48 protein-coding genes and 1 tRNA gene (1 of these 49 running past the window's edge) are annotated in these 57,671 nt (G+C 42.5%); 24 read left to right on the top strand and 25 right to left on the bottom strand.

Annotated features, from left to right (window positions below; translation table 11 throughout):
• On the bottom strand, positions 1-538 hold the 5' portion of the coding sequence (locus tag ACEYW6_RS02610) for a hypothetical protein (protein ID WP_412978503.1). 302 nt of this gene lie to the left of the window's left edge; the window shows 538 of its 840 coding nt (coding positions 1-538); the start codon lies at positions 536-538; the stop codon falls past the left edge of the window.
• 147 nt (positions 539-685) lie between these two features.
• Here ACEYW6_RS02610 and ACEYW6_RS02605 point away from each other — a divergent pair, with 147 nt between their 5' ends.
• A complete protein-coding gene (locus tag ACEYW6_RS02605) occupies positions 686-1,957 on the top strand; it encodes a lipid-A-disaccharide synthase (RefSeq protein WP_412978502.1) in 1,272 nt (423 codons plus the stop codon).
• Positions 1,958-1,963: 6 nt separating this feature from the next.
• On the opposite strand, the gene ACEYW6_RS02600 is transcribed toward ACEYW6_RS02605, so the two are convergent.
• Both ACEYW6_RS02600 and ACEYW6_RS02595 read right to left on the bottom strand, forming a co-directional pair.
• Positions 1,964-2,557: a hypothetical protein gene (locus ACEYW6_RS02600; protein WP_412978501.1), complete on the bottom strand. Its 594-nt coding sequence runs from the start codon at positions 2,555-2,557 to the stop codon at positions 1,964-1,966.
• 153 nt (positions 2,558-2,710) lie between these two features.
• The gene (locus ACEYW6_RS02595; protein ID WP_323199637.1) at positions 2,711-3,097 is read right to left on the bottom strand and encodes a hypothetical protein; all 387 of its coding nucleotides are present in this window, start codon (positions 3,095-3,097) and stop codon (positions 2,711-2,713) included.
• Between the two features lie 619 nt (positions 3,098-3,716).
• Here ACEYW6_RS02595 and ACEYW6_RS02590 point away from each other — a divergent pair.
• The gene (locus ACEYW6_RS02590; protein WP_412978500.1) at positions 3,717-4,622 is read left to right on the top strand and encodes a cation diffusion facilitator family transporter; all 906 of its coding nucleotides are present in this window, start codon (positions 3,717-3,719) and stop codon (positions 4,620-4,622) included.
• 79 nt (positions 4,623-4,701) lie between these two features.
• Here the strand turns inward: ACEYW6_RS02590 and ACEYW6_RS02585 are convergent, their stop codons facing one another.
• From ACEYW6_RS02585 to ACEYW6_RS02555, 7 genes are all read right to left on the bottom strand, one after another.
• Positions 4,702-5,106 carry a response regulator gene (locus tag ACEYW6_RS02585; RefSeq protein WP_196511646.1) on the bottom strand — a complete coding sequence of 135 codons (405 nt, stop codon included), beginning with the start codon at positions 5,104-5,106 and terminating at the stop codon, positions 4,702-4,704.
• A 1,005-nt stretch (positions 5,107-6,111) separates the two neighbouring features.
• Entirely contained in the window at positions 6,112-7,734 is a 1,623-nt protein-coding gene (gene guaA / locus ACEYW6_RS02580; protein WP_230966355.1) for a glutamine-hydrolyzing GMP synthase, read from the bottom strand.
• A gap of 228 nt (positions 7,735-7,962) precedes the next feature.
• Positions 7,963-9,075: a cobalt-precorrin-5B (C(1))-methyltransferase CbiD gene (gene cbiD / locus ACEYW6_RS02575; RefSeq protein WP_412978499.1), complete on the bottom strand. Its 1,113-nt coding sequence runs from the start codon at positions 9,073-9,075 to the stop codon at positions 7,963-7,965.
• A gap of 27 nt (positions 9,076-9,102) precedes the next feature.
• A complete protein-coding gene (locus ACEYW6_RS02570) occupies positions 9,103-9,348 on the bottom strand; it encodes a hypothetical protein (RefSeq protein ID WP_190891662.1) in 246 nt (81 codons plus the stop codon).
• Complete coding sequence (locus tag ACEYW6_RS02565; protein ID WP_412978498.1) at positions 9,329-9,607, bottom strand: BrnT family toxin; 279 nt, start codon at positions 9,605-9,607, stop codon at positions 9,329-9,331. The genes ACEYW6_RS02570 and ACEYW6_RS02565 overlap by 20 nt, the downstream gene beginning before the upstream one ends.
• A 48-nt stretch (positions 9,608-9,655) precedes the next feature.
• Positions 9,656-9,928 carry a hypothetical protein gene (locus tag ACEYW6_RS02560; RefSeq protein ID WP_334808409.1) on the bottom strand — a complete coding sequence of 91 codons (273 nt, stop codon included), beginning with the start codon at positions 9,926-9,928 and terminating at the stop codon, positions 9,656-9,658.
• Positions 9,929-10,444: 516 nt separating this feature from the next.
• Positions 10,445-12,505, bottom strand: a complete 2,061-nt coding sequence (locus ACEYW6_RS02555; RefSeq protein WP_412978497.1) for an SUMF1/EgtB/PvdO family nonheme iron enzyme — start codon at positions 12,503-12,505, stop codon at positions 10,445-10,447.
• 496 nt (positions 12,506-13,001) lie between these two features.
• Between ACEYW6_RS02555 and ACEYW6_RS02550 the strand changes: the two genes are divergently transcribed.
• The gene (locus tag ACEYW6_RS02550) at positions 13,002-14,228 is read left to right on the top strand and encodes an RNA-guided endonuclease InsQ/TnpB family protein (RefSeq protein ID WP_412978496.1); all 1,227 of its coding nucleotides are present in this window, start codon (positions 13,002-13,004) and stop codon (positions 14,226-14,228) included.
• Positions 14,229-14,239: 11 nt separating this feature from the next.
• Here the strand turns inward: ACEYW6_RS02550 and ACEYW6_RS02545 are convergent, their stop codons facing one another.
• Positions 14,240-15,097: an FAD-binding domain-containing protein gene (locus ACEYW6_RS02545; protein ID WP_412978652.1), complete on the bottom strand. Its 858-nt coding sequence runs from the start codon at positions 15,095-15,097 to the stop codon at positions 14,240-14,242.
• A gap of 99 nt (positions 15,098-15,196) precedes the next feature.
• On the opposite strand from ACEYW6_RS02545, the gene bcp reads away from it, so the two are divergent.
• The 3 genes from bcp to ACEYW6_RS02530 all read left to right on the top strand — a co-directional run bounded on the left by bcp (position 15,197) and on the right by ACEYW6_RS02530 (position 17,656).
• Positions 15,197-15,676 (top strand): thioredoxin-dependent thiol peroxidase, encoded by a 480-nt coding sequence (bcp, locus tag ACEYW6_RS02540; RefSeq protein WP_412978495.1) that lies wholly within the window; start codon positions 15,197-15,199, stop codon positions 15,674-15,676.
• A gap of 109 nt (positions 15,677-15,785) precedes the next feature.
• On the top strand, positions 15,786-16,442 hold the full coding sequence (locus tag ACEYW6_RS02535; protein WP_412978494.1) for a type I restriction endonuclease: 657 nt from the start codon (positions 15,786-15,788) through the stop codon (positions 16,440-16,442).
• A 5-nt stretch (positions 16,443-16,447) separates the two neighbouring features.
• Complete coding sequence (locus ACEYW6_RS02530) at positions 16,448-17,656, top strand: cysteine desulfurase family protein (protein ID WP_412978493.1); 1,209 nt, start codon at positions 16,448-16,450, stop codon at positions 17,654-17,656.
• Here ACEYW6_RS02530 and ACEYW6_RS02525 read toward each other — a convergent pair.
• On the bottom strand, positions 17,604-18,560 hold the full coding sequence (locus ACEYW6_RS02525; RefSeq protein WP_412978492.1) for an aldo/keto reductase: 957 nt from the start codon (positions 18,558-18,560) through the stop codon (positions 17,604-17,606). The genes ACEYW6_RS02530 and ACEYW6_RS02525 overlap by 53 nt on opposite strands.
• A 299-nt stretch (positions 18,561-18,859) precedes the next feature.
• Here ACEYW6_RS02525 and ACEYW6_RS02520 point away from each other — a divergent pair, with 299 nt between their 5' ends.
• Positions 18,860-19,618: an SDR family oxidoreductase gene (locus ACEYW6_RS02520; protein WP_412978491.1), complete on the top strand. Its 759-nt coding sequence runs from the start codon at positions 18,860-18,862 to the stop codon at positions 19,616-19,618.
• An 85-nt stretch (positions 19,619-19,703) separates the two neighbouring features.
• Here the strand turns inward: ACEYW6_RS02520 and ACEYW6_RS02515 are convergent, their stop codons facing one another.
• The gene (locus ACEYW6_RS02515; protein ID WP_190891677.1) at positions 19,704-20,747 is read right to left on the bottom strand and encodes a cyanophycinase; all 1,044 of its coding nucleotides are present in this window, start codon (positions 20,745-20,747) and stop codon (positions 19,704-19,706) included.
• A 658-nt stretch (positions 20,748-21,405) separates the two neighbouring features.
• On the opposite strand from ACEYW6_RS02515, the gene ACEYW6_RS02510 reads away from it, so the two are divergent.
• Positions 21,406-22,245 carry a uroporphyrinogen-III synthase gene (locus ACEYW6_RS02510; protein WP_412978490.1) on the top strand — a complete coding sequence of 280 codons (840 nt, stop codon included), beginning with the start codon at positions 21,406-21,408 and terminating at the stop codon, positions 22,243-22,245.
• 145 nt (positions 22,246-22,390) lie between these two features.
• On the top strand, positions 22,391-22,690 hold the full coding sequence (locus ACEYW6_RS02505) for a ferredoxin (RefSeq protein WP_412978489.1): 300 nt from the start codon (positions 22,391-22,393) through the stop codon (positions 22,688-22,690).
• A 241-nt stretch (positions 22,691-22,931) separates the two neighbouring features.
• Here ACEYW6_RS02505 and ACEYW6_RS02500 read toward each other — a convergent pair whose 3' ends face one another.
• The gene (locus ACEYW6_RS02500) at positions 22,932-23,381 is read right to left on the bottom strand and encodes an Hsp20/alpha crystallin family protein (protein ID WP_412978488.1); all 450 of its coding nucleotides are present in this window, start codon (positions 23,379-23,381) and stop codon (positions 22,932-22,934) included.
• Between the two features lie 406 nt (positions 23,382-23,787).
• On the opposite strand from ACEYW6_RS02500, the gene ACEYW6_RS02495 reads away from it, so the two are divergent.
• Positions 23,788-24,108, top strand: coding sequence for a DMT family transporter (locus ACEYW6_RS02495; RefSeq protein ID WP_190891685.1), 321 nt, complete (start codon positions 23,788-23,790; stop codon positions 24,106-24,108).
• A 1,005-nt stretch (positions 24,109-25,113) separates the two neighbouring features.
• Here the strand turns inward: ACEYW6_RS02495 and ACEYW6_RS02490 are convergent.
• Positions 25,114-25,983 carry a CPBP family intramembrane glutamic endopeptidase gene (locus tag ACEYW6_RS02490; protein WP_412978487.1) on the bottom strand — a complete coding sequence of 290 codons (870 nt, stop codon included), beginning with the start codon at positions 25,981-25,983 and terminating at the stop codon, positions 25,114-25,116.
• A 185-nt stretch (positions 25,984-26,168) separates the two neighbouring features.
• Positions 26,169-26,606, bottom strand: coding sequence for an AbrB family transcriptional regulator (locus tag ACEYW6_RS02485; protein WP_190891689.1), 438 nt, complete (start codon positions 26,604-26,606; stop codon positions 26,169-26,171).
• Positions 26,607-28,076: 1,470 nt separating this feature from the next.
• On the opposite strand from ACEYW6_RS02485, the gene ACEYW6_RS02480 reads away from it, so the two are divergent.
• The gene (locus ACEYW6_RS02480; RefSeq protein WP_412978651.1) at positions 28,077-29,084 is read left to right on the top strand and encodes a succinate dehydrogenase/fumarate reductase iron-sulfur subunit; all 1,008 of its coding nucleotides are present in this window, start codon (positions 28,077-28,079) and stop codon (positions 29,082-29,084) included.
• 65 nt (positions 29,085-29,149) lie between these two features.
• Here ACEYW6_RS02480 and ACEYW6_RS02475 read toward each other — a convergent pair whose 3' ends face one another.
• From ACEYW6_RS02475 to psbX, 4 genes are all read right to left on the bottom strand, one after another.
• The gene (locus ACEYW6_RS02475; protein ID WP_412978486.1) at positions 29,150-29,686 is read right to left on the bottom strand and encodes a TolB family protein; all 537 of its coding nucleotides are present in this window, start codon (positions 29,684-29,686) and stop codon (positions 29,150-29,152) included.
• A 103-nt stretch (positions 29,687-29,789) separates the two neighbouring features.
• Positions 29,790-30,350: a TolB family protein gene (locus tag ACEYW6_RS02470; RefSeq protein ID WP_412978485.1), complete on the bottom strand. Its 561-nt coding sequence runs from the start codon at positions 30,348-30,350 to the stop codon at positions 29,790-29,792.
• A 47-nt stretch (positions 30,351-30,397) separates the two neighbouring features.
• Positions 30,398-31,315: a Ycf66 family protein gene (locus ACEYW6_RS02465; protein ID WP_412978484.1), complete on the bottom strand. Its 918-nt coding sequence runs from the start codon at positions 31,313-31,315 to the stop codon at positions 30,398-30,400.
• A gap of 250 nt (positions 31,316-31,565) precedes the next feature.
• Positions 31,566-31,685 (bottom strand): photosystem II reaction center X protein, encoded by a 120-nt coding sequence (gene psbX / locus ACEYW6_RS02460; protein WP_012412183.1) that lies wholly within the window; start codon positions 31,683-31,685, stop codon positions 31,566-31,568.
• 256 nt (positions 31,686-31,941) lie between these two features.
• On the opposite strand from psbX, the gene ACEYW6_RS02455 reads away from it, so the two are divergent.
• Positions 31,942-32,235 (top strand): YggT family protein, encoded by a 294-nt coding sequence (locus ACEYW6_RS02455; RefSeq protein ID WP_412978483.1) that lies wholly within the window; start codon positions 31,942-31,944, stop codon positions 32,233-32,235.
• Positions 32,236-32,407: 172 nt separating this feature from the next.
• Here ACEYW6_RS02455 and accC read toward each other — a convergent pair whose 3' ends face one another.
• Positions 32,408-33,751, bottom strand: coding sequence for an acetyl-CoA carboxylase biotin carboxylase subunit (accC, locus tag ACEYW6_RS02450; protein WP_196511633.1), 1,344 nt, complete (start codon positions 33,749-33,751; stop codon positions 32,408-32,410).
• Between the two features lie 582 nt (positions 33,752-34,333).
• On the opposite strand from accC, the gene ACEYW6_RS02445 reads away from it, so the two are divergent.
• The 5 genes from ACEYW6_RS02445 to ACEYW6_RS02425 all read left to right on the top strand — a co-directional run bounded on the left by ACEYW6_RS02445 (position 34,334) and on the right by ACEYW6_RS02425 (position 39,616).
• Positions 34,334-34,414, top strand: a tRNA-Leu gene (locus tag ACEYW6_RS02445).
• A 125-nt stretch (positions 34,415-34,539) separates the two neighbouring features.
• Positions 34,540-35,169, top strand: coding sequence for a chorismate lyase (locus tag ACEYW6_RS02440; RefSeq protein WP_412978482.1), 630 nt, complete (start codon positions 34,540-34,542; stop codon positions 35,167-35,169).
• Positions 35,170-35,808: 639 nt separating this feature from the next.
• The gene (locus ACEYW6_RS02435) at positions 35,809-37,575 is read left to right on the top strand and encodes a DUF3352 domain-containing protein (RefSeq protein ID WP_412978481.1); all 1,767 of its coding nucleotides are present in this window, start codon (positions 35,809-35,811) and stop codon (positions 37,573-37,575) included.
• Positions 37,576-37,855: 280 nt separating this feature from the next.
• The gene (gene ccsB, locus ACEYW6_RS02430; protein WP_196511637.1) at positions 37,856-38,917 is read left to right on the top strand and encodes a c-type cytochrome biogenesis protein CcsB; all 1,062 of its coding nucleotides are present in this window, start codon (positions 37,856-37,858) and stop codon (positions 38,915-38,917) included.
• Between the two features lie 390 nt (positions 38,918-39,307).
• Positions 39,308-39,616, top strand: coding sequence for a KGK domain-containing protein (locus tag ACEYW6_RS02425; protein ID WP_412978480.1), 309 nt, complete (start codon positions 39,308-39,310; stop codon positions 39,614-39,616).
• 630 nt (positions 39,617-40,246) lie between these two features.
• Here ACEYW6_RS02425 and ACEYW6_RS02420 read toward each other — a convergent pair.
• The gene (locus ACEYW6_RS02420) at positions 40,247-43,957 is read right to left on the bottom strand and encodes a tetratricopeptide repeat protein (protein ID WP_412978479.1); all 3,711 of its coding nucleotides are present in this window, start codon (positions 43,955-43,957) and stop codon (positions 40,247-40,249) included.
• The gene (locus ACEYW6_RS02415; protein WP_412978478.1) at positions 43,958-44,284 is read right to left on the bottom strand and encodes a hypothetical protein; all 327 of its coding nucleotides are present in this window, start codon (positions 44,282-44,284) and stop codon (positions 43,958-43,960) included.
• Positions 44,285-44,667: 383 nt separating this feature from the next.
• Here ACEYW6_RS02415 and ACEYW6_RS02410 point away from each other — a divergent pair, with 383 nt between their 5' ends.
• Entirely contained in the window at positions 44,668-45,285 is a 618-nt protein-coding gene (locus ACEYW6_RS02410; protein ID WP_412978477.1) for a Uma2 family endonuclease, read from the top strand.
• Positions 45,286-45,297: 12 nt separating this feature from the next.
• Positions 45,298-46,296, top strand: a complete 999-nt coding sequence (gene tilS, locus ACEYW6_RS02405; RefSeq protein ID WP_412978476.1) for a tRNA lysidine(34) synthetase TilS — start codon at positions 45,298-45,300, stop codon at positions 46,294-46,296.
• 49 nt (positions 46,297-46,345) lie between these two features.
• Here the strand turns inward: tilS and ACEYW6_RS02400 are convergent, their stop codons facing one another.
• Together ACEYW6_RS02400 and hmpF are read right to left on the bottom strand one after the other, a co-directional pair.
• Positions 46,346-47,212: a hypothetical protein gene (locus ACEYW6_RS02400; RefSeq protein ID WP_412978475.1), complete on the bottom strand. Its 867-nt coding sequence runs from the start codon at positions 47,210-47,212 to the stop codon at positions 46,346-46,348.
• A gap of 174 nt (positions 47,213-47,386) precedes the next feature.
• The gene (gene hmpF, locus ACEYW6_RS02395; RefSeq protein ID WP_412978474.1) at positions 47,387-49,147 is read right to left on the bottom strand and encodes a pilus motility taxis protein HmpF; all 1,761 of its coding nucleotides are present in this window, start codon (positions 49,145-49,147) and stop codon (positions 47,387-47,389) included.
• A 392-nt stretch (positions 49,148-49,539) separates the two neighbouring features.
• Here hmpF and ACEYW6_RS02390 point away from each other — a divergent pair, with 392 nt between their 5' ends.
• The 5 genes from ACEYW6_RS02390 to ACEYW6_RS02370 all read left to right on the top strand — a co-directional run.
• Positions 49,540-50,724: a response regulator gene (locus tag ACEYW6_RS02390; protein WP_412978473.1), complete on the top strand. Its 1,185-nt coding sequence runs from the start codon at positions 49,540-49,542 to the stop codon at positions 50,722-50,724.
• Between the two features lie 208 nt (positions 50,725-50,932).
• Entirely contained in the window at positions 50,933-51,298 is a 366-nt protein-coding gene (locus tag ACEYW6_RS02385; RefSeq protein ID WP_191759837.1) for a response regulator transcription factor, read from the top strand.
• A 13-nt stretch (positions 51,299-51,311) separates the two neighbouring features.
• Positions 51,312-51,842: a chemotaxis protein CheW gene (locus ACEYW6_RS02380; protein ID WP_190891733.1), complete on the top strand. Its 531-nt coding sequence runs from the start codon at positions 51,312-51,314 to the stop codon at positions 51,840-51,842.
• A gap of 14 nt (positions 51,843-51,856) precedes the next feature.
• A complete protein-coding gene (locus tag ACEYW6_RS02375) occupies positions 51,857-54,790 on the top strand; it encodes a methyl-accepting chemotaxis protein (protein WP_412978472.1) in 2,934 nt (977 codons plus the stop codon).
• A gap of 203 nt (positions 54,791-54,993) precedes the next feature.
• A partial coding sequence (locus ACEYW6_RS02370) for an Hpt domain-containing protein (RefSeq protein ID WP_412978471.1) occupies positions 54,994-57,671 on the top strand: 2,678 nt, incomplete at its 3' end.

Below are 57,671 nucleotides of genomic sequence, written 5' to 3'. Positions count from 1 at the left end.
GGGTTTTTGGTGGTAAAGACGGAAGTGAATCTATTGTTGGTGGAGTCAGATGAAATCCAAACCACAGAGTTTGCTGAAAACTCGATTCACAAGCTGCGGCAAGTTTTGCTGCTACAACCGTTTTACCGATACCCCCCATCCCTGTAATTGCAATCAGGCGCGTTCCTTGCTCAATTGCCTGAGTGAGTGTCGCCAGTTCGTAACGTCGTCCAAAGAACAAAGGAATATTTGGGATTTGGGTTTTACCAGATAGAGATGAATTGAGGTGACGTTCAAGCAAGTCTTGCCAATTCAAACTCAAAACTTGACAAAAGGCTTTGAATACAGAAGCATCAATGGCATTACCTTTGAGGAAGCGTTTCCATGTCGGTAAAGATATACCCGCAGCAAATACATCTGCATTTTCCCAGTCAGGTCCAGGTTCGAGAATTTGACTTGCTTCCTCTAACCAGCGTGGATTATCAATTGTCCAACCTTTTTCCTGACGAGCTTGTTTGACAATTTGCAGTCCATTCAACGAGAGTTTGAGGCTAGGCATTTAGACCACAGATAAGCAATTCAAAATTCAAAATCCAGGATTGAACTGTATCCTGACTGCCGACTCTAGGTTATCAAATCTCATCAACAAGCTACAGTATATACCTATAACATAGGAACGAATTAGGTAATATTTGCCTGTTAACTAATGACTCAAGTAGATATTCTCATCCTTTCAAATGGCCCAGGTGAAGTAACAACTTGGGTGCGTCCAGTAGTGAAGGCATTGCGGCAAAAACTAGGAAATGACCGTTCTGTAGTCAGGATTTCTGTGGTATTATCACCTTGCTCAAATGCTAGTGGTAAAGAGGCTGCGATCGCTCTTTCTTACCCAGAAGTAGATAGAGTACAGGGAGCAGAGCATTTTTGGCCATTTTTACTTTGGGGTAAAACATTTGATAATTGGGATTGGAGAAGTCGCGGTGTAGTTGTTTTCCTCGGTGGCGATCAAATTTTCCCTGTAGTCATAGGCAAAAAGCTGGGATATCGCACAGTAGTTTACGCTGAATGGTCAGCCCGTTGGCATAACTGGATTGACCGCTTTGGCGTGATGAAACCTGAAGTTGCTGCCGATCTCCCCCAAAAATATGCTCACAAATTCACCGTTGTCGGTGATTTGATGGTAGAAGCAGGGGAAAGCCTAGATTCAAATTCCCCTCTGCCTATTAATCCATCACTCAAAACTGAATTAATTGGTTTACTCCCTGGGTCAAAAGCGGCAAAATTAGCCCAAGGAGTACCATTAAGTCTAGGCATTGCCGAATACGTTCATACAAAAAGACCCCAAACCAAGTTTGTGATTCCTGTAGCCCCAACATTGGATTTACAAACTTTAGCTAGTTTTGCCGATCCCCAAAAGAACCCTATTGCTGAAACCTTTGGCTTTGGTGGTGCTTCCTTAATTGTGCCAAAGGATGATAACAGCAAGGCATTGCTCAAAACAACAACGGGCTTAACTGTGGAACTGTGGCAAGAAAACCCTGCATATGATTTATTGTCCCGGTGCTGCATGTGCTTAACTACAGTGGGGGCAAACACTGCCGAACTTGGTGCTTTGGGAGTGCCAATGATTGTTTTGCTGCCAACACAGCAACTTGATGCCATGCGTGCTTGGGATGGTTTACCTGGGTTGTTGGCAAATCTGCCAGGGGTAGGTACATCCTTTGCCAACGTGATTAATTGGTTATTCCTGAGATTTGTGAGACACAAAGGTTTATTAGCATGGCCAAATATCTGGGCACGGGAAGAGATAGTGCCAGAACTTATGGGTAAACTTCAACCGCAAGAAGTTGGGGAAATGGTTTTAGACTTATTAGCCCATCCAGAAAAATTGGCTGATATCCGCGCTAAACTCCGTAAGATTCGCGGTGAAAGTGGTGCAGCCCAGAAGATAGCACAGATTGTTGGTGAGGAAATTTAGTAACAATTAAAGATCAACAGATTCTAAATCATCTGGCAAAGTTGAGTCATTAAGGGCATTGCGGAAGTATTTTCCTGCCAATCCAGTCGCTGAAAAAATTGGTGTACCAGCCTGGAGGTCAAAAATATAAGCCGTGTACTTTGTTGAACGACGAGGATTTGAACTTTGAAAGCTGCCAGAGGTGGAACCGCTAATGTCAAAGTTTCCTTTGACTACTACTAACATCAATGGTGGTTCTTTACCCATAAACTCAAACTCACCAAAACCAGTAGAAGGAATTTCAGCAGCTTTGATTGAACGGGCAAAGATTGCTTCCGGTGTGCCGCTGAGTATCTTAAATCGGCAAGAGTTCGCAAGAGTATAGTTTACAGCAGCTTGCCTAATCTCCTTTTCCGAAGCTGATGTCAGCGGACGTTTTTGAAATATAGTTAACCGATTAGTTTCTTCAGGAAAGATTTTTTGGAATATTTCGGGCGGAAGGGTGCTAAGTTGATTCTGAATTGAGCAACGATCTGACAAAGCATTTGACAAAGCAGATACAGATAGTACTGTACAAATACTTGCTGACACTAATGCCAAGCTCACTAAAAGTTTTTTCATAATTGTTATTTTTAATAAATTTCTATGCTCCATAATTCTAATCAAAAAATCTAATCTTTCGGATTAGGGACGTATTATTGCGCCTACATAGTGTTGCTTAATGGAGAGTGGATAAAGAAGTCATAAATTTCTCCCCCATCCCCCTGATCTTCATTAATCCGAAGATTCTCCATCCCTGCGTCCAAGTTCATAAATGCCAGCACCCATACAAGCTAATATACCTGTACTAATTCCCCAGCTCTCACCTAAACTAATTTCCAGACCCCAGTTACATAAAGCACCAACTACTAAAAAAGGCGCGATGCTAAACAATGAGGCATAAAAAGCATTTTGGGATTCTCTGGCTTTACGAGTCTTTTCAAATTCTGTCTGGCTGGTGTAAAGCGATCGCTCGGCAAAGTTAAACCAGCGATTGAGTTGCTCGATTACCCATTCATTGACTGGGGAAAAACCTAGATACAGCGCCAATGACCACAAACTCGCTCCTGCGATCGCGATCGTGTTTAACTCAAAGCGGAAAGGCAAAATTTCAGTCAGCATTGCTTATCGGAGTCCTGCAAAGGGTTGACTTTAGCTTTTAGTAGATGCTAAATAAACCTCTTGTGCAATTTTAAGCATAAAGGTCAACAAGATTTCAACTACTTGGCAACTCTCCTGCTCCTTAAAAGTCCAATACGAATTCAGTAATCAAAAACCTAATCCCCCAGCCCCCTTCCCTAGCAGGGAAGGGAGAGCCAAACTCCCCTCTTTGCATCGGAGAGGGGTTGCGGGAGAGGTTCTTCCAGGATTACTGAATTGGTGTTCTAGTAAATAGAACTCATTAAGCTCGTTAGTTATCCGTAGTAAGTAGAGACCATTGATAGTCGTCATAATATGTTTGAATACAAATCAGTATGGACTGACTGAATGTATGAATAACAAATTAAAATATTCCTATAATTAATGCTAAATATCCGCTTTGATCTGGAAAGTCATTACTAATGCTTATCTAGCTTATAGCGGTTATTAGTTAAAAATAATCTCAACAAGTTGCTATAAAAATAGAGGTTATAGAGAGACTTAATTATTACTGTGTAAGACTTTGATACAGTTTATTTGTGTTTATTTGTATTTTGAGTTCTACATTAGAAGTCATAGAACTTGATGTGATAAATTATCCATGACTTACGATAACCGCGCCGAAGTGCGAAAGGTTTTAATTATTACCCTACTGCTCAATCTGTTTGTAATGGGATTGAAAGCACTTGTGGGCTACTGGACAGGTTCTTTAAGTTTGCTAGCTGATGCACTCCATAGTGTGACAGATAGTGCTAACAACGTTTTAGGATTAATTGCAAGTAAATTTTCTTCTCCACAACCCGATCGCGAGCATCCCTATGGACACAGCAAGTTTGAAGCTGTGGGAGCGTTAGGAATAGCCTCGTTTTTAGGAATAGCTTGTTTTGAAATTCTGCAAGGAGCAATCGAGCGAATTCTCAAAGGTGGTGGTGAACCTGTGAGAATATCGCCACCTGAGTTGTGGTTATTACTAATCGTGCTGGGTGTGAATATTTTTGTGGCGTTTTACGAACGCAGTGTGGGTAGGCGTGTAGGTAGCTCAATTCTCATAGCTGATGCTACACATACCATGAGCGATATTTGGGTGACAATCTCTGTAATTGGCGGATTGATAGGAGTTTGGCTAGGTTATCAATGGATGGATTTGGTGTTAGCTTTTCCTGTCGCCTTGTTGGTATTTTGGAGTGGCTGGTCAGTTTTAAAAGAGAATTTGCCTTGGCTTGTGGATCAAATGGCGATCGCACCAGAAGCAATTCATGCGATCGCTACTTCTGTTCCAGGTGTAATTAACTGTCATGATATTGCTTCTCGCGGTGTTCTTGGTCGGCAAGTGTTCATTGAAATGCATTTAATAGTAGATGCACCAGACGTAGAAAACGCCCATCACATCACCGAAGAAGTAGAAAGTCGATTAGAAGAACGGTTCCGTCCAGTGAGGATTTTAATTCACGTCGAGCCACCATCATATAAGTCTGAGCAAATTAGCTTTGAAACTGAAGCAAAGTAGTCTCAGTAATTTAAAATCACACCCAGTTTAAATGTAAATAAGCGCATTTTAATGACCGACAAATAACTGCATCTTTGTGTTAACTCTTATAAGAAGCAATCAAATTTGCCACAATTGCAACTAGTTCTCCTGGATCAACTGGTTTAGCCACATGAGTCTGAAAACCTGCTTCCAAAGCACGGCTACGATACTCGCTATCACCATAGGCAGTTAAGGCGATCGCAGGAAGTTTTTCCCAAATATCAGGCTTCAGCGCCCTGATCTTGCGGATGAGGGTGTAGCCATCTTCACCAGGCATAGCAATATCACAAATCAAGACATCTGGTTGCAACTCAGGTAGTACTTTCAATGCTACCGCTGCCGATGCAACTGCCATGACGGTGGCTCCATCAGCTTCCAAGACGGTAGTAATGTAAAAGCGGCTATCGTCATCATCATCAACTACGAGGATATTTAAGCCAGCAAGGGGGAGAGGAGGTTCCATAATATCTCCATTAATGTTTATCAAATCAAAGTTATTTCTAATGAGCTGCTGGTTTTTTATCAATGACCACACCATTGGTAATTTTACTGCGATCGCGTCTACTTTTCTAGACAATAATTCAATTTTTCCACCCACCATCCAATTAATTGTTAACTGTTAGCTGGCATTTATAATTATTGACTGGATAAAATTATGTTATATTTAAATTACTTTACATTTAGAAAATTCACTTTAACAAACAATTAGAATTGCAAAATTATTTTGCTAGTTGCTGCCTGCTTTATTATTAAATAAATTGCAGTTTGATGGATTTTTACTTTCCATTTTGTTCAAAATTGAAAGTATTAAATTTACTGAAAATTTTGCAAATATGAGATTTTGCTTCTCAGCTAAAAAACATCTAAATTACATAATCAAATTAAATCAAACTCTTGTAAAGGTGAGCAGTGTTCGACTGAGCATCTTTGCATTGAGCTTGCCGAAGTGTCAGTCCGAAGTCTAACCCGCCCTAACTATTTCCAGTAGATTTCAAGAAAGTTGAAGTACATAAGCTAAGTGTCAAAGCCAGCTATATAGCGGTTCTCACTCAGATGCGGTACAACATTATATCGCCAGGTGTAGGGGCACGGCAGTGCCCATAGGTGTCAACTTAAGCAAAAAACCTTTTCAAATCTCGTTTCCAGCAAGGGAGGCGGCAGAGCCGCCAGGACGGCATTCCCAGTCGGAGACTGGGAACGAGACAAGAGTCAATCTCTAAAAGCTTGTTAGAGACTGGCTTTTACGTTAAGTTGACACCAATAGGCAGTGCCGTGCCCCTACGGGTGTACTGTAAGTTAAATGTGTAACAACTTACTAAACCGAGAGTCAAAAAAATAGACAATGCCAAAGCTCAAAATGAGTCAGGTCGGCATTGCCCTTTTGAAATATGTGAATTTAAACTACTACAAATAATCTAAATTATTGGAAAGAGTGATGAGCTTTGAATTAAGTCAACTCAAAACTTGATTACTCCCATTCAATGGTTCCAGGCGGCTTAGAGGTAATGTCATAAACCACCCGATTCACCCCTTTAACCTCATTCACAATCCGAGTGGAAATCACTTCCAGGACATCGTAAGGCACTCTCGCCCAATCAGCAGTCATGCCATCTTCACTGGTCACAATCCGCAAAACAATGGGGTAAGCGTAGGTACGTTGATCACCCATAACGCCAACACTACGAATTGGCAGCAATACAGCAAATGCTTGCCAGAAATCATGATACATGCCGCGTTGGTTAATTTCTTGTCGCACAATCAAATCGGCATCGCGCAAAATGTTTAACCGCTCAGATGTGACTTCCCCCAGAATGCGAATTGCCAAACCAGGCCCAGGAAAAGGTTGCCGTTGGACAATTTCTTCTGGTAAACCAATGGAACGACCAACTTTGCGGACTTCATCTTTAAATAGTTTCCGCAGTGGTTCTACCAATTTAAATCTGAGGTCTTTGGGCAAACCGCCAACATTATGATGACTCTTAATTTTCACCGCTACCCGCTCACCAGTTTGGGGATCAACGTTGGTATCAGCAGATTCGATGACATCTGGATAAAGAGTTCCTTGAGCTAGATAATCAAAGTGACCGAGGCGTTTGGATGTTTCTTCAAATACAGCAATAAATTCGTGTCCGATGCGACGGCGTTTTTCTTCAGGATCTGTGATATCAGCAACTTTAGCTAAAAAGCGATCGCGAGCATTCACATACTCTACAGGAATATGAAACTGCTCTTGGAAAAGCTTTACTAATCTCTCTGGCTCATACTTTCGCATAAAGCCTTGATCGATAAACACGCAAGTCAGTTGCTCACCAATGGCTTTATACAGCAAGAAGGCCAGGGTAGAAGAATCCACCCCACCAGATAGCGCTAACAGCACCCGCTTCTCACCAACTCTGGCACGAATTTCCCGAATTGCCTCTTCGACAAAAGCCGCTGTTGTCCAAGTAGGTTCGCAATCGCAAATGTGGTAAACAAAATTACGGATTAATGCTATTCCACCAATAGAATGCACCACCTCTGGATGGAACTGAACGCCGTAAAGTTTCTTTTCGTGGTCGGCAATGGCAGCACAGGGAGTATTTTCTGTATGTGCCAGCAATTCAAACCCTGATGGCATTTGGATAACTGAGTCTCCGTGACTCATCCACATCGTAGTACCATCTTCGACGTTAGTGAGCAAATCTGTGGGATCATCAATATATAATGATGCTTTGCCATACTCACCTCGGTCAGCCTTTGCTACTTCCCCACCGAGTTGGTTCACCATCAGCTGCATCCCATAGCAAACACCCAAGACGGGTATTCCCAAATTCCAGATTTCTGGGTCACAATGGGGAGCGTTATCACCATAAACCGAACTCGGCCCACCGGAGAGAATGATTCCCTTAGGATTGAGTTGGCGCAAATGTTCAGAAGTAGTGCGATACGACAAAACTTCAGAGTATACTTGAGTCTCGCGGATGCGACGGGCAATCAACTCAGAATATTGAGAGCCGAAGTCCAGAATTACAATCAATTGGCGATCAAGCCGCCCAAAATTTTCCAATGTTTGGGGCGCTTGTTCTGTTGGTAGAGTCACCGCTGTATTCATGACGGGTGTGTTATGTCTGTTAAGGATAGATAGATGCTTTGTGGTCTATGGTGATGCTATTATTCAGCCTGGGTAGGCTGATAATGTTATAAAAGCCCTAGACAAACGCGAGGTTATGTGCGTTTGTCTAGTCCCTGAGCTGGAGATGGTATTAAAACGATAAACTTACCCTAGAGTGGTTACTTAAAAGATTATTTATTTGGATTGTTTACGATTATTCATAATAAATTAACATAATTTTCCCATCAACAGACCAGCAGTTTTACTCTTCACGATAATTTTGCGATCGCGATCGAAGAGAATTGAGCCACAGACTGTAACCTTTGTGCCCCTTTCGCTATGGCTTTGGATGTATTCTTGGGAACGAACATCGATAGTTTCTGCGATCGCACTGTAAACTTGATTTACCCAATCACTACCAGTTGAAGCATCTAGCGATTTTAAGTGGGTTAGTGCTGCTTCAGCGGTAGCACTATTAAACACAGCTTGGATATCTGGTAATTTTAAACCTGCGATCGCACAATGCGCTGACAAAATTTCTCGGCGTCCATCAGCCAAGTAGTGATGGGTGTGAAAAATCCCTCCGGCTAGTTTCATCAGCTTACCGTGATAGCCAAATAATAAGATTTCTTTCACGCCCAGCACATCAGCTTCTACTAACATTGGGCCAAGCCAGTTAGCAGTTTTAACCAATTGTTTAGGATTAATCCCTAGTTTCCGCGCCAAATCTAGGCCATTTTCCCCGATACAGAATACTAAACTTTCAAAACGACTGGCTTTATCTTGTAATTCCGCCCGAAAAACTGCAAGCTGATCTGGTGTACTTAAGGGTTGAGAAATGCCGGTTGTGCCTAAAAGGGAAAGTCCTTCAACCACACCAAAAGCAGAATTTGAAGTTCTAACAGCTAGCGATCGCCCTTCAGGTAGAATAATCGTCACCGTGATTTTTTCCCCCGGCGCTAGCATTCGTTGCAAGTTTTCTTTTAAAAGCCTTTGAGCATAGGCATAAATAGCCGGCTTGTCATCAGCATTCATCTGTCTGCCAATTCCTTCCCCGCCTTTAATAATTATTGCTTCCCCCTCTTCTCTCCACTCCACTAACGCCCAAATCGGTGTATTTTTAGTCAAATCGAGATTATCACCAGGATCGCTGCGGGTGATTGCTAAAGCCATATTTTCAGATAATCCCGCTACCTGTTCAATTGGGATTTCTGCGATTTGAGCGGGTTCAATCAAATCGACAGATGCTAAAGTTAGGGTTTTGCGATCGCGTAACCAGTGTAAAGCTGCAACAGCAGCAGCACAGGCAAAGACGGGGAGTGTGTATCCAGAACGGGACATTTTGTAAATTTAAAAGTCAAAATAATGTTAGGCTGTGTCGCCGTCTGTGACTTGTGGCATTGACTCAATTAGTGCCCTTAGCACCTTATTGACCGATTCTGGTGTTTTAAAAACTTGAGCTACATCTTCATCTAGAACCACAACTTTTAGCAGTTGCTTTCTTCTACTTTGAGCAGCAAAGCGGTTGGGCTTCGCCTTTTTATAATCAAAGTGGTACTCAGCTAGAAGCTCGTCATCAGAATTGTGTGACTCCTCAAAAGGCGTTTTGTTCATAATCTTCACGCTCCCTTCGAGTGGCTAAACGGGCACTGATAATGCGAATGGCATTAGAACGTTCGGTGAAAGAAATTAATAACAAGCGATTGTTTTGGGAGTGCCCAATAATAATTTCTCGCTTCTCAAGCACTGAGTGAACTTCATCATCAAAAATAACTGCCAGTGCATTATCAAAGACGGTCTTAGCTTCTTCAAAGCTGACACTATGCTTTGTTAGATTAGCTGTTGCTTTTGACTCATCCCACTCAAACTCCATGTCTAAATCATATCTGAGGTTCCAAATCCGCGTTGACGATTCCGGCGATCATACGGCTTTTTTCGTGCGTCCGCCGAATCGACGAACATGGCGAGAACCAATGCGGACAATCCAGATTTGAGCCTCTGGGTAACGGGCTTCGAGGCGATCGCAGGCAGCAATTTCACTCGCATCGACTTCAAAAGCTCCCGTTTCGATATCGATCGCTACAATCTTACCATGATTATCTGCTTCAACCTGTGAGCGCACCTGAGATTCATAAATCTCATCGCCACGTCGAGCGAATTCTTCTTTGCTGTAGCGGGGTTGGTGAACTGTCATAGAAATAGCCTCGTGTTCACGCCTCTAATTTTTTTATTTTAAGACTCCAATTTAGACCTTATCTTTAATGAGATAGGTCGGATAACTGTTCGACCTGCGCCTACCAAGCTATCCGACCTGGTTTTATTTTTGGACAAAGTTATCTCTGTCGCCGGAACAGGTCTGGACTCTTCTGGGTACGCCCGAACAATTCCCATTGTCCAGTTCTGACTGTAGAAGAGTGCTGGAAAAACCGAACACACCACCCGAAAACCGATATTGTTGTTGCGGTAGGCGGGAGAGTTATAGTTGCGGTTGGCAGCGCGACAGTTCGCCGGATTATTGTTCCAGGAACCGCCCCGTTTACCGATGCCTGTCCCAATAAACTATTGTAGGAGTTAGTTCCCCTTGGGAGGAATCGCGCAATATTTATTGATGGCGAATGGAAGAAATTTGAAAAAAATTTTTGAACGCGCTTCGCAGGGAAGAAGGGTAAAGAAAAAAGAGTAGAGGGCAAAAGAGCAAGAGAGTAAAGGGCTAAAAGAGTCCTGGAAAAACCGAACACACAACCCGAAAACCGATATTGCCGTCGTTGCGGGAGGCCGGAGAGTTATGGTAGCGGTAGGCAGCGCGACAGACCCCCGGAAAAGAGTCCCAGGAACCGCCCCGACATATCCGTTTTTCACTATTTCCATTCACTATCCAAGCTGTGCCATCAGTGGGCGCACTTACATAGTTTTCGTGCAAGTAATCAGCACACCACTCGTAAACATTGCCGTGCATATCGTACAAACCGAAACTATTGGGCAAGTAGTTACCCACGAAAGTCGTTTCTCCACCAAACATAGTGAGTAAAGCCATGCCAAGATTAGCTTTACACCGAGCTAGTTTTGGTGTGAGAGTCTCCCCAAAATAGAATTCAGTCATTGTTCCGGCTCGGCAGGCATATTCCCATTCGGCTTCGCTAGGCAAGCGGTATGAATGCCCTGTCAAAACAGACAAGCGCTGACAAAATTCCACAGCCTCATCCCAAGAGACTTGTTCCACCGGACGGTTATCACCCTTGAAATTTGAAGGTTCAGTATTGAGTGCGATATTTACTTGGGGCAGAGCCGCAACCGACCGCCATTGTGCTTGAGTAACAGGATATTTTCCCATCAAAAAAGCTGGCACCGTAACAGCATGTTGAGGCTTTTCGTGATAGGTTGCCTTCCCTTCTGGTGAACCCATCTGGAAGATTCCTGATGGAATCTTAACCATCTCTAGCAACACCCCACTACCCAAATCCTCAGAGAAAAACTCTGCTGCCTTCCTAGTGCGGCTTTTTTCTTCTCCTTGTTTGTCAACAGTAATGACATCAAATTCAAAACGCTGCAATTTATTACCTGCGCTGTTTTGAGGGCTGGAGGCTTGACTAGTTCCTGCTTGTCCTTGAGCTTTACGCTTTGCTTCTGCTTGCTGACGTTGCTGTTCAAGTTCTATTTGTCGTTGCCGCTCCTCTTCTTCTTGCTGCTTGAGTTTTTGCTGATACCTTGCCTCTGCTGGTTCACGAATCGATCGCTCAATTTGGGCACAATCTTCATTCTTAAGTCCCAATTGCTGCTGAAAGTTTTTCAACCCCTCTACAACAGGCTGACTGAGTGGATATTCTACTTCAACGGCTCTGGAAAATTCCTGTCTATAACGCTGTAATTTAGCTTCGTACTCATCTTGCTGCCGACGCTGCTCTAGCGACTGTAGTTGATCGACTTCAAGCTGGTTTCTTTTAGCTTGATAATCTAACTCAGCTTGGTCAAGAATTGGCTTTGAAATTCGAGCGACATCTTCAGGCTTTAGCCCCAAATCTCTCTGACGATTTTCCAGATCCTTCTCAATCTCTTCGCTGAAAGGATAATAACCCTTCTCAATTAACTTGTTGAGTGTTTGCTTATATTTATTCAGGTTTTCCAGAACTCTGCTGTAAGGCTCATACGCACGAGTTTCGATTTCCTTTGCCTCTTCTGGCGTTAAACCCAGCGATTCTCGAAGTTCGTCTAACGTGTCTCGTTCCACAATAGAGATCACGCCGTCAGAAAGAGCCTCTTCAACCTTTTGCAGATACTGTGTTTCAATTACCTTTTTCTGCTCTGCTTGCTGCTTACGGTAGTCCAGCATTTGCTTGGCTGCTGTTCGGATGCCTTGTGTCACAGTCACAAAGGCTTCATCCCGGTTTTCCCAGCTTGTTACAGCTTTGGCATCTTTAGGAAAGGCTTGTAGCTTGGCAAAAGGTGCGTCAAACCAGTCAAAAGGTCGTAGAATCACTGGAACGACATACGCCTGTTTTGACTCATGCCGCTGTAACGCCATTGGAATTTCAACGTCACGGCAGTATTTGGAGGCTATAAAGTCTGGGCTAATCAGTAATAAGATAATATCAGCAGACTCAAGCTCAGTCTTAATCTTGTCATCCCACTCCGTTCCGGCAGTAAGTTGGCGATCGTACCAGCTAGAGATAATACCTTGCCATTGCAGGTTACTCAAATGAGTTGCAAGACTATCTCGCAAGTGTTCGTCTTTGTGGGAGTAGGAAATAAAAACTCTAACTGCGTCCTCTGCCATGTGACCCCAAGAAGTTGTTGAGAAGAATAAAGTACCTATATTTATTCTCCAACGGCGTAACTGCCTAATTCGGCATGATATTTAGAATAATAATGCTCTCAGTGCGTGCGATCGCATTGTTATGCCGTATTTTCAGCCTACGCTAACAATCAGAGTCTTTAGAAGCAATTAAATCGTGTATTTTAGCGTACTCCCAGATAAGCAGATCGTCTGTGTTGATTAACCTTCTGCATTCAGATAGCCTAAAAAATAGGAATGGGCGGGAGTGAAGAATGGTCAACTTGTTGCGTTGCGATCGCAAAAGCAGAGTTTGATATTTTTATAAGGAAAATGCCGAAAACCCTTGAGGAACAGGCGCGTAGCGCCGTATTCCGTACTTCAGGCAAGGGATGAAGGCTGGTTGAGTCCTTCATGACTCCGTGAAGCTTTGTTTTGCCTTGATTGTTAGATTATGCCGAGTGTAGTAGCATAAATATGTGGTTGGTTGGTCGAACCGATGATAATTTACGAGTTCAAAGTCAAAGGAAAAGACAGGCAATATCGTGCAATAGATGACGCTATTCGTACTAGTCAGTTCATCCAGAATAAGTCTTTGAGATATTGGATGGACAACAAAAATGTCACTAAGTACGAGCTTAATAAATATTGCGCTGTACTTGCTGCTGAATTTCCCTTTGCTGATGAACTTAATTCAATGGCTAGACAGTCTGCTGCCGAACGTGCATGGTCGGCGATATCACGGTTTTACGATAACTGTAAAAAGAAAATCAAGGGCAAAAAGGGGTTCCCAAAGTTTAAAAAATATTGTCGCTCAGTCGAGTACAAGACAAGTGGTTATAAACTTTCGGTTAATCGTAAAGCGATTACTTTCTCTGACAAGAAAGGCATTGGAACCTTGAAGCTAAAGGGAACTTACGACCTTAATTACTACGACATCAAGCAAATTAAGCGTGTACGGTTAGTACGTCGTGCTGACGGTTACTATGCTCAATTTGCAATTGATGTTCAAATTAAAGTTGAGACGCAGCCGACTCTTCAAGTAGTTGGTATTGACTTAGGTTTGAAGTATTTTATTGCCGATAGTAAAGGTAATGTAGAAACTGCACCTAAGTTTTACCGCAAATCCGAGAAAGCTTTAAACCGCGCTAATCGCAAAAAGTCCAAAAAGTTCAGCACCATAAAGAAAAAAGCCAAGATTCGACAATCCAACAATTACCACAAAGCTAGAAATAGATATGCCCGTAAGCATTTAAAAGTAAGTAGGCAACGAAAAGAGTATTGCAAGAAATTAGCATACTCCGTCATCCAATCTAACGATTTGGTAGCCTATGAAGATTTGAATGTGAAAGGGATGGTGAGAAATCGACATCTAGCTAAATCAATTAGTGATGCTGGCTGGTACACTTTTCGCAATTGGTTGGAATATTTTGGGCATAAATATGGGAAAGTAACTGTTGCCGTACCTCCCCGTAATACAAGCCAAAACTGTTCTAATTGTGGAGAGAAAGTGAAAAAATCTCTGTCTACGAGAACCCATATTTGCCCTCATTGTGGCTATGTGGCGGATAGAGATTTAAACGCTAGCGTCAACATTTTGAGATTAGGACTGAGTACCGTAGGGCATACGGGAATTTACGCTACAGGAGATTTGCCCTCTTGGGCGATTGGCGCAAGCCTGTTGTCTAACGGCGAGTCGATGAATGTAGAATCCCCGTCGCTTTAGCGCGGGGAGTGTCAACACTTTTTACCTTTCTTTCCACGCTGCCAACTTTGGCTGTTGGCTTGTTTGCTAAATTCCCCTTTGGGAAAAAGTCGCTGTTCTAATTCTTCATAGCTGCCTTCAAAATCACAATGACCGTAAAGCGGACATTTTTGGCAATAAACGCCTTTGGTGTAGCGTTCTAAGTTCTCACGATTGAAAAAATACGGTTTCTGACTAAAGGTGCTGGCAACCCACTGCCACGACATATTATTGCTAGCAGGATCTCCATCTAAAAGGTGTTCGAGAAACCACTTGGCTCCTGCTTGCCAACGAATACGCCGCCAATGGACAATATAAGCCGCTAGCCACATTCGTGCGTGATTATGTAGATAGCCAGTTTCTCTCAAATCACGGCTAAAGCTGTCGATGCAAACTCTGTCTGTGGTTCCTTGTTTGATATCTTGCAGCAATTCGGGTGCATATTCAGCCACGGTGTAACCAGTTTTGTACTCTTCCTGGTCTTTCCAGATTCCATCCCCTAACTTGATATATAACCGTTGCCAGTAGTCGCGCCAGCCTAGCTCGTTAATTAGTTTAGTAGCATCGTCTTGCTGCTGTACCCGTTCAAGGACATAATCTCGAATTTCTCGCAAACTCAAAACGCCATAGCGGATGTAAGGCGAAAGTCGCGTGACCGCACCTGCGAAAAAATTACGTGTTTGCGCGTAGCGTACTGGGTCGATTTTTTGCAGCGCTTTTTGTGCCGCTTTGCGTCCTCCCAGAGTTTGGCTGATGTGGTCATCGCGTTCTGCTGCATCTGGGAATTGTTCACGGAGGTAGGCTACCAACTCATCGCGGTTGGTAAATTCGCGTTGCATATCTTTAGACATCGTAAGCAAATATGAATGGGTGCGTAGGCGTAGCCCGCCACAGGCATCGCTCAATATATGTACAATTCTAAAACGATTGCAATCTCTCACACCCCTATCATGAGCAACATTCCCCAAGTCGGACAACCAGCGCCAGATTTCTCCACTCCTGACCAAAATGGCAATTCAGTTACTCTCAACGACCTCAGCAGTCAGTGGATTGTCCTCTACTTCTACCCCAAAGATGACACACCTGGTTGTACCACCGAAGCGAAAGATTTCACCGAGTTGTATCAAGACTTCAGCGAACTGGGAGCGAAAATCTTAGGCGTAAGTCCAGATTCGGGTAAATCCCATTGTAAATTTATCAGCAAACATAACTTATCAATCACCCTCTTGAGTGACCCAGAACATCTTCTAACAGAAGCCTACGGCGCTTGGCGCTTAAAGAAGTTTATGGGCAAAGAATATATGGGTGTTGCTCGCTCAACCTTTCTAATTTCACCTGATAAAATTATTTCATATACTTGGCCGAATGTGAAAACCAAAGGTCATGCTCAGGCAGTTTTAACTAAATTACGGGAATTAGCAGCCACATAACGCGACTGAATGCAAGTATAGTTACAGCAATGCTAGGTGAAATTGCTCTAGAAACTGCCAGCGTGATGATTGAAGCAAGGAATTAGACTTTTCACAATTTAAAATGAACATGATTCAAGTCATCCAAGCCCAAAATGTCACTCTTGCCTACTTAAAGAAAAAATTTGCTCTATATAAATCTGAAGATGAGCAATTTTTTACAGAGTGGTTTGACTACATACCTGAAATTTCTGAAGTAGAAAAGCAATATTTAGACCGAGTTAAAAACAACTATCTCAATGTGCTTGAAAATGCTCCTCTTTTAGAAGAAGCAGTAAAATTGGTAGTATTATCTCCGTTGCTAGATTTAGCTGGTTTTTATCGTGCTCCTTTTTATATTTCTACTGAAGAGAGTGTAGAAATTAGTGAAGAAATTATCATTGAAAATGAAGTAGATGCCGAAGATACTAAAGAAATTATAAAAGGTAAAATTGATGTCTTAGTTCTCCAAGATCAGCTATGGTTACTGATAATTGAATCTAAAAGGTCTAGTTTTTCCTTGGCAAAGGCGATTCCTCAAGCACTGACTTATATGTTGGCAAATCCTCAACCCGATCATCCGGCATATTCCTTGGTAATGAATGGAGAAGATTTCCAATTTATGAAGTTGATAAAACAAGATAAACCAATGTATGCTTTATCTGATAGATTCACTTTATATAGACGCGAAAATGAATTATATAAAGTTTTGAATATATTAAAAAAATTAGGCCAAGTTTTGAGTTAATAATTATGTCTATTCGTCCTATATACCTTGATTGCCACGCTACTACACCCGTAGATGAACGGGTATTAGCAGCAATGATCCCTTACTTCACAGAAAAGTTTGGTAACCCATCTAGTATCGGTCATGTTTATGGTTGGGAAGCAGAAGCTGCTGTCAAACAAACGCGAGATATTTTAGCAGCAGCAATCAACGCCACACCAGAGGAAATTGTTTTTACAAGTGGGGCAACAGAAGCTAATAATTTAGCTATAAAAGGTGTTGCCGAAGCTTATTTTAAAAAAGGTCAGCATATTATTACTATTGCAACTGAACATAGTGCAGTTATTGACCCTTGTAATTATTTAAAAACTCTCGGTTTTGAAATTACTATTCTCCCTGTTCAAAAAGATGGATTGATTGATTTAACTGATTTAAAAAAAGCTTTCCGTCCTGAGACAATTTTGGTGTCGGTAATGGCTGCAAATAACGAAATTGGCGTGTTACAACCTTTAACTGAAATTGGAGAAATGTGCCACGATCGCAACATCATTTTCCACACCGATGCAGCCCAAGCTATTGGTAAAATTCCCCTAGATGTGCAAGCGATGAAAATTGACTTGATGTCGCTAACAGCACACAAAGTATATGGGCCAAAGGGCATTGGGGCGCTGTACGTCCGCAGGCGTAACCCTAGAGTCCAACTGGCTCCTCAGCAGCACGGTGGAGGACATGAACGGGGAATGCGTTCTGGGACATTGTATACACCGCAAATTGTCGGCTTTGGGAAAGCTGTAGAAATCGCTTTGGCAGAACAAGCGACAGAAACCCAACGCCTCACCCAGTTAAGGCAAAGCTTGTGGGAACAGCTTTCCCAAATTGAAGGAATTCATCTCAACGGACACCCTCAAGAGCGATTGGCGGGAAACTTGAATATCAGTGTTGAGGGGGTGGATGGAGCCGCACTTTTGCTAGGATTGCAGCCAGTAATGGCGGTTTCTTCTGGTTCTGCTTGCTCATCGGCAACCACTGCACCCTCCCATGTTCTGACAGCACTGGGAAACCCCCAACAGCTAGCTTATGCCTCAGTGCGGTTTGGGATTGGGCGGTTTAATACCCAAGAGGAGATTGATATTGTGGCGAAACATGCGATCGCTACAATTGAAAGTTTACGTAAGACCTCTTTTATGGATTCTCACTCAAGAAAGCCCCAATCTGATCTAGTTCCTGCTGATTGAGGCGAAATTCCCCAGCAGCGATGATTCCTTCCACCTGCTTGGGATTGCGTGCGCCAACGATCGCAGCCGTCACCGCCGGATTGTTTAAAGTCCAAGCGATCGCTACCTCACCGGGGGAGCGATCGTGTTGCTTACCAATGTGCTGCAACACCTCGACTAACTTCAAATTACGAGATAAACGTGGCTCCTGAAATTCACTGCTATTCTTGCGCCAATCATCATCTGGTAAATTGGCAACCCGCTCAGGTGTCATCTTTCCTGTGAGCAAGCCAGATTGCATCGGTGAATACACAATCACACCTATGTTATTTTCCTTACAAAAAGGCAGAATCTCGTTTTCGACATCGCGCTTCACCAGTGAATAAGGCGGTTGCAATGAGGTAACTGGCGCAATTTCCTGGATACGTTTCAACTGTTCAACATTGAAGTTTGAAACCCCGATATAGCGAACCTTACCCTCATCCTTGAGTTTGGCGAGAGTCGTCCAGCCTTCTTCAATTTCTGATTCTGGGTTAGGCCAGTGGATTTGGTAAAGATCAATGGTTTCAATATCGAGTCGGCGCAAACTAGCTTCAACCTCCCGCCGAACTGAATCAGCCTTCAGGCTGCGACCGATTTCGCCCTTTTCATCCCAAATCATTGAACATTTAGTGAAAATGTAGGGGCGACTAGATCGACCTTTGAGCGCCTTAGCAACAACCTCCTCAGAATGTCCCAGACCATAGATAGCTGCGGTGTCAATCCAATTAACGCCGAGGTCAAGAGCGTGAGCGATCGCTTCAATCGATTCCTGGTCATCCTGCGCTCCCCAACCAAAAGCCCATCCACCTCCACCGATCGCCCAGGCTCCAAAGCCGATTGGCGTAATGTGAAGCTCCGAATTGCCGAGCTGTTTGGTTTGCATATCTATAATTTCTCCAAGAATTTTTGAGTCAATTGCTAGTTTAGATTGCAAATATTTTCTCAACCGCTATCTGAGGTGTGAATGACTACTGGTGGAAACACAACAGCGAATCAGTAATTATGTAGGATTACTAAATTCTGTATATTGTATTGATACATACTACTTATACATTAGTACAGCACGGCGTAAATCCAGCTACTATCTCAATTAACAAGACTTAGCGCTTAAATCCCAAGTCTTCCGTAGAATTGCTCGAAGATACTAACAGTTGTCAGTGTTTATCAAAATAGAGAAGTAATATGTCAGAAGATTTAAAAGGCAAAGTTGCGCTGATCACAGGTGCAAATAAAGGTATTGGGTATGAGATTGCACGCCAATTAGGTTCTAGAGGTGCTACTGTTCTTGTTGGTGCCAGAGATATAAAACGTGGTGAAGAGGCGGCGAATAAACTTCGTTTAAATGAAATAGATGCTCGAACAATTCAACTTGATGTCACCGACCAAAAAACAATCGATTCTGCGGCTAAAGAAATCGAGACAGAGTTTGGAAAACTTGACATCCTTGTGAACAATGCTGGAATAATAAGTGATGGCGATGCCTACGGCGGTAAACTACGCCTGCCACCTAGTCAAGTTGATATTGAAACACTGCGACACACTTATGAAACCAATGTATTTGGAGTGTTTGCAGTTACAAAAGCGATGTTGCCACTCTTGAAGAAATCCAAAGCAGGGCGAATAGTTAATTTATCAAGTGGTTTAGGTTCTCTGACTCAGAACTCTGACCCAAATTATGAGTTCGTTGATTTTAAGCTTCTTGCATATAACTCATCAAAGACAGCAGTAAATGCCATCACAGTTCTGTTGGCTGCTGAACTTAAAGATACCCCAATTAAAATCAATGCTGCTGACCCTGGTTTCACAGCAACAGACATTAATCAATACCAAGGATATCGCACTGTTGAGCAAGGAGCGATCGCACCAGTGAGACTTGCCACTCTACCTGATGATGGTTCTAGCGGAGGATTTTTTGATGAAAATGGCGTGGTTCCCTGGTAGAAAGTAAGGGGGAATTGGGCAATGGGTAGGAGTAAGGGGGAGCAAAAACTTAAATGTTGAGCCTCAAAGGCTCAACATTTAAGTTCTAATAGGGATTTGAATCAATCCGTCCCCTTTTGACACTCCTGAGATAGTACCCAGAGGTTGGTCTGTTTCTCAAGTTAAAGGTGTCGCCACTGCGAACTTTCCAAATTTTGTAATTAGAAAAGGTCAAAGGCGTTCGGGGTTCACATACTTCCGGCATATGATTGCCAAGTACAAAGTACGCCGCACCCCTACCCATAACTTTCACCAAACCGTTCTTATCCACAAGAACCGATGTACTCTCACTAACGGCTATGCCCAAAACACTACTAGATACACCGTCCTTAATTTGACGAGCAATGAAAGCCATAATTCGACCCATTCTTTCTCGCCTGTCGAAGTGTGTATCTACGATGGTTCCCTTCAAATTACTCCAATTGAAAAAGTTGTAAGTAAAAGTAATGTCCCGGTAGGGATCTTCGAGTGCATCCCTAGTTTCAATGCCTTTTTCGGAAGAAGCACAAGCATCATAGACACAATCACTTTGGATCATCGCACCCGCACTAGTGCCACCAACACCACCTCCCTTAAGGTAAACTGACTTGACGGCAGCCTCAAGCTTGGTATCTTTCCAGTTGCGGATGTATTGACATTGGTCGCCGCCAGCAAAGAAAATCACATCAGCGTTTCTGACTTTTTCATAAATCTCAGCTTTGTTTGCTTCTTGTCTATTGCGAATCAGAAGAGTTTCCACAGAGTTTACGCCCTTCATGGCATAAATTAGCCGATTGTAATCGTGATTACCATTCGTGCGGAGAACTACAACATTAACTTTAGTGCCTGAGTTAGTACTTCCTCTAACTTGGTTAATCATCCACTGGATTGCATCATCGACATCGGGGCCACCCCCACCTAAGCTAAGGACTGGACCCGCTAAGGAGGGACGAACCTCGAAAGAGGGGGAGGGGCGGACATCAACAGTGTCGCCCAGGAAGTAGCGTTTCCAGTTTGCAATAAAACGGGTTATTAGGAAGGTTCCCATCTTCAACAACTTGATTCCTGTACTTTTCAAGCGCCTTGCTATGCTTGGGAATGCCTTTGTCATACTAAGCTTCTGGAGCAAACTGCAATTATTGCTAGGCTGTTACGCTCTTTAATTGCTTATTTATTCGTGAAATTCGTCCCTTGTCATTAGTCATTTATCAGTTGTCCTTTGTGAATAATCAATGACAAATGACAGTTTTAACGAAAAAATGTGCAATTTAGACGCGCACTAGCTTAACTTTGGCACTAGAGAGGGTAGAATTTCCAGCGTACAGGGCTTGTACTGTTTTTTTACGCCATAACCCAGAGTAATCATTAATTCTCTGGCTTACTCTGCGAAAATCTCCACATTGCTTGTGCTATTTGTAGCGCTTCTCCTTTGGATATACCACAATACCCGGTAGGGGTACAGCAATGCTAATTTGGTAAACTAAACGTAAAAATAAGTCTAGACAGAGCTTTGAGAGATTGCCTAAGAGCCTCAGGGGGGACTGCCGCCTTCCTTATACCAATTCACAAAAATCCTGATACATATAGATTTCTCGTAGGGGCATGGCATTGCCATGCCCTTACCAGCGTATTTGTATCATTATTAAAGTGAAATAGTATTACTCGTGGTAGCAGCCCAATGAGGCGCATTTCTAGGTAAAAAACCGCTATAAATTTAGCAACACCCATTCACTCTAAGGTGAAATAGCATTGAAATGGGAGATAAATAAATGCACACCCAATCAACAGAAATAAACCTGCTCACTTCATCTAGAGAATTACCTCTATATGGCAAAAGAATTTTAGTAACAGCACCGAGAAACTATGCTTATAGGTTATCTGAACAAATCATCAAACAAGGTGGTTCACCGATTTTCATGCCTACTATCGAAACCTGCTATTTATCAAACTACACTAAGTTAGATATTGCTCTAAACTATATAGGCGAATTTGATTGGATTCTCTTCACAAGTAGAAATGGGATTACCGCATTTTTTCACCGGATGAATGATTTAGATATTCCCATATCTGCGATCCAAAAATGCCACTTATGTGCTTTAGGAAAAGATGTAGAAAGCTTATTGTCTTTTTGTGGAAAGGTAGATTTAATCCCAACAGAATCTAGCCCAGCCGGGATTGTAGCTGAATTGGCAAAACTTCCGCAAATTCACGATCAAAAAGTGCTAATACCTGCTCCAGAAGTTGTTGGTTTGCCTGAGCCTGATATTGTACCCAATTTGATTACGGATTTGCGGGAATTGGGTATAAAAGTAACTCGCGTACCTACCTATACTACACAGGGTTTAGACAAAAGTATCTACGGTATGGAATTAAATCTGATACGTCAAGGAATGATCGATGTAATTGCCTTTAGTAGCACGGCGGAAGTAGAAAGCTTTTTGACAATGGTCAACTCGCCAAGCGATTATGAACGTTGTACTGTTGCATGTTTTGGCCCTTATACAACTGCTAATGCGCGAAAGTTAGGTGTGAATGTCTCTATCGTGTCCAGAGATTATAGTTCATTTCAGGGATTTGCTGAAGCGATCGCAACATTTTTTTCTCTGTGATTTTGGTCTAGAGCTTTTGGTACATGTAAACTAGCCCCACTAACCACTTGCGAATCTAAAACAGTCAACCACAATCAACTCTAGACTAGCAGCACATAAACCCGTAGTATCGAATATGGAGTTTATATGAGTTAGGGATTGTTACATGGCAACTTATAAGGTCACATTAAAGACCCCAGACGGTGAACAAATAATTGACGTTCCTGATGATGAGTACATTCTAGAGATCGCTAACGAGGAATATGATCTAGACTTGCCCTATTCCTGTAACGCTGGCTCTTGCTCAACCTGCACCGGAAAGCTGATTTCAGGTACAATTGACCAATCAGATCAGAATTTCTTAGACAACGATCAAATGGATGAAGGATGGGTTCTTACATGCGTTGCCAAGCCCACTTCTGATTGTGTCATCGAAACCCATCAAGAAGAAGCGCTTAATGCTTAACTAAGAAATGTGGATTTAATAAAGAGCAAGTTTTGTAGGGTGCGTTAAAATATTTGTCCTAGCGCACCAAAAATCTGAGGTGGTGCCGTACTCACGGCGATAACACACTCTAAAAGATTTAAAATTTTGCACTTTCGTAATAAATCTGTATAGGCTGAGTAATTCACGCTAAAAAGCGTTCTCCAAAAGGAGAGCGCTTTTTACTTAGTTTAATAGATAGCTGGCAGATATAAAGCAGAAATTAGCCAGATGATGCTAGATTAACTTTGACAACTTTATTCTTTTCTTCTTCAGCTTTGGGTAGCGTCAGGTTCAAGATGCCATCTTTATAATCTGCCGTGACGTTAGTATTTTGAATGCGAGCAGGTAAAGGAATTACACGTTGGAATTTACCGTAGTGGAATTCGCTCTTGATTACACCTTTCTCTTCAGATTTAGCTTCAGACTTCCGCTCACCACTGAGGTATACAGCATTTTCTGTAACTTGCAAATCCAGGTCTTTAGCTTCAATTCCCGGAAGTTCTAGTTTTAGAAGAATTGCATCTTCAGTTTCTTTTAACTCAGCAGCAGGAATTCTAGAGAAGCCTTTCTCCAAAAATGCAGATGGCAAAGTATCTTCATCAAATAACCGATTGATTTGACGTTGTATCGCGTTAAATTCTTGCCAGGGGTTCATACGTACTAATGCCATATCTCTACCTCTTATAACCAGTATTTTTTCTGTCCAAGGATTGGAGGATTTGATTCCTTTCTTTGTTCTCATAGTATTGAAAAATAAAAGTGAGGTAAATTCGGTTTTTATCACCTGACTGATGATGATTGCCGATCCAGAAATCTCTTTACTATAAATTTACGGTAAACTGAACTATTGGTGTTCGGTAAGTTCGATAAAAACAGACTTGAAATATAGCAATTCTATTTAAAATTTCGGTACAAGTATCACTCGCATCACTGCTCTTAAAGCTTGTAACCAGTAGCGTATCCTACAAATGTTTAGTAGATTCACGCCAATAATGATAATAGTTCGACCTATTGTATTTTTTAATTTCACAGAGATAAGATAATAAGAGATTCCTCACAAACCGCTGATAACAGATATGTCAACAAGTTGGATTTACCTTATTGCAGCAATCCTCTTTGAAGTTTCAGGCACAACTTGCATGAAGTTATCGCAAGGATTTACTAAAATAGTCCCTTCCATATTAATAGTTGTATTTTATGGACTTTGTTTTACTTTTTTAACCCTTGCTCTCAAAAAACTTGAAGTTAGTGTAGCTTATTCTGTTTGGGCTGGATTAGGAACTGTCCTAATTGCGATAATTGGTATTATTTGGTTTCGTGAATCTGCCACGTTTATCAAACTTTTGTCAATTTCCCTAATAATCATAGGGGTAATTGGCATAAATGCAAGTCAATAAATAAAAAAAGTATGAGTCAAAAAAAGTATCTTTGGATTCAAGAATCAAAGCTTAGACACGCAATATAGCGCTCCTCTTCAATCATATCCGGCTAATCACTTGTTAATAGCATCTCTCCGTATTAGCCCAAAACTTTAAGTATTTAAGCGGATATGATATTAGAGATGGCTTCAAATAAAAAATACCTCGTCCATATGAAAATAGACAAGGTAAATAAACCAAAACTGATCATTCTGCTTGTTGCTGTTGTAGTGAATACACCAGCAATTTTTATTGTTCCGCTAGCAAAGCAAAATGAGCAGACTTAGCTAAATTTTCTTAAAAGTATAGTAAACCTCGGTAAATATAGCCCACAACTATTTAACTTTTAATACTTTAGCAAAGACAACCAAACTCATGCAGCCAAATTGGCAGGTTTTTTATACACTTAGGTGTAAAAAGTCTTATTTAATGGTGGTATATCATACTGATTCTTGATGAAGCTGCAATATATTTTTACTCCCAGCTAAGGCCGTCCTGCCGATACTAAGGTAGGGCTATTTCATTCGATAAGGAGGGAAAAATTGTCAAATCACCCCTAGACGCTCCATTTAGCTTAAACAACAATTCATCCCGCTTCGCGGTGATATGTGGGATGAATTTGTGGGTCGATGATAGCGCAGCGTAAAGCCTGCGGCATAGCTTCTCTACGAGACGCTACCGCGAACGCTTAGAGCGAGTCCGCGAGCGTCGATCATCACCACTTTCTGGTCGGTCTTGTGTTTCAATATAGGAATAATATTTGATTTCTGAAAAAAACCACAGTATAATACGGTGGCAGAGTTTTGTCAATACCTGTATTTAGTTAATTCATCCCGTATTTATGCAACGCCAGAATTTCCAAGCGGTTCCACTTGTCACAACTCCATATATGACTTTAATATCATTCCTGCTCTTTGGTTGAATATCTGAGCAGCAATCATGCTGGCTACACATTGCCCCAATCCATTGCACCTTAACGCGAAATTAAAAATAGCTAGAGAAAAACCAGATAATTAATCCAGTTCCCAGTACACAAATAATTCCCGCCAAACCAGCTAGGGGTTTTTTGTTCTTCCCTGTGAACCAGTCAGAGACCTTACCTGTGTAAATAATTAGTTCTGCTGTATCTATCGTTGCGATCGCCCATACCCATCCCGCGTGTAACCCCCAAGCTAAACCCAAATTGTTGCTTGCAGCAAAGCGTGCTAACACCAGCACCATTCCCATCAGCCACAATCCAGGAAGTTGAGGTGCGGTTTCGCGTTGCTCCCAAACCAAATGTAGCAAAGCAAAAATCAAGCTAGAAATTGCTGCTGCTACCCAAACTGGATAATCCTGCGCTAATTCAGTGAACAGGAAACCGCGAAAAATTAACTCTTCTATCCCACCGACTAATAACGCTATTAAGAAAATCGGTAGCAAGATGGGTAGTATTAACTTGAAATTCGTCTTTTCAAAAGAACACCAACCTAACCCAAATTGCCCACTAAATACAATAGCTAGGCTCACCACTCCCAAGCCAAAACCTAGTGCTAAAGAACCAAGAGTTGAAAGATTCCCAACAAAGCCGTAATCCGAAAAAGATTTATTGGTCAACCAACTAACTCCCCACAGAATCAGGGGAGCTAATAGGTAAAGTGACACCAATAATGGCATCTTTTGCTCTGGCTGCAAAGGTTTAGAGGGTTGCCAATTGAGCAATATTGCTGATACTGTTGCGACTGGCAACCAGCAAACTATCCAGAAAATAAAAAACGCCATCACTACAACTAGTGCTGGTGCATTTTCCATAAACGCCACTAAGGCGTTGACAGGAGACTCAAAGAAAGTTATCAAAACAAACAAAAAAAACACGATAGATTTCTTGCACTATAGATTTCTTGCTGATTAATCAAGACTCTACTAAATTTGGTGACTTTTGCAAGGGGTCTAATCGTATTTTTTGCCTGAGACAAAATTTTCTGAATAGAGATGCCAGTTTGCTGCCGCGGTAAGGACAAGTTATCATCACCTGAAACTTATCCCTACCATCAGCAAATTTACTCTTCCTCTTCCAAATCTTCGTCTGATTCGTCGGAGTCTATATCTTGTGAAGTTAGTTTTTTATCACTTTCACCGAGTTGAATCAAGTGAATATGCTTGTATCCCAACCTAATTTCAAACTCATCTCCAGGCTTTAAGCCCATTGCCTTGGTATATGTGGCACCAATCACAATCTGACCATTTTGATGGACACTAACCCGATATGTCGGTTCACGACCACGACCATCTTTAGGTGCTTCTGGACTTAGAGGAATTCCTCTAGCCGATAGCAAAGCGTCATAAAAATCGGTGAGATTGACACGAACCTGGTTATTCTTAGTAACAGTGTAATAGCCGCACTGTTTAGCTCTTTCTCGGCGTGGTAAGGTGGAAAGTTCTTTTACTTTAGCAAGTAGTGCTTTTCCGGTTAATGGTGCTGTTGCAGTTTCAGTCATTATGCTCAAATTTTCCTTACTCTCTCCAAACTGATAAATGATGTAGTCTTATGCCAGCATTTGGCTTTTTAGCATTTGCATAGAGCTACTTAGGACTCTAGTGTAACGGGTGAATTCCTACCGATAGGAGCCAAAAGCACTTCTATTATGGTTGTCTACAACCAATTAGAGGTTATAGTTGCCATAGAAATTAATTTTGCTGATTTCACGGCACTTTTAACCATTATTCGCCATCAGAAATTAAATTATTTTCTCTTTTGGCGCTACTGTAGCGGTGTAACTTTCAGCCACCTTTACAAATTGGGTTGGTTCTACTCCAAATAAGTCGTAGACCCAATAAATTGGAGGTTTTCCACTTTCAGTGCTTGCCCTTCTAGCCAATAAGCAGGTAGAGTTTTCTCTACTCGTCCTCTCAAGCTTAGGACAACATAGTATTTCAATAGAGTCCTACGGGCATATGCCCTTTTGTCCTGCCAGTAGAGACACGAATTTTCTTGTCTCTACATTACGAATCAACAAAGCAGTAGTAGCCGCGCTGATACGGCTATTGATTCTGTTTTGTGACTTCGTAATTTTATATTAAATACTAGCATGGACTAATAATAGCAAAATAGTTGTTTAATTTTGAATTAAAATTGCTGGTAAATTTTTATTTAAATTCCTGGACTTAAAGGTTGGAAAAAGCAGTGACGATTTTCCTCACCCTTTATTGCCAGTGTGAGTATTGCCATATGGCTTTTATAAAAATTTATCTAATTTAGACGAGCAGTTTTGACCAATGAGTTAAATCCAAGATTTTCTTGATTGAGAGAAGGCGAAAATCTAAAAGTCTCGCGCATCGGGGATTCCTGATGCACGAGACTTTTATTTAAAAGTGGTGAGAATTTTTCCTCGGTTTATTACCGTAAGCTTAAAAGCGGTCAAAGGATTTTGTACGTCTGTCTATGGGAAGAATAAATCTCTTAACATATGTCTAGCGCTTGATTGCCACTACTATAATATTCAACATGCGCTTTTACACTTCTATATAATCAAAAAATTCAACCTTCGCTACCGCTTGACAGAATTTTCCAGCCAGGAGTGCTAAATTCAAGTTGACATCAAGATGTGTTGCTAACCTGACATGCATTTAATTTCGATATGATCGCTAGGTCAAAGATGAACCTAAGTCTCTTTCTAAGCAAACTCCCTTTCCTTTGCATTCCCAAACAGCTAAATTAAATGCAAAGCTTTAATTACATTTTTGGCGTTTTATCTCAGAATTTGACACAAATCTTGGCTACAGCGCTGCTATAAGTAAAGTTTTAATGGTTATCCTTAAACTAGAATCAGTCGCTCTTTCATCGTCAGCCTATTAACACCAGGGTTTGAATTAAGTCCAAAAAAGTATAGCTCACTTTTCAGAACTACCTGCCTTGACTGATGATTGTTGAGGCTGGTGAAGTAATTTTAAAATTTTGGTTAGTGGTCATGGAAGTTATTTTTAAGGTCATTCGACAGCAACAAAATTCCTCCCCCGTTGTGCAAACCTACCTTGTAGAGGCAGAACCAGGTAATACAATCTTGGATTGCCTTAATCACATTAAGTGGGAGCAAGATGGAACCTTGGCGTTTCGCAAAAATTGCCGCAATACCATTTGTGGTAGCTGTGCTATGCGAATTAATGGACGTTCGGCTTTAGCTTGTAAGGAAAATGTCAGCAGTGAGCTTGCCAGATTACAACAAATACCATCATCCCAAAGTAAAGTAAATGCCATTCCCGAAATCACGATCGCCCCTCTCGGCAATATGCCCGTGATTAAAGATTTGGTTGTAGATATGAGTAGTTTCTGGAATAATTTAGAGGCAGTTGCTCCTTATGTGAGTACAGCAGCACGACAAGTACCAGAAAGAGAGTTTTTGCAAACTCCACAAGAGCGATCGCGCCTCGATCAAACTGGTAATTGTATTATGTGTGGTGCTTGTTACTCTGAATGCAACGCCCGTGAAGTTGATCCAAACTTTGTTGGTCCTCATGCCCTTGCCAAAGCTTACCGGATGGTAGCAGACTCCCGCGATAGCGACACCCAAAATCGCTTAGAAAGCTACAACGAAGGTACTAAAGGCGTATGGGGTTGCACCCGTTGTTTGTACTGCGATTCAGTTTGTCCAATGGAGGTTGCACCATTAGAACAAATTACCAAAATTAAACAAGAAATTCTCACCCACAAACAAGCCAGCGATAGTCGCTCAATTCGTCACCGAAAAGTATTGGTGGATTTAGTTAAAGAAGGTGGTTGGATTGATGAACGTCAATTTGGTTTACAAGTTGTCGGTAACTACTTTAAAGATTTAAAAGGATTACTCAGTCTTGCACCCCTCGGTTTGCGGATGATCCTCCGGGGTAAGTTTCCCCTATCATTTGAACCTTCAGAAGGGACGCAACAAGTGCGATCGCTCATTGAATCTGTGCAACAAGTAGAAGCGGATAAAAGTTAGGTGTGATGAGTTAGGAGTTGGGAATTTCAACTCCTAACTCCTAATTCATAACTGATAACTCTAGTTCAACGGGGTTCTTGAGGTATATTCAACGGTCGCCCATAACCGTCATATACTAAAACATCCCACTGCCCGTTGTTACTCGACTCAAAAGCAATCCTACTACCATCAGCGCTAATTGCAGGGTTGCGGACTTCAGCTTGCAGGTTATTAGTTAAATTTCGTGATTGGCGTGTTTCCCGGTCGTAGAGAAAAATAGCCGATCGCCCCTGACGGCTAGAACCAAACACAACATAACGACCATCTTGTGAAACGCTAGGATGAGTTGCGATCGCATCAAGGGAATTTAGACCTGGCAAATCAACCAAATTACGAGTCACCGTATCAAACATATAAACATCTTGGCTACCCCGTCGGTCAGTAATAAAAACAATGTATCTCCCAGAAATTTCCGGGTCTAATTCCGACGCTAAACTATTGAGACTCCGACCCCCCGGATCAAAGGGATAACTCAAAAGGCGAGGGTAGCCAAAACATCCAGTCAATAAACTTAAGCATAAAAATGCAGGTATAAAAAAAACACGTTTTATATGATTAGTCATTAGTCATTAGTCATTAGTCATTAGTCATTAGTCATTAGTCAATAGTCTCACAACTCCTAACTCCTAACTCCTGTACAGACGCGATTAATCGCATCTCTAACTCCTACGGAGGTGAACTTACAGTTGCACCGTTGGGAATATCTAACTCAATATTTGGCCCCCGATCTAGGACTTCAATATCCCACTGACCACGGCTGGCGGTTTCAAAAACAACATAACGTCCATCTGGGCTAATATTTGGTTTTCTGACCCAGCCGCGATAGGTTGGTGTGACGATTTGCGACTGTTGTGTAGCGCGATCGTAAAGCGCCACCACAGGTCTACCCTGGTCACTAGTAATATAAGCAATATAACGCCCGGTATAGCTCAAGCTAGGACTTTCAGCAATTGTCTCCGCTCGGTTTATGCCCGGCGTGCCAATAAACAGTTGCCTTTCCAAATCGAAAACCAGTAGCTGCTGATTACCATTCCGATTAGATACAAACGCTAAAAAGCGCCCATTTCCACTCAAAGCAGGTTGCTCCTCGGTGTAGCGACTGTTGAGGGAAGTAGGCCCTAGGGGAATATTGTTAGAACCACAAGATGCAAGCAAACTAGTTAAACCAAAAACTAGGCTCCAATGAATTGGTCTTTGGAGCCAAAATGTAGGCGTAAATTTTTCCACCTCAACTTTTTTCCGTCGCCTTTAAACCTACTTCTACGCAAACTGTTTCAAACATCATCATCAAAATCGGTCGAATTATCTGGCCCCTGATTTGGCTTTTCAATCGGGTTGTATGGCACATAATCAGTTGGGATCGCCTCATCATCTTCGCGCGGTCTTCGAGAAGCCGAGTCAGCGGGTGGACGACGCCTTCTTGGTCTGGGAGCAACATCATCTTCACGACTTTCTGGACGCCCAGACCCGTTACTACTACGCCGAGAAGGTTTTCTGACTTCCCCTCCTGAACTTTCCCAATCATCAACTTGCCTAGATGAAGAACCCCAATTTTCTTCTTCAGGGGTTTCAGAAGGGCGATTCACAGGACGCCCAGAAGTCCGCCGCCGTGTTCTATCAGATGGAGCCTGTCTTTCGCCACTGCTGCTGTTACGGCGTTCTGAACGACGGGGGGGTTGCTCCTCGTAGTAGTCATCACGAGTTGAAATCTCATCCCTGCTACCCCGAATCCGGGCACGCACGGGGCGTTCCTCCTCGTCTTCATAAGGCAATGGATCTAAGTCTGCATCCATTTCAGCCTGATACTTTCTGCGATCGTTGTAGGAATAGTTTCTGCTTACCTCTCGCTCATCATCCACAATCGGAGTGTTGCGCTTTGCTTGCTGGGTAGCTATACTCCGCAAACGAATACTTTCAACTGCAAAAAATACAGTTGTGCCAACTAAAAGCAGTTGACCAAATTGCAGAATCGGGTCTAGCCGCCATCCTTGAAACACGAGAATGAAGCCGCAGAGCAAGCCGACTGCTGCAAAAAAGATATCTTGATCTCGTGACAATTCTGGACGCACAGTGCGGAGAAAATACAGTGCTGCCCCAGCCACAGCCAGGAAAATTCCTAGAATACTGGCTGAGTTTGCCCCAAAATTTACCTGAGCCAGAAAACTGGCTGAGTTCAGCCCAAAATTTATCATTGCTGTTTTCCCAATATCAAATCTATGTTAGCGAGTCACAATTAAAATCACTACTCTAATTAGGCACGATAAATATTGAAGCTTCAAAGCCTCTGGCAAAGAAGCTCTGAAGCCGTTCACCGAAAAGTAAAAACACCTATGTCTGTCATCTACAACTGCCACTAGCCTCAAAAACTGCTGCTTTTGGTGCAATTAATGTAGATAGGTGACAGACAATCGATTATGAGAGTTGAATTAACTCTCATAAGCATTATGAACGCTGAATTTTATCTTTTTGGCTAATGAAAATTAGACCAACTGTAACGGGTATCACAACAATTGCAGTACCCCATAACAGACTCCAAAGAAAATTTGCTAAAGAAGGCGTCATACTTCTCAACCTTTTTTTACACACTTCATCCTAATTTTAATAGTGTATTACTTTCTTGAGAAGCCTCTAACTCTGAACTGCCAAACTTGGTAACTGCTGTGAGCGAGTTTACTTTTTTATTCCCGAAGAAAGTCACAGCATTTAGTTAAAATGATGATAAGAGTGCTTTACAAAGCTTAAAATTTTGTGGCGTTCGCGAAGCGCGGCTTGCCGTTCGCCTAAGTTTTTCTTTCTTTACAGATAGTACCTTAAACCGATGACTGGTGTTGACCTGACTGCTTGGATTCTGGGCCCTGTCTTAGGGCTAATGACATTTTTATTTATATTTCGCATCATTCTCACTTGGTATCCGCAAGTGAATCTGAATCGTCTGCCCTTTAATTTAATAGCTTGGCCTACTGAACCGTTTTTAGTGCCATTGCGAAAACTGGTGCAACCTATAGGCGGAGTGGACATTACACCTATTATTTGGGTTGGTATCTTCAGTCTGCTGCGAGAAATATTACTAGGTCAACAAGGATTGCTGACTATGTTCTCTCGTGTGAATTAGGGTACAGGTTACAGGGTATAGGGTATAGGGAACAGTTTAAAGGTTATAACCCTGCCCCCTGTAACTTAAGATCAGAGAGCTCGGCACGGATGGTGGAAGGTGGTACAGGTCACAGATTATAACCCTGTCCCCTGTAACCTATAACCTCTTTCCTTCCCTACTCCCCACTCCCTTAGCCGTTCATTTCCTGCACAAAATTTGTATAGACGTTACCCTGCAAAAACTGTGGAGTCTCCATAATTCTTTGATGAAACCCGATCGTCGTAGGTAGTCCAGTGATGGCACATTCCCGGAGTGCGCGTTTCATACGGTTAATAGCAGTAGGCCGGTCTGGTGCCCAAACAATTAACTTGCCAATCAAGGAATCGTAGTAGGGCGGGATTTGATAATCTGTGTAAACGTGAGAATCAATCCGAACACCAGGGCCTCCAGGGGGCAGATAGCCACTGATTCGTCCAGGAGAAGGGCGAAAGTCATGATCGGGGTCTTCAGCGTTGATTCGGCATTCGATCGCATGACCCCGCAAGACTACTTGCTCTTGAGTAAGCTTGAGTCTTTCCCCTTGAGCAATCCGAATTTGTTCGGCAACCAAGTCTATTCCAGTAATCATCTCTGTTACAGGATGTTCTACTTGAATCCGGGTGTTCATTTCCATAAAGTAGAATTTACCGGATCTATCCAAGAGAAACTCGATAGTACCCGCCCCACTGTAATTAATGAATTGAGCAGCTTTGACAGCAGCTTGTCCCATTTTCTCACGCAGGTCTTCGTCGAGAGCCGGACTTGGAGCTTCTTCTAGTAGCTTTTGATTCCGCCGCTGAATAGAGCAATCCCGTTCACCCAAGTGGATAACATTACCGTAGTTATCCGCCAAAATTTGAAATTCAATGTGGCGGGGACGTTCAATAAATTTTTCTATATAAACGCCAGAATTACCAAAAGCTGCTCCTGCTTCCCCTTGAGCCGCGAGGAAAAGTTTGACAAATTCATCTTCAGAACGCACTAGGCGCATACCCCGTCCACCACCACCAGCTGTGGCTTTGATCATCACTGGATAGCCGATATCCTTGGCGAATTTTAATCCTTCTTCCTCGGATTCTACCAACCCCTCACTACCTGGTACTGTCGGGACTCCAGCTTTTTGCATGGTTTCTTTGGCAGTGGATTTATCCCCCATCAGCTTTATGGCTTCTGGAGTTGGGCCGATAAAAGCAATGTGATGGTCAGCACAGATTTCTGCAAACCGGGCATTTTCTGCCAAAAAGCCATAACCTGGATGAATCGCTGTCGCATTGCGCGTCAATGCGGCAGCAATAATATTGGGAATATTCAAATAACTTTTACCGCTAGCAGGTTCGCCAATGCAAACCGCTTCATCAGCAAGTTGGACGTGGAGAGCATTCCGGTCAACGGTGGAGTGAACCGCGACTGTCGCAATCCCCATTTCTTCACAGGCGCGGAGAATGCGAAGGGCGATTTCTCCCCGATTGGCAATTAATATTTTGTCAAACTTCATTTTTTAGTTTCGATATCATTACCAGTAGATTGACATTTTCTCTGATCCAACTTGAAACGACGCTTTCGCATTATTTCAAATTATCACAGGAGATTCGCCACCCTGATTCTAAGCAAACTTAAGATTGCAGGCTTGCTGCCTCTACAGGTCTTACTACACTAACAACATTGTTGCTGTAAGTCGTGGCTAGCTTACCAAACTGGGCTTTTGCGACGCCGATAGCGAGTTAGAGGCTCCTACGTCGCTCTAAGCGTTCGCGGTAGCGTCTCGTAGAGAAGCTATGCCGTTGGCGTTCACGCAGCGTGTCGTAGACAAGCCTCTCATAGAGAAGGCTTTACGCTGCGCTATCGAGCGTCATAGCCCGTCGTAGACCGTCGTAGACATTGCCTACCGCGGGTGGGTACGCGATCGCACCCTGCCGAACACTGTCGCTCTACCCTTTTTAATATCACTTGTGCAGACGCTAGATTTCTGTCAGCCTGATACCGCCTTGAGGAAATTTATATTTTTGAGAAATATAACTTAGATATCACCTTACTATAATTATTTTCTTATGCTATAGTCTATGTTTAGACAACCCGTGCGGATGTGGCGGAATTGGTATACGCGCACGCTTGAGGTGCGTGTGGCTTTGCCTTGCGAGTTCGAGTCTCGCCATCCGCATTTTTGCTTGTTTAGTCAAGGGTCAATAGTCAAGGGTCAAAAACCTTAGACTATTGACCCTTAATATTGGTATAGCTCTAGTTTTTTATGCTTTTATAGAGATAAGTGAAGTTTTGTAAAAAGCATTGACTATTACTTTTACGCCAACAAACAACTTAACACTGCCAGCAGCTTGGCATCGCCTCACTCCGATTTGGCAAGGAGGGGAGGAAATAATTCAACAAAGTTTACCTCACACTCAGCTAGCACCTGCTTGGCAGCTAATGCTTTTGGGTGACGGATCTCCAACACGTCACTTAGAATTGCTTACAGGTGAGCCTGTAGAAGTAGATGTCATTGATATGTCATTGATTGGCATGGATTTGGATGGTGCTCCTGACTTAATCCAAGCTGTCCCAGGGCCGCGACTACGGCGACAAGTGTGGCTGCGTACTGCTTCTGGTCAGCGATTAGCCTATGCAACCTCATGGTGGGAAGCCAGTCATGTAGATGAGTATTTGCAAAATCGTTCATTACCAATTTGGGCGAGTTTAGCTCGTCTTCGTACAGAGTTGTATCGAGATGTTCGAGGAATTTATTACGGTGACTCATCGGCGTTAGAGTCTGGTTTTGATGTAACTGGGCCTTTTTGGGGTCGCCATTACTTGTTTTGGCATCATGGACAGCCACTGACCTTAATTTATGAAGTTTTTTCGCCTTATTTAACCAAATATTTGGGGTCTATGCAGCTAAGTGCTGTTAATGCTGAGGCATAAGCATAATACCATTGAAAAATTCCAACCTATTCTTAGCAGCCTAGTACCGCTTCTCTACTAGACGCTGCACGTAGTGTACTTTTTCAAAGAAGCACACTCTAATTCAAAGCTCAATTAGTTTTTAATTTTTTTTTAATCAAAAATTAGCAGTTGCTCCTCAGCAAAAATAACAACTGTTTTGCATCGAAATGATACAAACTCATAAAAATCAGAATTCACCAATATATCTGATTTTTAAGATTGGTAAACCATACGAAATCCCAAATACTGAATTTATCTAGGTTAGATAAAGTCACTACAACATATGGGGGTTCTGTAAATAGAAGGTAGTATCTGTTGCTGATGACTTGCAGCAATGCCCAAGTTAGTTATATCCTCAAAGTGCTTGAAATAGCGGATTTAACTCTCGAAGAATTTCCGCAGAAGCATTCTGCGAAATTCAACAAAGCATGTTAAAAAAGGTAACTAACCACTAAAACAGCGCTTTTGAAACAGTAGGGAAGGTTTATTACGGAAATATCATCAAAGTCTAGGATGGCGAAATTTATGCAGTTAACTGCCCTAGATAACGAGAAACTTTTTGGTTAACTTAACCAATCAAACAACTAATGAGTTTGCAAGTATAAGGTATAGGTTTCAATGGCACCGCCTCTTGTGTCTGTTCCAATGAATAAAAATAAGAAACCGTCTCTGGTGCTGACGCTCTCGGCTGCTGGGCTATTGATTGGTGCAGGGAGTGCAGCATACTGGTTGTTAAGCCAGAGACAACTATCTTCCAGCGATTTGCTAGTAGGTGCAAATATTATTCCTGGTGATGCCCTGTTTGCGGTTTCTCTGACAACAGATCCCCAGCAATGGCAGAAATTGCGGGAGTTTGGCACAAAAGAAACCCAAGCAGAACTAGACAAAAATTTAGTTGAATTGCGCGATCGCTTTCTAACTAGTAATGGTTATGATTTCCAGAAAGATATCGCTCCTTGGGTAGGCAATGACATTACGATCGCAATTCTTGCTCCAGCAACAGCCAGTAAACCTGCACCCAAACCAGTTACCACCAATGAAGATGCTGCTAGTGATCAGCAGTCGATGGTAATGGTATTGCCAGTGAAAAACCCAGAAATCGCCAAAAGCATTTTGGCACAACCCAAAACCCTTAAACAAGGCAAATGGATTGACCGTACTTATCAAGGGATCGCCATTAAACAAAGTGAGGGACAAGCAGGAGAAAACTTCTCAGCGGCTTTACTAGATGGGCGTTTTTTAGTCATAACTGATAATCCCAAAGCCACAGAAAGAGCAATTGATGCCTACAAAAATAAAACATCCCTAGCCACAACAGGAGGCTTTGCTGAGAATTTTCCGAAAATTGCCAATTACCAACCCTTTGGCCAGTTTTACATAAATGTGCCAACAGCAGCCAAAATAGCCGCAGCTTCTCCAAACCGCCCTTTACCTGCTCAAGTTTTGGCTCAACTGCAAAATAACCAAGGTTTAGCGGGGACAATGACCTTAGAGGCAGAAGGAATTCGCTTCAAGGGCGTTTCTTGGCTAAATCCTAATAGTCAACGTGTGCTGGCGGTAGAAAACAAAGCTGGGAAAATGCAAAGCCGCGTACCAGCAGAAACCTTAATGATGCTTTCGGGGGGCAACTTACAGCGGTTGTGGGGAGACTATGTTTTAACATCTCAGGGAAATCCGCGATCGCCGATCGCACCAGAACAGATCAGAGGTGGTGTAAAATCGCTTACCGATCTCGATTTAGATAAGGATTTGCTCAGTTGGATGAAAGGCGAGTTTTCCTTATCACTGATTCCTACTACTGCAAAACAAGGTTCACCAGATGATTTTCGTGTGGGTTTACTGTTCATGGTACAGACAAGCAATCGCCAATCGGCTGAAACATCCATAAAACAGCTCGATGAAGTGATGAGAAATCAATACCAGTTCCAAGTCCAACCGGCGAAAGTCGCAGGTCAACCTGTTGTTAACTGGGTTTCACCCTATGGTACTTTAACTGGCACCCACGGCTGGTTAGATGGAGATGTCGCCTTTCTAGTAGTGGGCGCTCCCATCACTGATAAAATTGTTCCCAAACCCAACAACACACTAGCTAGCACTCTTCCCTTCCAACAAACAGTTCCTACAGAACCCAATCCGGCAAATGGTCAATTTTTTCTGGATGTGGAACGAACTGTGAAAAATTTCCCTTTACCAACTTTAATTCCCAATCAACAATCTTTGCTAGCTGCAACGCGCTCAATTGGGATGACATCTGCCGTCAGCGATAGTCGCAGCAACCGTTACGACATTTTTATCTCACTCAAAAAAGTTAGGAACTCGACTGCTTTGCCTAGTCCAGAAAGTAATAAGAGCAGTTCTGCTACACCATCTACTACTTCTCCATAACAGCAATTTGAAAAGTTAGGAATTTGGAGTTATGAATTTGGAGTTAGGAGTTAGGAGTTGTACCAATTCTCAAAAATCTTGCTATACATCAATCTTCGAGGCTGGTGTTTCTTTACCTCAGAGCGGTATCATCTTTAGCAAGCTTAAAAGGAAATGGTATTAAAAGTTATTAATTCATAACTCATAACTCCTAGCTTTGCCCTGTTTCATGACCCTCTAAGCATATAGGATCAGAACAGTCAGAATCCATATTTTAAATTATCCACGGAGAGAACACTTTATGAATCTGGTTGTACTCCAGAACTGGCTGGACAATGCGTCCTTTGCCATATTATTCCTGACAATGCTGGTGTATTGGGGAGGAGCGGCTTTTCCGAATCTGCCTTATCTAGCCGCTTTGGGGACAGCTGGGATGGCGATCGCAAATTTGTGTATAGCTACTCTATTAGGGGCACGATGGATTGAAGCTGGTTACTTTCCCTTAAGTAATCTCTATGAATCTCTGTTCTTCTTAACTTGGGGAATTACCGCAGTCCATCTCATTGCTGAAAGTAGTAGCCGTAGCCGCTTAGTAGGAGTTGCTACAGCTCCGGTGGCAATGGCGATCGCAGCTTTTGCTACTATGACACTACCATCCCAGATGCAAGCGTCAGAACCTTTAGTACCTGCCTTGAAGTCAAATTGGCTGATGATGCATGTCAGCGTCATGATGTTAAGTTATTCTGCTTTGATGGTGGGTTCGTTGTTAGCGATCGCTTTCTTAATAGTCACTCGTGGTCAAAACATCCAACTACAAGGTAGTTCTGTAGGTACTGGTGGCTATCGCAGTAACGGCTACCGCTTGCACAAAGCATCTGAACTAATTTCTCAACCATCAGCCCCTTCTGCCGAAAATAATGGCTTTGCCCGTTTTGAAACTAGTAGCAACGGCAACGGTAACGGTAACACTGCTGTTTTGAATTTAGTAACTAGCCCTGAATCTCAAGCCGTTGCATCTGCTGAACCTCTTTCACCCCAGCGCCTTAGCCTTGCCGAAACCCTCGACAACATCAGCTATCGCATCATCGGACTAGGATTTCCCCTGCTGACAATTGGCATTATTGCCGGTGGCGTTTGGGCTAACGAAGCCTGGGGTTCTTACTGGAGTTGGGACCCGAAAGAAACTTGGGCATTAATCACCTGGTTAGTGTTCGCCGCCTACCTCCACGCCAGAATTACTCGTGGTTGGCAAGGTCGTCGTCCCGCCATTTTAGCCGCCACGGGCTTGCTTGTGGTTTGGGTTTGCTATCTCGGTGTAAATCTTTTGGGTAAAGGTTTGCATTCTTACGGTTGGTTTTTTTAAGAACCGTTTAAATAAAATTACCCTACCCGCCCCTTGCTAAGGCTACGATAAGTCCTTTTCACCCCCTCTAACTCTCCCTACGGTGTACACACAAGTCCTTCTCACCCCCTCTAACTCCCCCTTGCCAAGGGGGAGAACCGGATATTTCCCCCCTTTGCAAGGGGGGATTAAGGGGGGTAAACCCAGGGTTTGCACTTCATTACCAAGATGTGTGTACATCGTAGCCGATGTTTTGGGGAGGGGTAACGCGAGAATTATAGGCTAATTTACCGGACATCAAATTATTACTGAATTTTTATTTGAGCAGCACTAAATCTATAAAATCATCATTTTATTTCGGATGAACTGTTATATCTCTAGAAAATATAGATTTATTGAGAGGAGATTTTTATGGAAGATGGATTCGAGAGACTAAACCATGATGAAGTTGTGTCTATAGAACCAGACACTTTTAATAAGTTAAATATTGCCAAAACTTTTAAAGTCCGTGATTTGATTACAGCGATTAAGGAATATGTTGGAGCAGAAGAAACAGACGAAGTAAATTTGTATACCCAAGGATTAAATTGTGAAGTTTTGCAATTTAGTAATTTGGGATGGAAAAAAGGAAAAGTTAGACTTGCTTTAGAATTTTGTCCTGATGAATCTGAGTCCCCACTTGATGAAATTTTTCAAAAACTCAAACAAGTGGAGAACTAATACTGAGCAAAAGATCCCCGACTTCTTTGAGAAGTCGGGGATCTGAACCTCTCGATTTTTGCAAATAAAGCATAACAATTGTGTAGACGCAGAGCGGCTTGTCGTTAGACATCGCTCGGTGTAGATCCTGATTATCTCATTTGAAAAAGGTAGCAAAGACGCAATAAATCCCATAATCACGAAGACGCGATAAATCGCCGTCTCTACAATAATCATTCCTTTGTAGAGACGGCGATTTATCGCGTCTTTTGCCTTAACCGAACAACATTGCGAGGTTCACAAATGAAGCTCCGAGGTTCATTAACGGAGTTCAAAGACTCATCCACGAGTATCAAAGACTCGTCCACGAATATCAAAGACTCATTCACGAGTATCAAAGACTCATCCACGAGTATCAAAGACTCGTCCGCGAGTATCAAAGACTCGTCCACGAGTATTAAAGACTCATTCACGAGTATCAAAGACTCGTCCACGAGTATTAAAGACTCTCGCACGAGTATCAAAGACTCATTCACGAGTATCAAAGACTCATTACAGCAATTTTCATTTACTTAGAAAACACTCTCACATTGTTCTCTGCGCCTCTGCGTGAGACAAAAAACTTTAAGTGCTGTAATTACGAATTACGAATTACGAATTACGAATTATCCTATCAAGACTTGCACTCACACTTTCAGCATCCGGTGACTTCAATCGCTGCAAAATCTCTAAAGCTGGTTGCAAATAGGATATCGCTTTAGTGTATTCACCCTGTTGTTCTGCCAAATCTCCTAGCCACCACAGAGTCATTGCTTTGCCTTGGACATTACCAATGCGTTCATTTATTTCCAAAGACTGATTGAAAAGTGTGATCGCTTCATCCACTTCCCCTTTGTTGGTGTAGAGAATTCCCAGACAGTGCAACGTCGCCGCTTTACCTTGAACATTACCAATGCGTTCTTCTATTTCCAAAGACTGATTGTAGAGTGCGATCGCTTGCTCCACTTCCCCTTTGTCGGCGTAGAGCATTCCCAGTTTGTGCAACGTCGCCGCTTTAGTTTTCACATCTCCAATGCGTTCACTTATTTCCAAAGACTGATTGTAGAGTGCGATCGCTTGCTCCACTTCCCCTTTGTTGGCGTAGATAAGTCCTAATTGGTTCAACGTCGCCGCTTTGCCTTGGACATTACCAATGCGTTCTTCTATTTCCAAAGATTGATTGAAAAGTGCGATCGCTTGCTCCACTTCCCCTTTGTCGGCGTAGATACTTCCCAACTCGTGCAACGTCGCCGCTTTGCCTTGGACATTTCCAATGCGTTCTTTTATTTCCAAAGACTGATTGAAAAGTGCGATCGCTTCATCCACATCCCCTTTGTTGGCGTAGGTATTTCCCAGTTGGTGCAACGTCGCCGCTTTGCCTTGGACATTTCCAATGCGTTCATCAATTTCAAGGACTTGATTGTAGAGTGCGATCGCTTCATCCACATCCCCCTTGTTGGCGTAGATACCTGCTAAATTGTGCAACGTCGCCGCTTTGCCTTGGACATTTCCAATGAGTTCTTTTATTTCCAAAGACTGATTGTAGAGTGCGATCGCTTCATCCACTTCCCCTTTGTTGGCATAGAGAATTCCCAGTTGGTGCAACGTCGCCGCTTTGCTTTTGACATTATCAATGCGTTCTTCTATTTCTAAAGACTGATTGTAGAGTGCGATCGCTTCATCCACATCCCCTTTGTTGGCGTAGATAGTTCCCAGATTGTGCAACGTTGCCGCTTTGCCTTGGACATTACCAATGCGTTCATTTATTTCCAAAGACTGATTGAAAAGTGCGATCGCTTGATCCACTTCCCCTTTGTTTGCTTTCAGCATCCCTAAACAATGATAAATTGATGCTAGTTCTTGTTCGTCTTCTGCGGGACAAAGATTTAAAGCTTGTTCGTAATAGTTTAATGCTTGATCAACCTCACCCATTTGGTGTTCACAATAAGCAATTGCGTTGAAAACACTATGGTTTTTAGTAATTTCTAAAGTTGATTTGCACAGATGTATTCCTTCCCGAAATCGACTTTGATTCACCAAGTCTTTCGCCAATGAACTAGCTGTTTTCGCTGCGATTCCTTCATCCTTCCCCAGCAACGCCAAGCGATGAATTTCTAACTTTTGCGCCTCCGTAGCACCTTCCGCCTCTTCCCACCACAGGCGATACAAGATTTGTGCAGCTTGTTTATACAACTCTTCACCCTTGGGGTTTTCTGGAAACTCTAGCAACGGTGACAAAATCCGGGGAACACGATACAACCTCTCTGTGTTGTTGGTGAGGGTAACTTCCAACAAACCCAAAATTTCAGCGCGTTGAATATGACTTTCCCAACTTGAGATATCCTCACAAATCGGGGAAATAGCAGCTAAAGGAACAGGTAACTCATACACCAACAACTTCCCCAGCATTTGACGCAAAGCTGGAGTTTGCTGCTTCAGCAATACCTGTGCCAAAATATCCTCACGAAATTCCTTTTCCTTATCTGCCATCTTTTGCAGAATCATCTCAACTCCCCTCTCCGCTTCCGGCGACTTCGGGGAATTTTGCAAAATCTTATCTAACCATTCCAACAGCCGAGGATTGCCATCAGCTGCTTGTTTGGCACGTTCCGGCAAATCTGGCTGAAATTGCCAACTGCCATTAAACGAATGCAGACGATTATACTTTTTAATTAAATCTGCCCCACCCAAAGCGCCCAGAGGTTCGCGGTACAGACGATGATTCAGTTCCGACAAAGTAAAATTGTAGCGACAGGTAATAATTACCTTGTGGGGAAGTTGGGAATTTTGCATCGCCTTCAGCAACGCCAGCAGTACATCCACAACTTGTGGTTGCAAGACATAAACCCCATTTCGTAAATCCAAATTAGCCTCAAAGTCATCCAGCACCAAGGCAAAGCGCTGTTCTTTGGTATTCAGTCCTTCAGTGAAAAACTTGGTGAGGCGCTGCATCAAGGGTAACTTGCCATTGAGAATATCATGCCCCCGTTCCGAGGTACATTGTTCAGCCAGGGTTTTGAGCAGTTTGTCCTCATCCAGTTGCCGAAAGTTCACCAGCCTATGATAGCCAACCATCCTTTCCAGAAGTCGCGCCGTCACAGTACTCTTACCCACACCCCCCAGTCCGTGAATTAGTACCCCTAATGAAGTGCGAATAGCTTTGAGACAACGTTGCAAAGTCCGCCGTCTCCCAACAAACTCAGAGGGTTTCGCCACCCGCACCAGTTGGGTATCGGGATCTAAAAACTGTTGGTATGCAGGTTCCGGCGCTGAGGGTGGCACATCTCCCAACACTTCCACCAACGCACCCGGACATTCGCCCTGGACATATAACCGCAACAAATGCCAGTCACCCACTTTCTGTTTAAACAACTGCTGGTAAGTGCTAGCGAGTGCTTGGGCTAATTGATATCCGGCTGCCAATTTCCCGTAGAGGTGCGCGGCGGCGGCTGTGGCTGTCCGATCTTCCACAGGCCGCCCCCAACTTAAAACCGCCCTCGCCCCTTGTTCAATAAGTGCCTCAGCCATTGAAGGGACAGCCCCTTTATCTGGTGCTTGTCCAGTCCGACAACCAGATAAAAACACCAACTTGGGAAAGCGAAACCGGAAGACTTCGGCAAGTTCTGCGGCTGTGGTTTCGTGGCGTTCCCCGATTTCCGTCTCAGTGATAAAGTAAGGCGTGTAAGGTGCTTCATCTTTAATTGAGGCGTGCCCTGTGAGGTGAAACACATCAAAGTCATTAAAATAGCGACTCCACACCTTACCCAATTCGCTAACGCAACCGCTTTCTTCCACCCGCAAATCTACAGCAAAATCTCGCGTATCAGCCAGAATTCTCGCTTCTTCCTGTTCAAACTCTAACTTTGGTTGCACATTTTCCGGGTCGGTTGCCATAAACAATACTCGCAATTGTCGTGCTTCCACAGAAAACGGTTCCGTTTCTTTCTCAATCCAGCGCAGAGGTAACACCACTGGATTAACCCGCTTCACCAAAAAATCCTCACCATCATGCAGCACTTCCCAAGGTAGATGTGCCAGTTTTTGCTCGGTATCAATGGCAATTACCAACCCCTCACCGCGACAGTTAGCAATTCCCCGACTCAACCAGCGTCCATCCCCATCCAACCAAAAAAATAACTGCTGCCCGATTCCTGGTAAATTGGGCAGCAGTTTATAGTAATCTCGTTCGCCTTGCTTGAGTAAATCAGCGATTTCTGCTAATTTCAGGCGACGTGATTCATAGTGCTTTATTTGAGGTACCCAATACCTGAGTTCAACTGTTTCCTGCGTACTTTCCCGAAGTTGAATGCGGATAGTTTGCACTTATTTGCTGATAGATTTAAGGATTTCCGTGATTTCCTCTATGGTAGCTTCTTCGAGTAAAATCCTGTTTCCAGTATCAGGGTCAAGAATTACTACATCAAATTGCTTCCCTGGATGAGATTTATGCCATTCTTGATACCATTTGCGGATTTGTTCAGCTAAAGCCACAGCACCACCCACAATGCCAATAATAGTAGCAACAGCCGCCAAAGTTCCCTCTTTTTGCGTCGGTACTTCATAGCTTCCCGATATTCCCGGAATTTCTAGCAAAGCCTCGGCTGCTGCTGGTGCGCCTTCCCCTTCAATTCCAACTTGAATTTCTGCCATAAAGTTACCTATGAATTTATCCAAGATTTTGTATATTATGCGTTGGATTGAGGATAATATTCGCGCAAAGACACAGAGACTGACAATTCAGGTTATGTGGAAAAGTCCACCAAAAACCTAACCCCCTAACCCCCTTCCCGATGCGGGAAGGGGGAAAATTCAAAGTCTCTCTCCTTTTAGGAGAGAGATTTAGAGAGAGGTTTTCTAAATGCCGTGAAAAGTCAGAAACGGAGAGTATTGCAAAATTATTTACTTTGTGTTGCAAGAATTGCCTAAAATAAAGCAACAAACTCAAACCTGGAAATTCCGAATTACGTTAGCAATGTAGGAGCTTCATTATCAATTACAAATTACTTTAAGTCCTTTTTTAGCAAGTGAACAATATGGTTCAGACTCCAGTTAAAAAACTAACTTTTGAAGAGTTTCTAGAGCAATACCCTGATGGTGGCATTTACGAACTGATCAACGGAGAGATTATACCAGTGGAGCCAACTAGAGCGCATAAGAATGTGGCAAGGTTTTTAATGCTTGGCTTCAATGATGAAATTAGGCGCTTGGGACTAGATTATATTGCTGATAAAGATATCATCGTTAGGACGTTTACTGATACTGGAGAAGAACGAGGTAGAAATCCAGATGTAGGTGTAGTTAATGCATCGCAGTGGAATACCAATGTTCTAGCCTATGGTGCGCTGATTGAGCCTATCCAACTTGCTGTAGAAGTCACCCCAACAAACTGGGATGATGATTACGTTGACAAGCTAGATGAGTATCAGCGACTCGGTATCTCTGAGTATTGGATTGTAGATTATCTGGCGATCGCTTCTCGTGCTTATCTTGGTAATCCCAAACTCCCCACGGTTTTTGTTTATCAATTGGTTGAGGGTCAATACCAAGTTCAAAAGTTCACGGGTAATGACCGCATTCTCTCTACTACTTTCCCCGAACTAGCGTTAACTGTTAAACAAGTTGTTGCTGCAAGTCAAATCCAAAAACTATGAGAAGTTCTAAAAATGGTATGGACTCCTCTACACGCAAAAATCCATCGCACAATCCGATCGCGTCACTTATTTGAGCGCAACGAGCGACTATTAGTCGCTGTCTCCGGCGGACAGGATTCTCTGTGTTTAATAAAATTACTTTTAGATTTACAATCCAAATGGGGATGGTATTTAGGTATTGCTCACTGCGATCATCGTTGGCGTTCTGACTCCCAAGCTAATGCTCATCACGTTGAAAATTTAGCTAAAACTTGGGATATATCCTTTTATTTAGAAACAGCGAACGAACCTATAAATAGTGAAGCTGCGGCCCGCGATTGGCGCTATCAAGCTTTAAGTGCGATCGCGCAAACAAATAATTATCAATATATAGTTACAGGACACACCGCAAGCGATCGCGCCGAAACTCTCCTCTACAACTTAATTCGCGGTACTGGTGCTGATGGCTTACAAGCCCTAACTTGGCAACGCCCTCTAACTACAGGCATTATGCTAGTGCGTCCACTGTTAGAAATTACTCGTTCACAAACAGAGCAATTTTGTCAAGAATTTAAATTGCCAATTTGGGAAGATTCCACCAATGAAGATTTGCAATATGCCCGCAACCGCATTCGCCAAGAGTTAATACCATATTTGCGAGAAAATTTCAATCCACAAGTAGAATCAGCCTTAGCCCAAACAGCAGAACTTCTCCAAGCAGAAGTGGAATATTTAGAAAAAGCTGCCCAAGAGTTGCGAGAAAAGGCGATGTCATGGGGCATTGGGGATGAAGAAGATTCCCTTACTCTTCTTCCCTTGAGGTTAAATCGTCGGGTATTGCAGAAAGCACCATTGGCACTGCAACGTCGGGTGATGCGTCAGGTGTTGCAGCAAATACTGACTGATGCCCCTAGTTTTGAACATATCGAAAAATTAACGGCTTTAATTATAGCGCCAAACCGATCGCAAACCGATCCATTTCCTGGTGGTGCGATCGCTCAAGTAGAAGGCGACTGGATCTGCTTGAAATAGTTATTTAAAGTCTTTTTGTTATCAGGCACGATGCTCGCGTTAGATTTGATTACTCTTCAACACCTAGATCATGACACAAGGCATAATATTTTGGATTTTTTTTGCTTTTACCTTGCTTCACCAATACGTAATAGTCTTCACAATAACGCTGCGTTGTCCTAATTTTATCATCAGACCAATTAGAGGGAATTGCCTTATGATTAACTTGATATTTTCCAAATGGTGCTTTTGGGGGAAATAATTTAATTGTTAAAGGTAATATCCCAAAAATCATAAAAAATATAAAAATAATGATAGAACATATTGTCAACGTAACTAACCTATCTTCATTTCTTTTTTTTTCGTTAATCTCTCCTCTTCTACGTAATTCTTCAATTTGAATTTTTTCTGAAATAGCAAGTCTTTCATAATGATCTTTCCATTCATTAACAACTTTATTTGCAAGAGATTGAACTATTTTGTTAGCTAGGTTTTCAGCTTCTTGGTTTGTTTTGATTCCAGATATTTCATATTTCGGAATTCTATTGCTGCTCTGAAACCGCCAGTTTGAAACTGTGAGTTTATAGCAAACAAAGTATGGATAGTCTTGGTTTTTAGAAAGACTAATATCTTCTAGAAATGTTTTAAGGATTGGAATTAAAAAAGTTTGCTCAAATTTCTCTTCTTCTGAGTTTATCTTTCCCGCCCAAGATTGTGTTACCAAATCATTAGCTTGATTTTTGACAGACGTATAAATTTGTAGATAAATATCAGTCTTTATCCTTACGAAACTAGGAATACTATTTAAAACTTCGTCATAGTTTGTACATTCATGCCTTCCGGCATTAAGCCCTTGGTATTCTTTGGCTCTATAAACTAATTTTAGTTGATCGCAATAATATTTAGGAACAAAATACTTAGCTTCTTCTTGATTCATCTTTTTGTCTAAAGTCCAATATACTAGACATCCGGTAAAAATGGCGTAGGCACAATTCATGAATTGTGCCTACCAAGGATTTTGACTAATTTCTAGAGATGTCTACTGATTACCTGTGAGGTTGCATAGAACAAGGGACTTAACCCCCTTATCTCACCAAAGCCTTATAGCTTGTTAAGACGCTAGTAATTCTGGCTGAGGCATTAAACTCTGGAGAGTATGACGCATCTGAGCGATCGCTTGGATTTGATAATCGCCAGTTTCCTGGAATTGATCTAAAGATTCTGCAATTCCTTGCAGCTTTTGCCGTAATCCATCCAGGGAATCCTGAATTGGTTGTAGTGCTTCTTGATAAAGATTGACTCGACCACAGCATTCAGCAGTTGTTCTTCGCAGGGACAGAAGGTTTTCCTCCATCGCTTTCAGTTCTTGGCGCTTTTCATCGAGATCGTGGGTTTGATTGTCAATCATTCCCTGATTTAGCTCAATACCAGAACGAATCTGCTCAATTTCACGTTCCAGCTTTTGGATTTCCTGTGAATATTGTTGTCGCTGGGTTTCAATTTGTAACAGAATCGGTTCTAAATTAACTTTATTACCCTCTTCTTCATCAACAACAGTATGTCCTTGTCGCCGTAGCAATACAGCTTGGTGTTGCTTAAGAAACTTCTGATGCTGTAGCATATTGCGGCGTTGTCCCACCAAACTGGAGTTTAGCATCTGATAGAGGTCTTTTTCATCTGTTAGTTCCAGTTCCAAATTCATGTGGTCATGGTCAGATGCGTGATTTATTTTAGTTTGGAGTTCTTCTATAGCTTCTTGTTTATATTTCAGTTCTTGTTCTTGATCGTGAACAAAGGTAGCGTCTATTTCTAACTTATGCTGCAAGTCTTGGACTATCTTTTGTAGTTCTTCTAAAGGCATTTTCTCCAAAGCTTCTACATCAGCTTGCTGGCCGAGAACTACACCACCAGACGTTGCAGCCAAAGAGTGAATCTGTTGATATAACTCTTCGGCATTTCGTAACTGCTCTTTAATTATCCGAGCATACTCTTGCTTGCTGCTAAGGTCTGCTGTATTTATCTGCAATTGGGCTGTGTGCTGAATTAGAGAATTTTGTGATTCTTGCAATGCATTTTGGCGATCGCTAAAGCTTTGTGACAAGCGCTCAACTTCTTCTTGCTGTTGTGCGATCGCAGTTTTTTCCTCCTCCAGTTTTTGCCAGTGGGGGGTAAGAGTAGCTTGCTGCTTTTCGATCAATTCAAAGGCCAGATGCAAGTGTTCTCTTACTGTCTCCGTGGGAGCAACACGACTAGACAAGCGATCCAGTAACTCACTCATTACCCGACTTTGCTCCTCATCCAAAACCGTCCCTTGTTGAACATCCGCTTGACGCTCCTCCAGGCGACGCTGCTCACCCCGCAAATGCTCCCAAGCGCCTTCCAATTCTAGGCGGTTGCGCTCAACTTCTGTTTGTAAGCGTTCAATTTCCTGACGGGATGTGTCAACTTCCTGTTTTTGCTCCTCTAGTTGTTGCAACTCGTCCTCCAATTGTTGCAACTGTTCTGAGCGTACTTCCATGTCCATTTCACGGCGATTCAACTCTTGCGCCTGAAACGTTAGCGACTGTTTCCACTGATCAATTTCATCTTCCTTGAGCTTAAATTTCTCCAATTGGCGGGAAAAATTCTGCAAAATGTTGACTAGGGGCCGCCCTGCTTCTTGAATCCGCTGCACTTGACGATTCGGATTCAGTTCAACCAGTACCAAAGCACCATCATTTAATTTGCTTGCGTCCTCAGCGGCAATTACTTCTTCCGACACAGTACTCCAATTCTGGTCAGTTCGCTGGCAAGCTAGCAGTTTCAGTTCGGTTTTGGCACCGCCACTGAGTAAACCACCTTTCTGTTTTTGTACTTCTGCTAAATACAGCACACCGTTATTCCTTTATTGATGCACTTAAAGTTTATGTTTTGGGATATACCTTAAATAATTCTGTTAACTTGTCTCACTGAACCGAAGTTTAGGAGAACAAGACAGACAAAACTATAGACGCAAGATGTTACGTCTTGATACTTATAAAAGCGAGTTAGTCGCGCCTTTATATTTTGTACTGATGACAGTGATGATGACTTCCGTGTTAACACTAGCTTTGTCGAAGTGTATTACGAAAAATTAAGGTTTATAACTGAATCTATTCCCTAATGGCAACAAGAAATAGGGTAAAAATCTTGCCAATACTCCATAATCAATACTTAAAGAAGAAGTCAGAATTCAGAATTCACAATTCAGAATTCAGCAATACTGAAGGAGCACTTTTGAGATAAATGCAGGGAAATCTAAATGAAATTGATATTTGCAGTATCCTGCAATTGATCGAGTTGGGACAACGAACTGGGCAACTATGGGTGAGAGCTACTAGCTCTCACCATAACAACAAACTGGGTGGAGACGGAGCAAGCAAATATCGCGCCAAACAACAGTCTTGGTTCGTCTTTTTCCTCAATGGTCAAATTATCTATTGTCAAGAAGGCAATAGTAATTTATCCAGAATTAGCGATTATTTACGTCATTACCGAGTTGAGATGCAACTCACCGACAAACAAATTGCCTCTCTACCATCAACCGACTCACCAGAGTATGCCTATCTTTGGGCACTTTTGGAGCGAAATATTATCAATCCCAAGATCGCTGGTAGTATCATTCACGGCTTGGTGCATGAAACCCTCTTTGACCTGCTGAGTTTGCACCAAGGTAACTTCATTTTCCATCAGGGTGCGGCACTTGCCCCGCAATTAAACACTTTCGAGATTGCTCCCTTTGTTACAAAAATTACGAAGCAGGTGCAAGAGTGGAAGCAGCTGTATCCACACATTCAGTCTCCAGAACAGTTGCCAGTGCTATCTGACAAAGTTCAGCTACAATCCTCGCTACCAGAAGCAACCGTAAGTAAGCTACAACATTGGGCTGACGGTAAAACATCCTTGCGTCAACTGGCTCGCTATCTTAACCGAGACATTTTGACAGTTGCTAAGGCAATATATCCATATGTGCAGCAGAGTTGGTTACAACTAGTATATTCAACCACAGTTAAACCAGATACCCATACCGATAGTTGGGAATTGCAAGGAAAACCCAAGGGGCGGATAGTATGTATTGACGATGCGATCGCCATCGGTGAGACTATAAATTCGATCTTACAACCACAAGGTTATGAAGCGATCGCTCTCACCAATCCTTTAGAGGCACTGAGTCTGGTTTTTCAACTCAAACCGGATTTAATCTTATGTGATATTGCCATGTCGGAATTGGAGGGGCACGAGGTTTGCGCCATGCTGCGACATTCAACAGCATTTCGGCTCACACCAATTATCATGCTCACTGGTAAAGATGGATTTATTGATCGAGTCAAAGCTAGGATGGTCGGGGCTACAGATTATTTAACAAAACCATTTACAGACACTGAGTTACTTATGCTCGTAGAGAAATATATCAACATAGAGTCTCAATAGGGCATGGGGCACATAAAGAGATCCAAGATTCGTTGATCTACTAAAAGATCAGGTAAAAGATGTTATCACAGAGTCAGCTAACTCAGTGAAACCTCAATATCCAGGAAAATAGTCAAAAACTAGAATTAATTTATACAGTTAATACTTGCGGAGGAATCAGGGAATGTTCCAAATAGGAACGTCTACATCAGGAGGTAAATAGACATTTATGAGTACAGTTCTGATTGTGGAAGACAGTATCGCGCAAAGGGAGATGATTACAGACCTCCTAAAAGCAACTGGCTTAACAGTGACCCATGCCAGTGATGGATTAGAAGCATTGGAGGCAATTCAAAGCGCACCTCCCGATTTAGTGGTATTGGATATTGTCATGCCCCGGATGAACGGCTACGAAGTTTGTCGGCGGTTAAAATCCGATCCAAAAACCCAAAATGTTCCTGTGGTGATGTGTTCTTCCAAAGGCGAAGAATTTGATCGCTATTGGGGCATGAAACAGGGTGCAGATGCCTACATAGCCAAACCATTTCAACCAACCGAGTTGGTGGGAACAGTCAAACAACTGCTGCGAGGATAAGGACAAAAGCAATATGGTCAGCAAACCGGACTTTTTAAGTGGCAGTGGTCAAGATCATTTCCGACCAGAATTACAAGTAGAAAGTCCTGAAGGTGAGTTACATTTGAGGTTTTACATTCCCTCGCATCAGGAGTTTGCACTACAAGCAACTGGCATTCGGGAGGTAATTGAACTAAGTCCTGATAGAATCACCCCGATTCCTAATGCTTCTCCTTTACTTTTGGGTACTCTAAATTTACGAGGTCGAGTTATTTGGGTGGCTGATTTGGGTCAATTTCTTGGGGAAGCAAGTGCATTAAACACGGATAGAGCTGAAATTCCGGTGATTGCCATTGAAGAGCAAGACACAATAGTGGGTTTAGCAGTAGAGGAAATTGGTGGTATGCACTGGTTGGATGTCCAGAATCTCATGCCACCAACTAGTGTTCCAGATACTATGGCTCCCTTTTTACGTGGAGAGTGGTTATTAGGTGCTAAAAACAATCAGTGTCTACGGCTGCTCGATCAAATGGCAATTTTACGGAGTGCGCGGTGGGCAGGATGAAATTGGAGGAGGAAATGGCAGCAAGTATTGATAATTACGAGCCAACATATCAACAGGCGATGAGCGCCTATGTTCAAAGGAATTATGAGGTTGCCGCCACTTTAGTTGACCAAGTGGTGCAAAATTTACCAAATGACCCCAACTCCCATTTGTTACGGGGTCACATCTACTATGTTTTGCAGCAGTACGATGTAGCAAAAGAAGAATATCAACAGGTATTAAGCTTGACTGACGATCAAGAAATTATTGGTTTTGCCAATAATGGAATTGAGAATATCAATCAATATTTACAGTCATTCATGGGGCAGATTGATACATCAGGAAGCCAAGAGCAAATAAATTCCACAGAAATGTCTGATGCACTGGCATATAGTGAACAAGAATTAGAAGATTTGGGCACTAGTCAGGAGTTTGACAGCAATAACCTTGATTTGAACTTTTTTGGAGAGCATGAAGAAACGCTGAATGGCGTTGAAGAACTATCTTCAAAAAGTCCATTTGATCTACCCACAGAAGATAGTATCGGAACAGGAAAAATATCAGATTCTTCTACAGTTTTTGGTGATGATCCTTTTGCCTTCAAGGAAGAATCACAGGAACAAGAATCAAATAGCAGCAGTTGGGAGGAGAAAACAGAATTAGAGTTGCCTGCTTTCTGGCAGGAAGATGTATCAGAAGATAGTCTTGAAGAATCATTAGGAAATAGTCATTTTTCAGAGAATGGGAAAACTTCTTCTCACGGAAGTTCAGCTAGTGACAATAGTAATTCTTCCTTTTCTAATTCACAAACTGGCAATCACGAGAATAATTTCCCTGATTTGTTGAGTGATCCAAAATCTCCAGAGTTTAGTATTGGAAACTTAGAATATACAAAATCTCCTTTGGGAGACGAAACTTTACTGATTGTTGAAGAAGAACTTAGAAATAGTTCATCAACAAATAACAACAGCCAATATGATTTGCCGGAAACCGAAGCACATGATTGGTTAAAGTCAAAAAATCTTGGATTAGAGGAAAATTACCAGCCAGATTTATCTGATGATGCTTCAACTTTTAGTAGCAATATCCCTCTGAAAGAAAAGCAGTTAAAATCAGGCGAATTCATCGGTAAAAATAGCTTTGATGACGATGAAAATTTTGATATGGAAGCATTTGAGTCTGCCTTCGGCTCAGAGGGGATAAGCTCTTATGAAGACTCAAACAACATACTGAATGGAGAAAATTCTAAGAGCAATATAGAATTTTTAGATGACTTTGAGGAATTTGATGATTTAGGTAACATTCCAGGGTTTGACCTGATCGAAGGAGATTCTAACTTCGGCGATCTAGCAATGCATTCTGCTCCATCAGAAACTAGTGGTAGTGGACGCTCTCAAGTCGTGGATGGTTCTGCAAGTAATGCAGCTAGCGATCGCGAAGAGGAACTATTCACCATGACTGGTTCCCATGAAGGAGTTCCAGTTTTTAGCCAAACAGATGTCTCGAAACTAGAACCCAACGTCACCATCGAGCAAGGATGGTTAGCACCATTAGAGAATGCCTCGATAGAAAGGAAACAATGGTTAATTGCTGGAAGTGTGGGCATTGTCTCCGCGCTGGTTGTAGCCACAGTTAGCTTTGTCGCCACCACATTTTCGCCAGTCCAACAACGAGAATCAGTACGAAACACAGGTTGGGCAATGTCCCTAGCAGCTGGGATTGCAGGTTTTGCTACCGCAGGCTTTATGGGGAATCTTGCGCTTAAACAAATTCGGCGCACAACCAATGATCTGCAAGCTCAGTTTGAGGCTGTACGCCAAGGAAATTTGAATGCTCAAGCCACAGTGTTTTCCGAAGATGAATTTGGGCATTTAGCCAGTGGCTTTAATGAAATGGCGCGGGTAATTTTTACGACCACAAGTGAAGCCCAACGGAAGGCCGATGAACAAGAGGAAGCTAAAGAAAATCTGCAACGCCAGGTGATTCGTCTTTTGGATGATGTGGAAGGAGCTGCTAGAGGCGATTTAACAGTCCAAGCGGAAGTAACAGCCGACGTACTGGGAGCCGTAGCTGATGCCTTTAACCTGACAATTCAAAACCTGCGGGATATCGTCCAACAGGTAAAAGTGGCGGCGAAAGATGTGACAAAAGGTGCAACAAACTCTGAAACCTTTGCTAGAGCCTTATCTAGTGACGCTTTGCGTCAAGCAGAAGAGTTGGCAGTGACGCTGAATTCTGTACAGGTAATGACCGACTCGATTCAGCGGGTAGCAGAGGCGGCGCGGGAAGCTGAAACCGTTGCTCGTGATGCTAGTACGATCGCTCTCAAAGGTGGCGAAGCTGTAGAAAACACTGTGGCGGGGATTTTGGAAATTCGAGAAACCGTTGCCGAAACCACTCGCAAAGTGAAGCGGCTGGCGGAATCTTCCCAAGAAATTTCTAAAATTGTAGCGTTGATTTCTCAAATTGCTTCCAGAACAAACTTACTGGCGCTCAATGCTAGTATTGAGGCGGCAAGGGCGGGAGAAGCTGGACGCGGGTTTGCGATCGTCGCGGATGAAGTGCGCCAGTTAGCAGATAAATCTGCTAAGTCCTTGAAGGAAATTGAACAAATTGTGATGCAAATCCAAAGCGAAACAGGCTCGGTGATGACCGCGATGGAAGAAGGCACACAACAAGTAATTAAAGGGACAAAATTGGCAGAAGAAGCCAAGCGATCGCTCGAAAACATTATTCAAGTGGCGAATCGCATCGATATTCTTGTGCGTTCGATTACCAGCGACACTGTAGAACAGACTGAAACTTCCCGCGCCGTCGCTCATGTAATGCAATCAGTAGAACTCACCGCGCAAGAAACTTCCCAGGAAGCACAGCGAGTTTCAGGTGCCCTACAACACTTAGTAGGTGTATCCCGTGACTTGATCGCCTCCGTTGAACGTTTCCGAGTGGAAACTATGGAAACCAGGTAAAAAAGTTAGGAGTTAGGAGCGAGGAGTTAGAAATAAAAATCACAACTCACAACTTGAAATAAAGTTAGGAGTTAGGAGTGAAAAGTTAGAAATAAAAATTACAACTCATAACTCATAATTCATAACTCATAACTCACAACTCATAACTCATAACTCATAACTCACAACTCATAACTCATAACTCATAACTCACAACTTTTGCTATGCTGCCGGAACAACAACAGCGGATTTTGGGTTACTTTATTGAAGAAGCCAGGGATCACCTGAATACCATTGAGCAGGGCTTGCTGAATTTAGAGGGTACTCTGAACGACCCGGAAATGATCAGTGAAGTCTTCCGGGCGGCTCACTCCATCAAAGGAGGAGCGGCGATGCTTGGATTGACTAGCATCCAGCATACATCTCACCGTCTAGAAGATTGTTTCAAAGTTCTTAAAGAGCATCCGGTTCAGGTTGACCAAAAGTTAGAGTCCTTATTTCTTGGTGTATCTGATACCCTGAAAGTGCTGTTAGAGCATTTGAGCGGGCCATTTGGTCTTTCTGAAGATGCAGCTAATACTTTGATGTCAGAAACTGAGCCGGTCTTTCAATGGCTGAATCAGCATTTGGAATTACTTGTAGAACAAGGGAACAGTCGAGTAACTAGTAGTACTGACGCAACAGAACTACACACAACCTCTGTAGAGAACGTCTCCACACTTACAGAACTTTTCCTGCGGCGAGATATTCCCAGTGTGACAGAAGATGCTCATCATGAATCTCCAGAAACATCCTTCTCAATAATACCCCAGCAGGTACAGTCGCCAGTCACCGCAAAAGAAAATAATAATTGGGGCGAATTTCAAGCCCAAGTGCTGCAAAGATTGCGGGAAATGTTGCAACTGTTTAAGCAAACAACAACATCCTCAACTCGACAAAACCTTCAGCAATGCTGTTACCAGTTAGTCAGACTTGGTGAGACTTGGAAGTTATCCAAGTGGTGTGTTTTGTGTCAAGCAGCTGCCAGTGCGATCGGTAATCCTGAAAATACTTATCTGACGTTAGCTAAAATTGTCATTACCGAAATCAAGCAAGCTCAAGAATTAGTCCTACAAGGTAGGGAAGCCGAAATTGCAATTAGTCAGCAACTAGAAGCACTTTTGAGCTTTGCAGAAATTGAGTTGTTAGAAATAACCCCTGATTTATTTGACGAACAGTCTGCGGTTTTGACAGAATCATCAACTGCGTCAGAGCGAGTTCTATCTGGTAACACCGAGTCATTAGCCCAGACAACTGAAGAACTGAATCTTGACGATGATACTAGCGATGACTCCTATCTTCAACAAAGGACACCACTAAACCCTGCAACTCATACTAGTTTTACTTTCACCACACATGACGAAGCACATCCAATTAGTAGCAATCTTGACCCCAATGGCCCAGAAGTAGGAATAGCTGAGTTAAATACCCTTGCCGATTTATTTGAAGGTGATACTCCCGAACTAGATGAAAGCTGGCATCAAGAAGAAACCTTAGATGTTGCCACCGATGACTTTGGAATTGATTTCAGCAGCACTGATGCTGAGGATGCTCATAGCGATTTATCCGATTTACTCTCTTTTGATGAAGACACAAGCAACGAGCAGCATCTAACAACCACAGCTACGACAGAAGATTTATCCCTGTTATTTGGCGACAATTTCCTAGAAAAAGAGAATTCAGAATCGCAAAATCAAGAAACATCTGCTACGACTCTAGAGCTAAGTGATATTAACGTACTTGATATAAATTTAGACTCTTCTTCCCAGGATTTACAAGAATTTATTGATATTTCTAGTGATATAAACTTGCCTCCTAATGTCAACAAAAACGATGTGGTTGAAGATTTCTTGACACTGGCACTAGATAATGATGCCGAACTATTGTCTACAGGTGAAGTTACTCAACCAGAAACTGAGGCGTTGGCCAGTGTGGAACTATCTACGAACCAACAAAACAGTCTTGATAAATTATTTTTAGAAACTAGAAATGCAAATTGGGTAGAGGAAATTACCTCTAGTGACTATATAGAATTACCCCAGCAAACAGGCTTGTCTTTAGATAACCTATTCGCTGAAATGGAAGAACAGATACTACTGCCTACAACCGAGCCAGAACTCGGTGATTTATTTGATACATCTCCAGCAACAGCACCTGAGTTTTCTCAATCAGAAAATGATCTGAGCAACTTCTGGAACCAGGAAACCACAGAGGAAGAGGACGAATTCGATTCCTTAATTGAGCAGAATGTGGAAAGGGCATTAGAGGAGAGTTTGTTTGCTGCGGCTGATGACATTTTTGCCGATAGTCAGCAGCCAATACCTTCTCCTATAGCCAGTTTTGACATAGAAGAAGATTTTGATATCAATTTCCAGCACCAAGAGCAGCTAGATTTGATATTCTCATCGGATTCTGGAGATGATTTATTTGATGAGTTAGCACCGAGTAACTCAACTATTTTCCCTGCAATCAACGATAGCGTACAGCCCTCCATGCCTGAAACGCCGTTGTTCTGGCAGCATCCAGAAGAGGAAATTCTCAGGCCGCAACAACCAGAAGCTTTAGATTTTGTTCCAGAATTTACTAATCAGCCCCCAGATATATCTGCTGTTGATCTGGAACTTAATTCATTCAGCCCTTTCGATGAAAACACAAATGAAAATCCCCAACTGTTGTTTGAGGATGTAGCTACAGACTCCACCTACATTCAGATGGAAACCACAGATAATACTGTGGATGAACTATCGGCTACAGAAAATTCTCTAGATATCAGTTTTGGTGAAACTTCCGATTCAGCATCACCCCAAGTACAGCCAGATGATTTATTTGGTTTCAATGAAAATTCCCAACTGTTGTTTGAGGA

Source organism: Nostoc sp. UIC 10607, assembly GCF_047228265.1.
GTDB lineage: Bacteria > Cyanobacteriota > Cyanobacteriia > Cyanobacteriales > Nostocaceae > Nostoc > Nostoc foliaceum_A.
The sequence above is the reverse complement of the archived record's forward strand: the minus strand, read 5'-3'. Positions and strand labels throughout refer to the sequence as shown.

Excerpts from the sequence above, each read along its gene's own strand:
- ACEYW6_RS02375 (WP_412978472.1), top strand. The coding sequence starts at position 51,857 with ATGGCAGCAAGTATTGATAATTACGAGCCAACATATCAACAGGCGATG.
- cbiD (WP_412978499.1), bottom strand. The coding sequence starts at position 9,075 with ATGTCCCGTTCTGGATACACACTCCCCGTCTTTGCCTGTGCTGCTGCT.
- ACEYW6_RS02525 (WP_412978492.1), bottom strand. The coding sequence starts at position 18,560 with ATGCAAACCAAACAGCTCGGCAATTCGGAGCTTCACATTACGCCAATC.
- ACEYW6_RS02545 (WP_412978652.1), bottom strand. The coding sequence starts at position 15,097 with ATGTCTAAAGATATGCAACGCGAATTTACCAACCGCGATGAGTTGGTA.
- ACEYW6_RS02385 (WP_191759837.1), top strand. The coding sequence starts at position 50,933 with ATGAGTACAGTTCTGATTGTGGAAGACAGTATCGCGCAAAGGGAGATG.
- ACEYW6_RS02415 (WP_412978478.1), bottom strand. The coding sequence starts at position 44,284 with ATGGCAGAAATTCAAGTTGGAATTGAAGGGGAAGGCGCACCAGCAGCA.
- ACEYW6_RS02585 (WP_196511646.1), bottom strand. The coding sequence starts at position 5,106 with ATGGAACCTCCTCTCCCCCTTGCTGGCTTAAATATCCTCGTAGTTGAT.
- ACEYW6_RS02400 (WP_412978475.1), bottom strand. The coding sequence starts at position 47,212 with ATGAATCAAGAAGAAGCTAAGTATTTTGTTCCTAAATATTATTGCGAT.
- ACEYW6_RS02475 (WP_412978486.1), bottom strand. The coding sequence starts at position 29,686 with ATGACTAATCATATAAAACGTGTTTTTTTTATACCTGCATTTTTATGC.
- ACEYW6_RS02480 (WP_412978651.1), top strand. The coding sequence starts at position 28,077 with ATGGAAGTTATTTTTAAGGTCATTCGACAGCAACAAAATTCCTCCCCC.
- ACEYW6_RS02510 (WP_412978490.1), top strand. The coding sequence starts at position 21,406 with ATGCACACCCAATCAACAGAAATAAACCTGCTCACTTCATCTAGAGAA.
- ACEYW6_RS02425 (WP_412978480.1), top strand. The coding sequence starts at position 39,308 with ATGGAAGATGGATTCGAGAGACTAAACCATGATGAAGTTGTGTCTATA.
- ACEYW6_RS02435 (WP_412978481.1), top strand. The coding sequence starts at position 35,809 with ATGGCACCGCCTCTTGTGTCTGTTCCAATGAATAAAAATAAGAAACCG.
- ACEYW6_RS02465 (WP_412978484.1), bottom strand. The coding sequence starts at position 31,315 with ATGATAAATTTTGGGCTGAACTCAGCCAGTTTTCTGGCTCAGGTAAAT.
- accC (WP_196511633.1), bottom strand. The coding sequence starts at position 33,751 with ATGAAGTTTGACAAAATATTAATTGCCAATCGGGGAGAAATCGCCCTT.
- bcp (WP_412978495.1), top strand. The coding sequence starts at position 15,197 with ATGAGCAACATTCCCCAAGTCGGACAACCAGCGCCAGATTTCTCCACT.
- ACEYW6_RS02505 (WP_412978489.1), top strand. The coding sequence starts at position 22,391 with ATGGCAACTTATAAGGTCACATTAAAGACCCCAGACGGTGAACAAATA.
- ACEYW6_RS02595 (WP_323199637.1), bottom strand. The coding sequence starts at position 3,097 with ATGCTGACTGAAATTTTGCCTTTCCGCTTTGAGTTAAACACGATCGCG.
- guaA (WP_230966355.1), bottom strand. The coding sequence starts at position 7,734 with ATGAATACAGCGGTGACTCTACCAACAGAACAAGCGCCCCAAACATTG.
- ACEYW6_RS02410 (WP_412978477.1), top strand. The coding sequence starts at position 44,668 with ATGGTTCAGACTCCAGTTAAAAAACTAACTTTTGAAGAGTTTCTAGAG.
- ACEYW6_RS02555 (WP_412978497.1), bottom strand. The coding sequence starts at position 12,505 with ATGGCAGAGGACGCAGTTAGAGTTTTTATTTCCTACTCCCACAAAGAC.
- ACEYW6_RS02605 (WP_412978502.1), top strand. The coding sequence starts at position 686 with ATGACTCAAGTAGATATTCTCATCCTTTCAAATGGCCCAGGTGAAGTA.
- ACEYW6_RS02500 (WP_412978488.1), bottom strand. The coding sequence starts at position 23,381 with ATGGCATTAGTACGTATGAACCCCTGGCAAGAATTTAACGCGATACAA.
- ACEYW6_RS02455 (WP_412978483.1), top strand. The coding sequence starts at position 31,942 with ATGACTGGTGTTGACCTGACTGCTTGGATTCTGGGCCCTGTCTTAGGG.
- ACEYW6_RS02520 (WP_412978491.1), top strand. The coding sequence starts at position 18,860 with ATGTCAGAAGATTTAAAAGGCAAAGTTGCGCTGATCACAGGTGCAAAT.
- ACEYW6_RS02390 (WP_412978473.1), top strand. The coding sequence starts at position 49,540 with ATGCAGGGAAATCTAAATGAAATTGATATTTGCAGTATCCTGCAATTG.
- ACEYW6_RS02530 (WP_412978493.1), top strand. The coding sequence starts at position 16,448 with ATGTCTATTCGTCCTATATACCTTGATTGCCACGCTACTACACCCGTA.
- ACEYW6_RS02570 (WP_190891662.1), bottom strand. The coding sequence starts at position 9,348 with ATGAACAAAACGCCTTTTGAGGAGTCACACAATTCTGATGACGAGCTT.
- ACEYW6_RS02565 (WP_412978498.1), bottom strand. The coding sequence starts at position 9,607 with ATGGAGTTTGAGTGGGATGAGTCAAAAGCAACAGCTAATCTAACAAAG.
- ACEYW6_RS02590 (WP_412978500.1), top strand. The coding sequence starts at position 3,717 with ATGACTTACGATAACCGCGCCGAAGTGCGAAAGGTTTTAATTATTACC.
- ACEYW6_RS02380 (WP_190891733.1), top strand. The coding sequence starts at position 51,312 with ATGGTCAGCAAACCGGACTTTTTAAGTGGCAGTGGTCAAGATCATTTC.
- ACEYW6_RS02550 (WP_412978496.1), top strand. The coding sequence starts at position 13,002 with ATGATAATTTACGAGTTCAAAGTCAAAGGAAAAGACAGGCAATATCGT.
- tilS (WP_412978476.1), top strand. The coding sequence starts at position 45,298 with ATGGTATGGACTCCTCTACACGCAAAAATCCATCGCACAATCCGATCG.
- ACEYW6_RS02600 (WP_412978501.1), bottom strand. The coding sequence starts at position 2,557 with ATGAAAAAACTTTTAGTGAGCTTGGCATTAGTGTCAGCAAGTATTTGT.
- ccsB (WP_196511637.1), top strand. The coding sequence starts at position 37,856 with ATGAATCTGGTTGTACTCCAGAACTGGCTGGACAATGCGTCCTTTGCC.
- ACEYW6_RS02560 (WP_334808409.1), bottom strand. The coding sequence starts at position 9,928 with ATGACAGTTCACCAACCCCGCTACAGCAAAGAAGAATTCGCTCGACGT.
- ACEYW6_RS02515 (WP_190891677.1), bottom strand. The coding sequence starts at position 20,747 with ATGACAAAGGCATTCCCAAGCATAGCAAGGCGCTTGAAAAGTACAGGA.
- ACEYW6_RS02495 (WP_190891685.1), top strand. The coding sequence starts at position 23,788 with ATGTCAACAAGTTGGATTTACCTTATTGCAGCAATCCTCTTTGAAGTT.
- ACEYW6_RS02485 (WP_190891689.1), bottom strand. The coding sequence starts at position 26,606 with ATGACTGAAACTGCAACAGCACCATTAACCGGAAAAGCACTACTTGCT.
- ACEYW6_RS02535 (WP_412978494.1), top strand. The coding sequence starts at position 15,786 with ATGATTCAAGTCATCCAAGCCCAAAATGTCACTCTTGCCTACTTAAAG.
- psbX (WP_012412183.1), bottom strand. The coding sequence starts at position 31,685 with ATGACGCCTTCTTTAGCAAATTTTCTTTGGAGTCTGTTATGGGGTACT.